A 56286-nucleotide genomic window follows, 5' to 3' on the forward strand; every position below is an offset into this window, starting at 1 on the left:
GCGTTTGCGCAGGTAAGAGCGGTTGGCGCGGGACGAGTAGGCCTTGTCCGCAGCGACAGCTCCAGGCCGAGTTAGGGGACGGCCGACCGGCAGGCGGACCAGCACCTTCTGCAGCACGGGGACGAACTGCGGGCTGTCGGCTGCCTGTCCCGCGGTCAGGACGAACGACAACAGACGGCACCGGCGGTCCGCGGCGAGATGAACCTTGCTCGTCAACCCCCCTCGGGACCTGCCGAGCAGGGCTTCCTTCAGACGCAACTTGCGTCGTCGCCTGATGCGCCGCCGCTCTTCCCGGCCGGGGTCGTCGCTTCCGTCCTGTCCGGTCTGTAACGGCGGGCCGCCCCCTTTTGCCGGGTCCGCTCCTGCTCGGCGGCGGCTTCCTCAAGGGCGTCCAAGACCTCCTTGCCGATGCACATCCCGGCGGCGTCGTGATGGGCGCGGGCGGTCGTGGAGTCCACGCTGACCAAAGACAAGTCCGTCTGCCCTTGACAAGCGGCCTCGGCGATCACGCCTTCCAGCAGTGCGGTGAAGACGCCGGCGTCCCTCCAGACACGGAAGCGGCCATAGACCGTCGCCCATGGGCCGAACTCGCCGGGCATCTCCCGCCACTGGCTGCTGGTGCGGAACCGCCAGATCACCCCCTCGAACTGCTCCCGCAGCCGCTCGGGGTACGGGCCGTACTCGCCTATCGGCAAGAACGGCTCAATCAACTTCCACTGCTTTTCGGTGAGTTGCCTGCGCGTCACGATCGTCTTCCTACCGGATCAGCCATCCAGGCGGACCCGGATCGGCAAGATTGATCACGACGTCACACAGGCCCTAGGTCCATGGTGTGCTTGTCCGCGTCCGGCGGCAGCAGTCGGCCCCACTGCCAGTACCGGTGCAGCTTGTGCACCAGGTCGTGGGTGTCCTCGCGGCGGCGGTCGATCTCCAGCAGCATGACCGGCACTCCCGAGGCCGGCGCCCGTATCACCAGGTCCGCCCGCTGCACCTACCCGTTGCCGAGCCGGTGGCCGATCTCGGTCTGGAAGCCGAGCCGGTGGCCGATCCCAGCGTGATGGAGTTCGGCGGCCGTGGAGGTGACCGCTGCGGCGTGGTCGTCGTAGCCGGTGCCGAGCAGCTTCCCGGTGACCGGGTCGTACTTCTCTTCGCGGAGCACCGAGACTCGTATGTCTTTCGGCTCCAGCAGTGTCTTCGCTTCGCTGTGTCGTCGCTTGGTGAGCACCCATACCTGTCGCTGGTCGTCCTGGACCGATTCGATCCTCACCAGGTGGTGTTCCTCCAGATCCAGGCGGTTGTCCCGCGTGAGCTTGTCGTGCTGGATGCCCGGGCGGGTCAGCTTCCACAGCTGATCGGGCGTCGCTTTCTGAAAGCTCCCCAGCGCTTGCAGCCGTTCCCTGCGTCGAGGTTCGGTCGAAGTCGTGTCGACCTGTGACAGCGGAGTTGGACGGTTTGCCACCGAAGTTGGACCAACGCTGTTTAGCGACGAAGAAGTTGGACCGATTGGGGTGGGTACATACTCAGTGAGGGTGCCTCGTTGGGGTGCTTCGCGGGGTTTTGGTATGTGATCGTGTGGCTGGCTTCTACCGTCGCGGGTGATGAGCCCGCCGAGGTGCGCGGGCGTTGAGGCGAGGGTGGGCGGTGGCGGTGCCGTCGTTGATGGCCGCGTTGCAGGCCAGAGCGGACAAGGTCCAGATGCGGGCCGGGCCGGACGATGGCGGCGGGCCCACCGGATTTCCGGGCGGTCGGGCCGTCATGGTAACTAGGATTGACCCATGACTGGTCGACGTCAGCTGATACTTCGTCTATCACTGCCCCTGCCCCTGCTGTTAACGTCCACGCTCTCCCTGTCGGCCTGCAGCTCGACGCCCTCCAAGGCCACGGTGGCGGCGCGCGGGTTTGCCAAGTCCTCCTGCGCCTCCCTGCAGCAGCTGACCGACCACCTCGCCCGCTCCCGGCCGTCGGATCTGACCGACCCCTACTACCGGACCGCCGAGCAGTACCTGAACACGGCGACCAACCGCGCCGCCGACGCGGCTCAACAGGACCACGGCTACCAGGAGTTCGCCGACACCCTGCACCGGGCGGCCGTGACCTGGCAGGTCACCTTCACGCTGGACAAGGCCGAGCCGCTGATCCAGCAGGCGCGGAAGGAGAAGTGCTGACGCTCTCGACGTGAACTAGAGCGTGTATCGAGAGTATTTCCGGAGCGGTCGTCGGGCCGCTCCGCTACCGTGCGGCCATGGCGAACTTTGTGCTAATTGCAGGTGCGCGACTCGGATCGTGGGCGTGGGACGATGTGGTGCCGCATCTGCGTGCGGCCAGCCATGGCGTCCACCCGCTGACGCTGTCCGGCCTCGCTGAGAAGCAAGGTGTACCGGCTGGTCAGCAGACCCACGTATCGCTTACGGCCAAGACACCGGTCACCGCTGCCAGTACGCCTCGTCCGTCGACGGCAAGGCCCGGTGGGTCAATGTCCCGGTGAGCGTCGGCGAGCGCGGGGTCATCTTCAACAACGGCCGCTCGCCGGAGTCTCCTTGAGGTTGTTTTCATGAAGGGCCAGGAGCGGGACGGAAGCAAGGGACGGAGCGACGCTTCGTCCGCGCCGTACACCGCCGACGCCCACGACAGCATCCCCGCCAAAAAACTTCTGTTCCGCCTCGCGCTCACTCACCCCGAGATCTCCATCGTCTGAGACAGCGAAACGCCCGCCCGACGCCAATGGCTTCATCGTCCTTCCACGCAGGTGGGTAGTGGAACGCTCCCGGTCGTGGATCATGAGGGCCCGCCGCCACTGCCGCGACCACGAACGCCTCCCCGGAATGAGCGAATCCCTCATCACCTGGGCCGCCATCACCTTGATGACCCGACGGCTCACCCGCCGCAGGACCCACCCATCCGAACGCCGTGACGTCACCCACGGCTACGTGATGCCAGAAGCCGCCTGATCAGTCCGCTGGACCGGACGGAACGAGCTCAGGGCAGGTCAGAAATGGCAGGGGGGTGGCTGAAGTCGGCCACTTGGGACAAGTCGACGGTGCCACCGCTGAAGCGGGCTGGCGGTGCCGTGCGGTAGTTCGACGCCGTGCCCGTCACTCCGGCCCGCAACGGTCCCGTCGGCTGCTGGCCCCAGCCCCGCTACCACCGGGATCCCGCACCCTCGGTGGCAGCCCTTGCCGCCGGCCTCGGCGCCACGACATTCACCTCTGTCACCTGGCGACACGGCTCGCGAGGGGAGTTACGCTCCCGCTTCGCCGCGGTGCGCGTGCGGCCTGCGGGCAAGGCGGTCGAGCGTCCGATCAAGGCCGCAGCCTCAGCCGAACAGGGCTGGTGGGACGGGATCCTGCCCGACTGCTGGCTGCTGATCGAATGGCCCGCCGATGCCGAGGCGCCGACCGACTACTGGCTGTCCAACCTGCCCGCCGACACCCCGATCGCCGACCTGGTCCGCCTGGCCAAGGTCCGCTGGCGTATCGAGCACGACTACCGCGAACTCAAGCACGGCCTGGGCCTGGACCACTTCGAGGGCCGTTCCTGGGCGGGCTGGCACCACCACGTCACCCTCGTGACCGCCGCCCATGCCTTCCTCACCGAACAGCGCCTGGCCCCAAAAGTGCCCGCACCGGGCTCACCCTCTACCAGGTCCTCGACACCCTCCAGAACATCCCGAGGTGTTGGACCGGCATCTGCACCACCTGCCAGCAGCCCCTACCCAGCAGGACACACACGACGCCAAGCTCGAGACAGACCTAACGGAGTCCTATGAGAAGCCGTTGTCATACCGATCATGCTGAGCGCGAGTTCGACTATGCCGACTCGGTCGTGCGATCTTTCAGCTGGCCCTGGCATGGATGGACGTCCTTGCCGTCAGTGCACCCCGGGTCCGAACCGGCGCTTGTACGCCGACGGAGTGATGCCCGTCTCGCGACGCATCAGCGTGCGCAGGTTGGTAGCGGTGCCCAGACCGCTCCGCCGTGCGACTACCTCGAAGCGTGATTCGCCTCGCTCGATCAGTCGGCAGGCCAGGGCGAGCCGTTCCCCCGTGAGCCACATCAACGGGGTCGTTCCCAGCTGCGCCCGGAAGCGGCGGTGCAGTGTAGCCGGGCTGACCGCCGCCCGCGCCGCAAGGTCTGAGATCGTGAGTGGTGAGTCGAGCCGTTCCTGCGCCCAGGCCAAGACGGGTGCCAGGGATTCGTCGGGGAGGTCGGGCAGGGGTCGCTCGACAAACTGACGCTGCCCGCCGTCGCGGTGCGCCGCGAAGACCAGCCGTCGGCTTACGGAGTTGGCAACCTCGGCGCCGTGGTCGCGGCGGACCACGTGCAGGCCGAGGTCGAGTGCGGCCGCGCTTCCTGCGGCGGTGAGGATGTCACCGTCGTCCACGAACAGCACGTCTGATTCGAGGTGGACGGCAGGGAAGCGGGCACGGAAGGCATCAGCCCACTGCCAGTGGGCTGTGGCCCGGCGCCCGTCGAGGACTCCGGCCTCGGCCAGGGTGAAGGCGCCGCTGCAGAAGCCGATCATGCGTGCGCCGCGCGCGTGTGCCCGTCGGATGGTGTCGAGCACGGCGGGTCGGCGGGGCACCTCGACGTCAGGGCGGTTGGGGACGATCAAGGTGTCTGCTGTATCGGCTGCCTCCAAGCCGGCGACTGCTGTGAGGGTGAAGAATCCGTCTCGCATCGGGGTGGAGGGCTCGGGGGAGCAGAGCCGAAAGTCGTAGAGATCGCGGCCGATCTCCGGCCTGCGCAGGCCGAAGATTTCCGTCGCGCAGCCGAGCTCGAACGGGTTCGAGTTCTCGTCCACGATCACGACCACCCGATGTACGCCTGCCGCGTGAGCTTGGTGCGAGGATTCTTTCGCCATGTGCAATTCCTAGCACTCACGCTGCCCATGCGAAGCTGCCGAGGATGAGGCCATGAGCAACCAGCCGATCTCTCTTCGCCAGGCCCTGGACTCCTTCGATGCACTATGGAGTCCGCGCATCGTCACGCGCGTCAACGACTACGACGTCCGGGTCGCCAAGGTCGAGGGCGAACACATCTGGCACGTCCACGACGACACGGACGAGTTCTTCTTGGTGCTCGACGGGGAGCTGCACATCTCCTTGCGCGAGCCCGAGGATGAGCGCACGGTCCTGCTGCGGCAGGGGGCGGTCTTCACCGTCCCCGCAGGTACGGAGCACAAGCCGTACGCGCCGTCCGGAGCGGCGATCCTCATGTTCGAGCCGACCGGGACGCCGACCGTGGGCGACCGCCACGACGAGATCCCCGCTCACGTGGACGCGACGACCGGACACATCCTCAACGCGTGAGCGGACAGGCAAAAGTCGGGACTACCAACGGGTGATCTTGCCGCAACCCAGGCACGAGGGCGGGGACTCCTGACCAGCTCGGGATTGTCGAATTCCCAACGGCTGATCAGGAGACCCTTGTGTCGCAGTCTTGCGGTTCCTGAGCCGGCGCAGTCCAACTCGGGTGCACGGTCGTGTGATTGCCTCGCTCACCGGTTCGGGAATGCGGGCGACCATCCGGATCGGGAGCCGCAGTACCCCTCGGACATGAGTGACGCGGAGTGGGCGGTCGTGCGGGACGCGATGCCGGTCCCGCCCTGGCTGGAGGGCCGAGGCGGGCAGCCGGAGGGCTCCTGCCATCGGCAGATGCTGGACGCTGTGCGCTACCTCGTCGCGGGCGGCATCACGTGGCGAGCGATGCCGAGCGACTTCCCCGGGTGGAACCGCGTCTACGCTTTCGCGCGACGATGGGGTGCGAAGGGCCTGCTGGCCGAGCTGCACGACCGGCTCCGGGGCCTGGTCCGCGAGCACGCCGGCCGCGACCCGGAACCGACCGCCGCCATCGTCGACTCGCAGTCGGTGCGGGCTGCGGCGACCGTGCCGGCCTCTTCACGGGGGTACGACGCAGGCAAGAAGGTGCCGGGGCGCAAGCGGCACATCGTGGTGGACTGCCTCGGCCTTCTCCTGCGGTCATGGTGACCACCGCGAGTGCCCAGGACCGCCACGCGGCCGTGCCCCTGCTGAAGCGCGTGCGGAACCGCTACAAGAAGGTCGTCCTGGTGTGGGCTGACGGCGGCTACGCGGGCCGCCTGGTCACTTCGGCGAGGCAGAAGCTCCAGCTCACCGTCAGATCGTCAAGCGCAGCGACGATGTCGTGGGGTTCGTGGTGCTGCCGAGGCGCTGGTGCGTGGAGCGGACGTTCGCGTGGTTGTTCCGCTCGCGCCGTTTGGTGCGCGACTACGAGACACTGCCTGCCGTCCACGAGCAAATGGTGCTGTGGTCGATGACGATGCTCATGAGCCGCAGGCTGGCCCGTCGGCGAGCGTGAACCGGCCCGGCGCCGGCTCCAAGGCCCAGCCGCGGTCCGCGAGCCGCTTCATCTTCGACCGCACTCCCTCCACGCTGGCCGGGCCCACCTCTAGCCCGAGCACGACGGCGATCTCCTGGCACGTCATCACCCCGCCCCGCCCGAGCGGCGTTCCGCCAACGCGGCCAGGATCCGCTGGTAGTCCACCGCGAGCATGTTCGCCGACAACGCTGGCCGCCACACCGGCACGACCGAACGCGCCCGCACGGCCCTCGGCGCGGGCGCCCCCGCAGGCGCTTCGGGGGCGGGGACCGCCTCAGGCACCGACAGTGCCTCGATCAGGGCCGGGCCGGTCACAGCGGTCTCGCGCGGCACGGACAAGACCTCACCCACCCGCTGTCGGGCGATCACCCACTCCTGCCAGTCCGTCTCTGCCACCGCGAGCTCAGCCAGCACCCGGTCCGCTTCCTCGCGCAGCCCCTCCACGCGTTCCCGCGCGGCCAGCTCCCGCTCCTCCAGCAAACCCACGACCGACGCCGCCCGACACCTCCACCGACGAGACAACCCGACGGCCCGAGCCTTCCTCGCCGATCCGGCATCATGCCTGAACTGCGGAAACGAGCCCATCAAGTTCGGTACGACAACGGCTTCTCAGGCGAGGACGACTGGCTTGCCGCTCAGCGCCACACCGGCTTGGCGTAGCTCACTGATCGCGGTGCTGGTGGTATCGGCGGCAACGCCGGCGGTGTAGTCGAGCAGGACCCGGACGGCGAAGCCCGCTCGTACGCCGTCGAGCGCGGTGGCCTTCACACAGTGGTCGGTAGCGATGCCGACGACGTCGAGCTTGCTGATGTGGCGGGCGCGCAGCCAGTCGGCCAGTGATGTGCCGTCCTGAGCCGAGCCCTCGAAGCCGCTCTTCGAGGCGGAGTACGCCCCCTTGTAGAAGACCTCGTGCACGTCACCGGAGGTGACGGCGGGTGCGAAGTCCGGATGGAACTCGCCTCCCTCGCTGCCGACGACGCAGTGCTCGGGGAAGGAGCTCTGGAAGTCCGGGTGCTCGGAGAAATGGTCCCCCGGGTCGATGTGGTGGTCACGGGTGGCGACGATGTGCGCGTACCTGCCATCGGCGCGCCGCACCAGGTCGGCGATGGCCACGGCCCTGCCCGCGCCGCCCTTCACCGGAATGCTGCCGCCCTCGCAGAAGTCCTTCTGCACATCAACAACGATCAGTGCACGGCGCACGGAGACCCTTTCCGTCGGAAGAACCCATTGCCGGTATGGTCGCTCCCTCCGTCGGTGGGCCGACGCAGTACTCGCCCGTACTCACCCGATAGGGACGCAGTTGGTGAATGGGTCCAGCTGCGGGTCGAGCACCTGGCCGAGACTCAAGCACCTGGCACACCTGTGGGTTGTCCGCCGTCTGGTGCACCGGATCGATCGGCCGGGTTCGGGACCGTGCGGCCAAGGAAGTCGAACTCGACGGTGCCCCCGCAGCCACGGAGCTCACTCTCTGTGGGGACCCGCGCCCTTACCGGTGTGCTGGCCGGCCCGTAATAGCCGGGCGCGTGCGGCGCAGTGCGTCGTGCACGGAAGTGGAGTGGGCCGGGGGTGTGCGTCGCGCGCTGGTCGTCACTCCCTGTCCCTCTGGCCGCCTGCGCCCTGATTCTGACGTGGCCATGGCCTTATCCCGGAAAGGGGTGCGAGTGGCTGACTCACCTCGTGGCTGCGAGACGATTCTCGCGCAGGCCGCGACCTTGGTGCGTCCGTTGATCCGGTCCCGGGTTCACACTCTGCCTCCTCGGATCCGGCATGTCGCTGGGCTGCATTTCGGCTGGTGGACCGACGACGGCACGGTCCTGGACGCGCCGCCTGTCAGCAAGGGTGTGCGCCCGGCTCTTGCCCTGCTGGCGTGCCGGGCGGTGGGCGCCGACCCATACGTTGCGCGGGCGGCGGCGGTGGCGGTGGAACTGGTGCACAACGCCAGCCTGCTCCACGACGACGTCATCGACCAGGATCCGCTGCGCCGCGGCCGGCCCGCTCTCTGGGCGGCCAAAGGCGTACCGGTGGCGATCCTCGCGGGCGACGCTCTGTTCTTCGCCGCCGTTCAGACCCTTGCGGAGGCGCCGGACGCGGGCCGGACGGTGCCGGTGCTGCTGGCCGCCGTGCAGGCGCTGATCGAGGGCGAGTACCTCGACACCCTCATGGAATCCGGTACAGACGTCAGTGAGGACCAGGCTGCGGCGGTCGCGGCCGGCAAGACCGGCGCGCTGTTGGCCTGCGCCTGCGAGCTCGGCGCGATCGCGGGCGGCGCCACCGAAGGGCGTGCCCAGCTCCTTCACGGTTTCGGACGGCGTCTGGGCATCGCCTACCAGTGCGTCGACGATGTTCTGGGCATCTGGGGCGAGGAACTGCTGACGGGCAAGCCCGCCCTGTCCGATCTGCGTACGCGCAAGGTCACCGTCCCTGTCGCAGCTGCTATGGCCGGCCACACCCCCCAGGTCCGGTCTTTGCGCGCTCTCTACAGCGCCAACGGGCCGATGGGCGAGGAGGACTACGCACGGGCCAGGGCCCTGATCGAGCAGACCGGCGCACGGGAGGCCACACTACGCCGCGCCCGCCGCCACACCGCCGACGCCCTGCACCTCCTGGACCAAGTGCGGCCGGAGCCGGTGGCGGCCGCCGAACTGGCGGCCCTCGCCGACCTGATCACCCTCCGCGACCACTGACCCTTCTGGGGCAACGCTGTCCCCAAAGCCCACACCGGTTCCGCACGCCGTTCCATCAACCGAAAAGGGAGAACTCACAGATGCACCCTGCCGACCTGCCCGAGGGGTTCTGGACCTTCTACTGCCCCCTCGAGGAGGAAACGGGCACCGATGTGGAACGCCTGAGTGCCAACAGCGTCGCCTGGGCGCAGAAGTTCGACCTCGGCGGCGGCGATCCGAACGTTTCCGCGCTGTACGGGATGGGAGGGGCCGCCACGATCACCCACATCTTCCCGCACGCCACCACGAACCCTGACCTGGCCCAGGCACTGGCCGACTACAGCAGCTGGGCCTTCATGACCGATGACTTCATCGTGCCCGACCCGGACGCCAGGGCCGACGTCCTCCACGCCGTGTACCGCTGGGCTCGCACCATGCTCTGCTCACGCTCCTGGGAGGGCCGCACAACCCACCTCGACGACGCGCTGCGCAACGCCCTCGAGCGGCTGCGCGCATGTATGAGCGATGTCCAGTACGAACGGTTCACCACCACCCAGGCCGGCTGGCTGAACGCCATGCTCTGGGAAAGGGCCCTACGCGAGGGCGGCACCGCTCTCACAGTCGACGACTACCTGGCCCTGCGCCTCGACGCCGTCGGCATCCACGCCACGCTCGGCTACCTCGACGCGGTCGAAGGCACCGAACTCACCGCTCAGGAATGGTCCTCGCCCCTGGTGAAAGCAGCAACCGAAGCAGGTCTCTTCACCGCCGCTCTGGACAACGACCGCTACTCCCTGTGCAAGGAGAAGGACCTGGGGCAGATCAGCTACAACGTCTTCGGAGCACTCCAGCACGAACATCCCGACTGGACCGTCGAACAGGCCATGCGTGAAGGCATCCGGATTCGCGACACCATGCTCGCCTGCTACCTCCGCCTGCGCGACCAGATCCTCCCCACCGCCAGCCCGGACCTGCGCAGGTACCTCACCGGCGTGGAGCGGGTGATCAGCGGCGACATCACCTTCGCCACCACCTGCATGCGCTACTTCGCCCCCGAAGCCACCCCGGACATCCGTCGCACCCGCACGCCCCCCGCACACCTGACCGACGAGCCGCTCCCCTACCCGACCATCGCCTGGTGGTGGGAGCACATCGCACCATGACAGCGCCGCCGCGCGCCACACACCCTCGCAAGGTCCTGACAGTGCTGTGTACCGGACTGTTCCTGATCGGTCTCGACGTCACCGTCATGAACGTGGCCCTGCCGAGCCTCCAGTGGGATCTGGGGCCCGGTCCGCAGGGTCTGCTGTGGATAGCCGACGGCTATACGCTCGCGCTGGCCTGCTGCGTCCTTGCGGCCGGAGTGTGGAGCGATACGCACGGCCGACGCCGCGCCTTCATCCTCGGCCTGGCCCTGTGCGGGACGGCCTCGGTGGGCGGGGGGCTGGCCACCGGCACCGGCCAGGTCGTCGCGGCGCGGCTGGCGATGGGCTGCGGTGCGGCGCTGCTGATGCCCTCCACCCTCTCGCTGATCACCGTGGTGTTCCCCGATCTTGCCGCCCGCCGCAAGGCCGTGGCGGTGTGGACGTGCGTGGCGGGCCTCGGGGCCCTAGGCGGGCCGGTCATCGGCGGCCTGCTGGTGGAGCGTTACGGCTGGCGGGCCGGATTCTGGATCAACGTACCCGTGGTCGTCGGGGCCCTGGCGGCGACCGGACGCTGGGTGCCGGAATCCCGCCACCCCCGCCCCGGACCCTTGGACAGGGCCGGAATGGGGGCGGTCACCTGCGGGGTGGGGGCCCTGGTCTGGTCGATCATCCAAGGCCCGGTCCGCGGCTGGACCGATCCCGGCCTTCCACGACGCCGGAGTTCCAGGGCAGCGTGAGGCCGGCGATGACGGCGTCGAGGTCGCGTTCGAGGTGCTGGGCGAACCGGCTGAGGCTGGGCAGGTCGGTGGCAGCGCGGACGGATGTGATCCACTCCGACAGTTGTTCGCCCTCCAACTCGGTGACCATGTGGGCGAAGGAGCGGACGTGCGGGATGGCGCTTCTCCCACCACGGGAGGAAGGCGAACGCCAGGGCTGCGAGGGTGAATCCGGTGCCGATGGCCCCTGTTCTTCTTCCGGCTCATCGTCGGCTGCGAACGGACGCCAAAAGCTCAGCAGCAAGTCCGCGGCGATGAAGGAAGCATCATCGTCAGGATCTTCCTCGATCGAGGTGAGCTCACCGACGCGCCGGACAACCTCGCGGGCCGGAAGCGCGAACACGTCCACGCCTTGGAACAACACTCGATCCGCTTGTGGCGAGGGTCTTCCCAGCTCGATAGCTACGAGCATGTCGCGCATGCAGTGGATGCTGATCATCAGCCCGCTGGGACGGAACACGTGCTGTCCCGGCCGGTCGGACTCCGAGATCGCAGAAAGATCGCGGAGCGAGTCCAAAGCGATGTTGGCAGCACGTCGAGTCATACCAATCCGCAACGAGCCAACGCCGTTTGGTGGGGCAAGGTCGAAGTCCATGCGGGCAGGATCCCAAACGGGTCTGTCAGCGAGTGACGAAGGGCCATCCAGTCCCGGCAGGTTAAGAGCGTGAGGGCTCCACAGAAGTTGGACCAGAGCCGAAACTCACCGGCACACCCAACCCTCCTGGTTCGTGGTGGGTGGTGCGTTGCGCTGCAACAGTAAATAGAACGCACGTTTCTCACGAGAGTGACAATTAGCCGACTTGTGTCGACCTGGCTCGCCACCCGCTGGTCACGGTGTGGAAGCTGCGGACCGGATCGCCGATCCACTTTGACTAGGCGCTCACCTCGTTGATGGTGTCCGCGACCAGGATCGGGAGGTGGCTGCCTCTGGCTCCTTCCGGCGAGCCGCTCAGCTCCATCGACCGGTCCACCCATCTCAGTGCGTCACAGAACACCGGTCCTGGCACAGCTTCTCAGCTTGTCTTTCAACCTCGGGCCTGCTGGTCGTTGAGCAACTGCGAGACGCGCTGGGGTGAGACTCCCAAGACGTGCGCGATGTCCCTGCCGGTCAGGCCGTGCTCGTTGAGTGCTGCGGCTGTGCGCCGTAGCTCTACTGCGGCCGCCATTTGGGCCTTGTGCGCGTCGACGGTGGCCTGCGTTGATGCCTTGACGCGTTGATTGAGTTCGTCGCCGAGGTCGATCTTGAGTACGATCCCCTGTTCGACTCCAGGCACTTCACCTGCCTCCATAAGGTTGCGTCCGCGCTCAATCGCACCGTCCAGGCGTCGTATATAGGTCGGCTCCACGCCCTCCATGTGTAGCACCCAACCGTCGCCGGCTCGACGGGCGAAGATCTGAGGTGGTTCCATAATCTGGCCGTCAGTCATGCCAACTCCTTGCAGCAGCTGGGGAGTTCGACAGTCTAGCCCCACTAGCTGAAGTTATCCAGGGGGGCTAGATAGCTGTTGGGTTGCGGAGTATTGTCCGCCTGCGCGTCTGGTTCCGGGGAGTCAGTTCCGGACTCACTATGAGATCCGAGCGGTTCCTCGAACTGGGTCGCTCGCCTGGGCATTCGCCAGACACTGAGGCGGCCTTCGTCTGATCCTGTGCTCCGACCAAGGTGCACGTGACCGAGACGATGGCCGTGAGGGTGAGTCTGCTGCCTGATGTTGTGCGGAGGGATGCGTTCGCGGAAGCGTCACGCTTCCGGGGCGAGTTCTACGAGTGTCTGACCGCTCGGCGCGACGAGTTGTTCGAGCTGACGGATGCGGTGCGGTGTGCGGATGGTGCGGTGAAGTCCCTGGTGGACCTGGCGCTGCTGCCCGAGCATAGACGCGGGCACGGAGCGATGTACGGAGGCCTGAACCACGGCCGGATCGATGTCGAGCAGGTGCGGACGGTGCTGGCCGAGCTGTCGCTGCCGCGGTTCGACGGCGGGCGTCTGGTCCTTGCCGTCGATGTGTCGCCATGGCTTCGTTCGGACGCGCCGTGCTCGGCCGAGCGGCTGTGCTGCCACGTCTACGGCCGGGCCAAGACGGCGTCGCAGTTCATCCCGGGCTGGCCCTACTCCTTCGTCGCCGTCCTGGAGCCGGGTGCCACCTCTTGGACCGCGATCCTGGACGCGGTCCGGCTCGGACCGGTGGACGACGCCACCGCGGTCACCGCCGCCCAGCTACGGGGAGTCGTTGAACGGCTCATCGCCGCGGGTCAGTGGCAGACCGGGGACCCGGACATCGTGATCGTCAGCGATGCCGGCTACGACGTCACCCGCCTGGCCTGGGTCCTGCGCGATCTGCCGGTCGAGCTGGTCGGCCGGGTCCGCTCCGACCGCGTCATGCGACTGCCGAAGCCGCCTCGTGTCAACGACCCGAAGGGCGGCCGGCCGCCCAAGCACGGCCCGGAATTCCGCTTCGCCAAGCCGGAGACCTGGCCGGAGCCCGCGATCACCACGGTCACCGCAACCACCAACCACGGCAAGGCCGAGACGCAGGCATGGGACCGGGTCCACCCCAGGCTCACCCACCGCTCCTCATGGCTCGACCATGACGGTGAACTTCCCCTGGCTGAGGGCACGTTGATCCGGTTGAAGGTCGAGCATCTGTCGAAGGACCGTGAAGCCCCGTCGGCAAAACCGTCAAACGCCCCGAGAGCCTCAAGGCCATCGGCAAGCCCGGAAGATCTTGGTAGATAAAGAACAAGCTCAGTAGTTCTCCCACTCGTCCAGTACGTACTCCAGCACGGCCGGGTCCATCAGCGTGCTCGGTCGTACGTCCTGGCGGCGGCGGTCCACGGGGAACACTGCGGCGGCCTTCAGGACCGCCTCGTCCAGGTAGCGCAGTTGCGGGGCGCTCGATGCCAGCCGCAGCGGTGGGGACGTGCCGCCGCCCGGGACGGCCAGGACGAAGCCCCAGTTGCCGAAACTCGGTACGTCGACCTGGAACTCAGCGGTTGAGTAACCCGCCGTCTCGATTGTCTTCGCAATCGACCAGTATGTCTTCGGCGCGAAGAACGGCGACCCGCTCTGCACCATCACCCTGCTCTGCGGCGTCAGGACCTGGCGGAGCAGGTGGTAGAACTCCACCGAGTACAGCTTGGCCAGGGCCGCTGTGTCCGGGTCGGGGAAGTCGATGACGACCGCGTCGTAGTGCTGGCGGGCGCCGCGCAGCCAGTTGAAGGCGTCGGCGTTGACCACTTTGACCCTCGGATCGTCCAGCGCCTTGTCGTTGAGGTCGCGCAGAGGCTGGAAGCCGCGTGCGAGGCGGGTCATCGCCGGATCGAGTTCCACGAGGGTGACGTGCTGTACGTCGTCGTAGCGCAGCACCTCGCGCAGGGCGAGCCCGTCGCCGCCGCCCATGATCAGCACGTTGGCGCGGGGGCCCGCGAGGGTGGGGTGGACGAGGGACTCGTGGTAGCGGTACTCGTCGACGGAGCTGAACTGGAGGTCGCCGTTGAGGAAGAGCCGGATGTCCGGTGCGCCGGTGAAGGCGGTGGAGCGGGTGACGACGATCTCCTGGTACGACGTCGTTTCCGCGTGGACGATCGGGTCCCGGTACATCTGCTGACGCGCGGTCACCTCCAGGTCGTCCGCGAACGCGTACGTCGTACCGAGCACGGCCAGTACTGCCGTGACCCCGGCCAGTAGGGCGTTGCGCACCCAGCGCCGGATCTCCCGGCGGAAGATGAACACCACCACGATGACACCGGCCACCGCGTTGACCGCGCCGACCACCAGCGTGCCCTTGAGCTGGCCGAACGTCGGCAGGAGCCACAGCGGGAAGCCCAGGCCGCCGAGGAGCGCTCCGATGTAGTCGACGGCGAACATGTCGGCGACCGCGCTGCCCGCCTCCTGGCGCCGGATCCGCTGGAGCAGGGTCATCAGCAGCGGGATCTCGGCGCCGATCAGCACGCCGACGGCCACCGCGACAACGATCATCGCCGGGGTGTACAGCTGGAGCCAGGCGAACGCCGCGTACAGCACCAGCACCGACAGCCCGCCGACCAGCGCCAGCACGCCCTCCACGAGCGCGAAAGCGCCCACCGCGCGGCGGCACAGGGGTTTGGCGGCGAGGGAGCCGAGCCCCATGGCGCACACCATCACGGAGATCACCACGGAGGTCTGGAGCACCGAGTTGCCGATGAGGTAGCTGCCCAGCGCGGTCAGAGCCAGCTCATACACGAGGCCGCAGGCCGCGCAGAGGAAGACGGCGAAGAGCAGCAGGAAGCGAGCTCCCCGGGTGTGCCGCACGGCCGGGGGGCGGGAGGGCGCCGCGGTGGTGTCGCGGCCCTGCCCGGTGGTGGCGCTCATCGTGGGGCGCCGTTACGAGATCGCCGCGCCGACCATGAACCCGGTGCCCAGGTACATGCCGGCCTGGACCCAGGCGGCGGGATGCGGGCGGCTGTCCTGGTCGTCGAGGACGACCGCGCCCATCTGGCCCGGCGTGAACACGCCGATCACGATGCCGACGACGGTCATCACCAGCACCCCGGCCAGGCCGTACAGCAGGGTGCTGACCAGGCCGTAGCCGAGGCCCTGCTCGGACTCGCTCGCCTCGATGGCCTTCATGATGACCAGGCCCACAGCGACGGACTGGCTGCCCAGCAGGACGGCCGCGCCGCGGTTCCGGTCGGTCCACACCACGTGGTACAGCTTGCCCGGCGTGACAAGGTCGAGCGCGATGAAGCCGACGGCCATCACGGCGAGGCCAACGACTCCGTAGAGCAGGGCCTGGCCGGTCGACTCGAAGATCTCGGTCACTGCGTTGCCTTTCTTGGGGAGGGGGTCGGGGCGTGATCAGGCGCTGTACGGGAGGAGCGTGGGATACGCCGGGTGATGATCCAGCCGGTCACCGGGCGTTACTTGCCCTCGCCGGGGCCGCCGCCACGAAAGCTCGCGCTGTCCGGGTCCGGCCAGTAGGTGAGGTGCTGCTTGTGGCGGCGGTAGCCGTTGCGGTAGTCCTCGATCTCGATCAGGCTGCCGCTCCGGTACGGCGAGACAGTGACCATGTCGTCGCCATAGCGCAGGAACTCCGCGCTGTCGCCGGACGCACGGTCCAGGGCCGCGCGCTTGGTGTGGATCGCCTGGGCGACCTTGCTCGGGGTGCTGTCCGGGTCGAGCCAGTCCGCCCCGGTCGCGGTGTACGTCTTCCTGATCCACTCGCGCGGGACCGCGTCGTTGTCCCCGTCGCTGGAGCAGGCGGTGAGCAGGGTCGCGGCCAGCGCGGCCGCCACCGCTGCGCGGACGAGTCGGGCGCTGTTCATCGGGCCTCCAGCCTGCTGAGCGTCGATACGATCTGGCCGTTCTGCGGATACGTGTGCCAGGTGCGCCAGACAAGCGCGGCCCCGTGCGGTCCCTCGACCGTCTCGACGACCACCGCCGTGACCGCCTCCGGCGAACCGGGGAAGACCCCGCACAGGCTGTGCTCGGCGTCGGTGGCCTGGCCGAGGATCCGCGTCACCTCGGCACTGAAGTCCTCGGGAGCCAGTCGGCGAGTGGTGGCGCCGAAGTCGTAGACCCGGCCCGGCAGATGACGGGTGCAGGTCTCGGGCAGACCCCTCACCGCGCCTTGCAGACAGGCCACCGTCTCCCGCACGGGACCAGCGAACACCTGGTGCGATGCCCCGAGCAGCCGCAGTCGCACGTCCAGCCCGCCGAGCGACACCACACGTTCCGCTAGCGCCGGACGCTCCGTCAGGTCCAGCGAGAAGCAGAGTTGATCCGCATCCGTGTCCAGATAGGGGGCGTTCAGAAAGACGGCGTTCACACGGCCCCCCGGTCGTTTCCTGCCATGATCGGCGCTCGATTATGGCACATGTGTTCGTGGGACTTGAGAGGTGGGGAGGGACGGGGGTGAAGGGCCTCCCCACCCCCGAGGAGTTTTTCCGCGCAGGGTTTCGCGCAAGCCCCCTGGGACCTGCTCGCGGGTCAGTTCCTCGAAGGACCAGCCCCTGGTCGGCGACGTCAATCCGGCTCGGGTGCGGCGGGCGCCCAGCGCGTCACCGTCCACACGCTGCAGCAGGCGGCGCACAGTGGCGGCGTGCGGCACGGCCGCAGACCGGTAGGTGGATCGGCAGCGAAGCCGAGGACACCCAGAAGATACTGCGGGGCATCCGTGATCCACTCGCTGATCGCGATGAGCGAGCGAGCCCCGGTCAGCACCACCGGGGCGGCTCCGCACAGCAACGCGAGGGCCGGATACCGCAGTCCTCGCGCATCGCGGGGATCGGCGACCGGGCTCAGGAAACGCCGCAGGTCAGCAACATTGCCTGGGGTGAGGGGATCAGTCGGGAAGCCCATTTACTCCAGTGCGGAAGGGATGGGCGATGATGTTCGGGTAGGTACAGTCTCGCTCGGTTCTCATGGGTCTCGGCAACCACATGATCACCAGCACCGTGCCTGCTCTGCTCCGCTCTCCGGGATTCCTTGCCGCACAACGGACATGACGAGACGTCACTCACGAGACCGGCGAACTGGACCAATCCCAATCGCGCAATGCCCCTGCCTGGAGACAAGGCTTCGGCACAGTCAGGTGATGTCCGGTTCACGCTGATTTGTCGCGTCTCGCGGTGCTCCGAGAGCGAAGTCTGTTACATGGCCTTGACCAGCGACAATGATCCTCATGGACATTGTCGTCGAGATTCATGTGCCCCTTGGGGAAGCCTCAAGCGCTCCGGAAGGTTCCTATCCCTTCCCGTGGATCGACCAGGTCGAGGACTTCCTCGCTGAGCAGGAGGCGGCGGAGGTGTATGACGATGGCGAGGAGTACGACGGGGTGTACGTCTTCTTCATCACCGGAGCCACTGAGGAGGTTCTCCTGGCCGTGGCGTCTGGCGCGGCTGGGCTTCCGGGCATCCCGAGCGGAGTGTTCGCGATGGTCACGAACGATGAGGCGGAGGAGATCGGCCTCGGACGACGTGTCGAGCTGCCGCTCGGTTAGCCCTCGGCAGAAACGACGGTCGACCAGGGAATCTTCGGTCTGCCGGTTGACGGCTCCTGGCGAACAGGGCAGGCACGGTTTCCAAGATCATGGAGTTCTCTACGCCCCGTGACCTGCCTGGAAGACCGTGCCTGCCGACGCATCATCGCTGATCCCACCTGCCCTTGACCAGCTCGCGAGCGGCCCCAGGTTGTGCCAGGGGAGGCGCCGGGTCTGCTGGAACGGCTGGCCGAGGTGCCAGATCCTCGCGATCCGCGCGGGGTTCGGCACGCCCTGCCAGTCGTACTCGCGCTGGCCGCGTGTGCGGTGTTGGCCGGGGGCCCCTCACTGCTCGCGGCCAGCGAGTGGATCGTGGACGCACCACCGCAGGTGCTGGAACGGCTCGGCGTGCAGCCTGATCCGGTGCTGCCGCGACGGCCGCCGGCGGAGGCGACGGTCCGCCGGCTGCTGGCCCGCATCGACGGCGACGCGCTGGACCGGGCCGTGGGCGGCCGGCTCGCCGACCGCTGCCCCGAGAGCTCCGGATTGCGCGGGCTGTCCGTGGACGGGAAGAGCCTGCGCGGCGCGGCCAAAGCCCGCGGCCGCAAGGTCCACCTGCGCGCCGCCCTGGAGCACACGTCCGGCTTGGTCCTGGCCCAGCTCAACGTGGGGGAGAAGACTGGCGAGACCACCTGCTTCCAGCCGCTGTTGGACACTGTCGCCGACCTGGCCGGAACCGTGGTCACCAGCGACGCGCTCCACACTCAGCGTGAGCACGCCGGATACCTCCTGGGCCGCCGGGCCCACTACATCGCGATCGTCAAGGGCAACCAGAAGAAGCTGCGCAAGCTCAAGTCCTTGCCCTGGAAGGCAATTCCTCTCCAGGGCCGCACCCTGGGCAGCGGCCACGGCCGCTCCGAGTTCCGCCGGATCAAGGTCGCCACCGTCAGTAACCTGCTCTTCCCCGGCGCCTGCCAGGCGGTCCAGATCAAGCGCCGCCAGACCGACCGCAAGACCGGCAAGGTCACCATCGCCACCGTCTGTGCGGTCACCAGCCTGACCGCCGAGCAGGCGGCCCCGGCCCAGCTCGCGAAGCATCTGTCCATTCGCGCCATACGCGTTGGGAGGGTTGCCCCATGAACATCGTTGAGAACATCGCGTCCGGCCTCTTCGTCGCACTGGCTGCCTGGGGCGCCCGGTGGGCACGGCTCGAATGGCGCCGGAGTCGGATCGCTCGCGCTGGACGACGTAACCCCGCCGCCCGCTGATACGGCGGACTCGCACGAGAGAAGGGCAAGAGCCATATGGGAGTGATCGAACGGCCGGACCTGCCACCCGGTGCCCGCCGAGACCTCAACCAGGAGCTGCACAACCTGCATCGCCGGGCCGGGCTGCCCAGTATCCGGGAGCTGGCCAAAGCGGCCGCCAAGAGCCCCACTGGCGTCCACAACGCGTTCCGCCTGGCCAAGGTGCCCGAACATCGTCTGACGATGGCCATCTCGGCCAGTTGACGTTGCAGGTCCGCGACTGGGGTGCGGGCATCAGCGAAGCGACCGGTATCGAGAAAACCCTTCGTCGGTTCGAACGGCTCTGGTATCAGGTCAAGTACGAAGAGGAGGCACTCGTCGACCAGGGTGAGCCGCCTCGCATGTCCGACGCCACCCGAAGGCTCCTGTTCGCGCTCAGCCCGGAGTGCTCGATGTCCCACCCGACCCGGCAGCTCCCGCAGCCCCACGACATCGTCACCCTGGAAGACTCCGCCGCGACGAAGCCCCCGGCGTTCCTCCGTAGGACCGGCTTACAGCCGGACTTCCCCAACCCTTGGCATCTGATCTATCTGTGCTGAGGTTGCCAGCGCCGCCGCGAAGCCGGTGAACTCACCGAACCAGAACTCCGTGCGGCCCGCTTCGCTCTGGACCGGCGCCCGGGCTCGGCCCGGCACTATGCCGCATACCTCGACCAGATGCTTCTGGGCGCCGAGGGCGTCATCGACTTGAACGTCGCCGGACGGGCTCTCGCCATCATCAAGGCGGATCCGGAGATGGCAGCAGCTCCGTACGCCCTCAACCACGGGGAGATTCTGGTTGACCGCACCCACGGTTCCCTGCAGTGGGGACATCACCCGTGCGAAGACGATCACTACTAGCGCCGGCGGCGATCCGGGAGGCTCGCCCCGGAAGGCCGGTGGTCTGCGCCGGCTCCGCACGGGTGCCCAGGAGAATGCGCTGAGCATGGGGAAGAGGGGTCTCGACCGGCCGACGTCTCATCATCGGCCTGTCGGCTAGGGCCTGTCCGGCGGATTTTGATTGAGAACTGCCAATAGGCGTAGACCAGGGGGTTTGCATCGTTCTTGCGCCACGCGACGGCGACTCGTGTGCGCGCGGTGCCGGGCTCGATCCCGCGGAAGGCGACGCCCTTGAGGCGGATGCGGCGGATGCTCTCCGGGGCCAGTGATACGCCCAGGCCGGTTTCCACCAGGGCGCAGACGGTCTGCCATTCCACGGCGTGCTGGGTCACTTGGGGGGTGAAGCCCGCAGCGGTGCACAGGTTGGTGATCTGGTCGTACAGCGGCGGGCCGACGGCGCGGGGCAGGAGCACGAAGGGGCATTCTGCCAACTGCTCGACTCTGACGGTCCGTTGTGCCGTGAGTGGGTGTGAGGAGGGCAGGACGGCCACGAACGGTTCGGTCAACACGGTCTTGAATCCGAGGTCCGCGTCATGGGCGGGCGGTTCGCGCAACAGGCCGATGTCGATCGTCCTTTCGCGCAGAGCGGCCAGTTGCGGTGTGGTGGTCATCTCCTGGATGTCCAGGTCCACGGCGGGAAACCGTTCCCGGAAGGTGCGCAGCAGGCCGGGGAGGACAGTGAGGGCGAGGGAGGCGGCGAAGCCGATCCGCAGGCGGCCAGCCCTGCCGCTGCCGACTTCTCTGGCTGCGGTCAGGCCCTCTGCCAAGTCGGTGAGGGCATGCCGGGCAGCGGGCAGGAGTTCCCGGCCCGCCGGGGTGAGGCCGATATTCCCGGGTTCACGGTTGAAGAGCGCGTACCCGACCTTGTCTTCCAGGCGGCGGATCTGCTGGCTCAGCGGCGGCTGGGCGATGCCCAAGCGGGTGGCGGCGCGGCCGAAGTGGAGTTCCTCGGCGAGCACGACGAAGGCGTGCAGCTGCGGGAGGGGAAGTTCAGGGCGCTCCATACGCATAGAGATATCACTCCATGCTCGAAAGTGTATTAGACGTATCAGTGCTGGTCACTTAGCGTTCGGCGCATGACAGAGCGACGTTTCATCCTCAGCGGCTCGATGTTCGAGGAGCAGATCGGCTACGCCCGCGCCGTGGTCGACGGTGACTGGGTTCATGTGTCCGGGACGACCGGGTTCGACTACACCACCATGACGATCTCGGACAACGTGGTGGAGCAGGCCGAGCAGTGCCTGCGCAACATCGAGGCCGCCTTGACCGAAGCGGAGTGCACCTTCGCTGATGTGGTGCGGGTGCGCTATCTGCTGCCCGACCGGGCCGACTTCGAGCCCTGCTGGCCGGTGCTGCGTCGCGCCTTCGGAGAGGTCCGGCCGGCCGCCACCATGCTCATGTGCGGCCTCGCCGATTCCCGCATGAAGATCGAGATCGAGGTGTACGCCCGGCGGATCACCGCGTAACCACGTAGTCCGGTCTGGGTGAACGAAGGCACCGTGCCCGAGGTCGGGCTGGGCGATCTGACACATGCCGAGTGGGCACGGCTCCAACCACTGCTGCCCGGCGGCGGATTGCCGGGCGGACGGTGGAGCGACCATCGCACGGTGATCAACGGAATCCTCTTCCGCCTGCGAACAGGCACGCCCTGGCGGCCCGCGTCCCGCCCCGCATCCCCCGGCTGGAACCCCCAGGACACGGCAGAGATCGCCCGGCTACGGAAGCGGGAGCTCGAACTCGCCGGGACGATGGTCACGCACCCGTACTGGAGCGAGTTCACCGCGGCCGACGTCCTCGCGGCCCGTACCGCGCTCAAGGACCACCACGAGCGGCAGATGGCCGACGCCTCCAGCTAGTGCTCTGACCGCATAGGTTGGCCGGGTTGATGGTCGTGGCGGTTGGATGTGCGGTGACGTCCTATCCGACCGCTGGGTGGTGTGGTGACTGAGCCTGTCCGTGTGCGCAGGTTGACCGACCAAGAAGGGCAGAAGCTGCAGCAGATCGTGCGTCGGGGCAGTACCAGTTCGGTGCGGTTCCGGCGGGCGATGACGGTACTGGCCTCGGCTGGCGGGAACCGGGTGCCGGTGATCGCGAAGCTGGTGCAGGCCGACGGGGACACAGTCCGGGACGTGATCCACCGGTTCAACGAGATCGGTCTGGCCTGTTAGGGCCCTCGGTGGGCGGGAGGCCGTCCCCGCTTGCTCAGTCCTGCCGACGAGGACTTCGTCGTCCAGACGGCCACCACCCGCCCGACCAGGCTGGGCCAGCCCTTCACCCGCTGGTCCATCCGCAAACTCGCCGCCTACCTGCGCCGCGTGCACGGCCGCATGATCCGGATCGGCCGCGAGGCGTTACGGTGCCTGCTCACCCGCCGCGGCATAACCTTCCAGCGCACCAAGACCTGGAAGGAGTCGCCAGACCCGGAGCTTGACGCCAAGCTCGACCGCATTGAGCACGTGCTGAAGCGATTCCCGGATCGCGTGTTCGCCTTCGACGAGTTCGGGCCGCTCGGCATCCGGCACACCGCCGGCTCGTGCTGGGCCCCTGCCGGTCACCCCGACCGGCATCCCGCGACCTACCATCGCACCTACGGGGTGCGGTACTTCCACGGCTGCTACTCGCTCGGCGACGACAGGTTGGGGGGCGTCAAGCGCAGGAAGAAGGGCGCCACGAACACGCTGGCCGCGCTGAAATCGATCCGCGCGGCTCGCCCAGACGGCGCCCCGGTCTACGTGATCTTGGACAACCTCTCCGCCCCATAAGGGCGAGACCATCCGGCGCTGGGCGAGGAACAACCGCGTCGAGCTGTGCTTCACCCCGACCTACGCCTCCTGGGCCAACCCGATCGAGGCCCACTTCGGACCGCTGCGGCAGTTCACTCTGGCCAATTCAAACCATCGCGGCCACCCTGCGCAGACCCGGGCCCTGCACGCGTATCTGCGCTGGCGCAACGCCAACGCCCGTCATCCCGACGTGCTCACCGCCCAGCGCAAGGAGCGCGCCGGCATCCGCAGCGAGAAGGGCATCCGCTGGGGCAGACGCCCCTCACTGCGACAGCCTGACGGGCTACCGCGGCTCAGCCGAGACGTCATTCGTGCACGCCGTGCAAGCTCGGCCCGTAACAGGCGCTTGCCGCTCCAGTGGCCAGCGCCCAGTAGCGATCGCCGAACGACCAGTGCCACCACTCCGTCGGGTAGTTCACCAGGCCCACGGCCGTCAGTACGCGCCCCAGGATCTCCCGGTGGGCGCGCGCCTGCGCGCTGATCCCGGCAGCGTCGGTGTAGCAGGCGCCGGCGCTCTCCTCCGGAGTCGCGTTCATAGGCGTACCCAGATCCAGCTCACGGCCGCCCGCATCCACGAGCGTCAGATCCACCGCCGCTCCCGCGCTGTGCGGCGCAATTTCCGGTGGCGACACGAAACGGCTCGCCGCCGACCGAATCCGCTCGTCGGTCCATCCAGGCTGCTCAGCTCGCAATCTAGCCGCGTATTTCTCAAAGTAGCGCCGCTGCAACGCCAGAGGGCGATAGCCCTCGACCACCAGGAGCCCCAGGCCGGCCGGCAAGTGCGTCTGCGCCTGGAGCAGACGCCCCAGCACGCCTTCCCGCAGGTAGAAGAAGGCGTCCGAGTCGTCCTGTTTCCGCAAGTCCACAAGGAGTGGCCCCCTCCGGACATCGACCAGCGGCTCACCGCACTCATGCACGGGGACAGCTGCTACCCGCGGATCCGACATCAAGATGATCTCGCTCATCCCGCGATGATCCCCGACCGCGGTCAACGACCACAACGTTGCTCAACCACCCGGCGAACGTTCCTGGTCAGAGCACTAGCCGCCGACCACTTCCCCGGCCGCCGCACCATCGGCGACTCCGGCGCGGCGGCCCCGCCCGGCGCGCAACACCGGCGAGCGCGCCCCGATCCCCGGCAGTGTCCGCGCCGCTCATCTCGCCCTCCCACTCCTCAACTCCAGCCAGGGCTTGGGCGAAGGGGGTCGCAACGGGGATATCAGCGGCCCGACCACGCCTGTACGCCTGTGGTGACCTGGTCGGACTCCAGGACGCTGTAACGGTCTGCGCAACCTCTGCCGCACCCCTCAGCGCAACGTTTCGCGCAACCTCCACCGCAACACTCAGTGCAACCCAGGGCCCTACTCGGTCGGGTGCAGACGCCAGGATCGGAGAACTTCTGCGGGCCCCGGCGCGTAGTGCCAGACATGAGAGAGATCACTGACGCGCATGTCGCCGTACCAGGCCTGGCTGTAGTGGAGGTCGCGGCCGCCGATGACGAGACGGCGTTCGCCATCCAGGAGCTGCTCACCGCACGGTGCGCGGCGACGCCGGCGGACCGTACGACCCGGGAACCTGGCGAGCCCGGCGTGCGGCTGCGGTTCTTCCTGAACCTGCACGAGGACGCCGACACATAAGTGCGTGTTTCTAATCAGTAGGCAGATGCAGTTCGCCGAGCGTGGCACCGGGCCGCGCTTCGCTGGATGGCTGATAGGTGAAGGTCGAGTGATGGCGTGGGCCCGACCCTGCCCGTCAGAGACGCGGGGCTTTCTCGCCGTGCACGGCTGTGTATTCGGCTGCGAGCCAAGGTCCGAGGTCGTCGATGAGCATCCCGAGCACCGCCGGGTCGGGCGAGGGTGCACGCCCAATGGATGCGGCGATACGCATCTGTTCGACACGCTCGGGGTAGTAGCGGCCGAAGAGCTCGGCGGACTGGTCGAGGTCGCTGGTCCAGCCGCCCCATCGGGGCATGATCAGGGTGAATCCTGTGCGGACGATTCGACGGCCGACGAGACGGCTGAGGGTCCGGCGATCGGCGTCCGTGGTGGCTTCGGCTGCTTTGGCACGCCAGCGTCGAAGCACCCTGGCGAGGTCACCGTTGGTCTCCCGCGCGAGTAGGGCTGTGGGGCGGTAACAGGGCAGTTGTTCTGCGAGGTCAGGGCCCAGTAACGGGGTGCAGAGACAGGCGATGAAGAATCCGGCATCGTGACGTTCGACGTCGCTGAGCAGACCCCGCGTGCTGGTCAGCAGGATCCCGACGCCATCGATCTGCGGGAATGCACGGTCGAGTACGGCCTCGATTGCTTTGGCGTCAGTGCGGTCGGCTTCGGTGGGCTCGTCGTGGAGGGCGAGTTGGAGGTCGAGGTCGGAGACGCCGGCGGTGGCGGTGCCACGGGGGATGCTGCCGTAGAGGTAGGCGCTGTGCAGGCGCGTTCTGCCGAAGGTCTTGGTGATGTGAGCGCGGGCGGCATCGACGACGGGGACGAACGCTGGCGGCACTCGGTCCAGTGCGCCTTCGCGTGCGATCGTTCCGTCGCGGGCCAGCCCTCGTTCATTCATGGGGCCACTGTGCCTTGTGCTGTTGTGTGCTGCCGAGCGGATTTCCGAGGTGGTGTGGCGTCCGCGAATGGCACCGCCCAGACTGGGTCAGCAAGAAGCGGTGGCCAGCACGGGACGGAAGAGGTGCCGGACGCGGCCGAAGTGGCGTCGTCAACTGTCGGCCGACACGAGTTTCCTCGGCCAGCTGGGGGTGGCGCCTTTCCGCGCCAGACGCCTGGTCATGGGGGTGATGGCAGCCCAGGTGATCAGGGTCTCGGAGTGCTGGATGAGCCGCTCGTAGTCCCTGGCATGACGGCGTGCGTGCATCGCGAGCGACCTCCCAACGTCCCAGCGGCGGCGCAGCACGATGAAGGTGGAGGCGTCCTTCGGGCGACTGACCGGCTTGATGGTGAGGTTGAGGTGCTGTTTCGCCAAGTCGACGAACTTGCCCGCGTAGGCGGAGTCAGCCCACACGATCGTGATCTCGGGGTGCATCAGACGGAGACGGAAGAGGCCTTCCTTCGCCGCGGCGGCATCGTGCAGATCGGCGAGGGTGACCATGACCATGAGGGGCAGGCCGCGGGTATCGACGACCAGGTGGCGCTTGCGGCCGTTGATTTTCTTGCCCGCGTCGTAACCGCGGGTGGCTTTGGAGACAGTCTCGGGCTCCAGGCTCCGGTTTGCGGATCGGGGCGTCCCGCTCCCTTTGACCAGGCGGGGCGCGCCCGGAGGGCTGAGCGGGAAGGAGCGGCTGACGTCCTCGGTGTAGGCGGCGTCGATGAACGCCTCGATGTGCTGGTAGCCGCAGGCGGACCGTGCCGACGCGAGCTGTGAGGGCGGCCAGTGCGGTGGCGTAACGGTCGCCCAGGTGCGCGGCCGCGCGTTCGGCGGCGGTGCCCGGGGCGCGCGCCGGGGTGTGCTCGGCGCCGGCCCGGGTCAGGGGCAGCCGGAGCGCGTCTTCGAGGGCGAGGTGGGCGGACCAACCGGCGCCTGGGGGTCGAGCCGGGCGATGAGGGTACGGCTGACCTGCTGGAGTTCCTCGTCGTGGTCGATGCTCTGGAACCTGCCGCCGCGCCGGGGCTGGGCCAGTTGCTCGCGGAGCAGGGGCAGGGCCGGTGCTGCGAGGGGGCCCATGCGGTCCAGGCAGTTCACCACGTGGTTGGCCGTTGCGGGGTTCTTGGCCATGGCCTGCAGCAGTGTGTCCAGGACGGGCGGTGCCTCGGCCTCGCCGGCGATCTCCCAGAGCGCGGCCGCGCAATGCACCCGGACCCATTCGTAGCCGTGTGTCAGGAGGCCTCGCAGGCGCGGCAGTGCGAGGGAGGCGGGCGGGCCTATCTCGCCGAGCAGATCAGCCGCGTCACTGATCCGGAAGGTGATCGGGTCGTCGAGGAGGCCGAGCAGGAGCGGCATGACCTCGGCCAGGTCACCGCCGGTGGCCCACAGCGCGGCGACAGCGGCGGGCCGTACGTGCGCGTCGGTGGCGGTGGTCAGCGACCGGATCGTGTCCCGTGCGCCGATTGCCGCCGGGCCGAACGCCCCCAGCGCCTTCAGGGCTGATCGCGTGACGCCGTGCTGCTCGTGGCGCACCGCAGCGCCGAGCGTGTCCCCAAGCGCAGGAACCGAGGCCGGATCGGCGAGGGCGGCCAGGGCGGCCAGGATCGCGTTGACGCTCATCTCGTTCCACTGCTGGGAGAGGTCGAGCCGGTGCAGGTGGTCGCGGAGCCGGGGCGCCAACTGGTCCGCCGCCTGCGGCAGATGCCCTGCGCACTGGATCGCACGCCAGGCGTCGACGTCGCTGTCCAGCGCGGCCAGCAGACTCGGCAGCGCGCGTGCGTCGCCGAGGTGCGCCAAAGCCCGGACGGCCTCCTGGTGGCTTCTGCGCAGCAGTACGTCGGGGGTCGCCCATACGTGAGGGCCGTGCGCGGCGCGTTGGGCGTCGATGTGCGCGGCGAGTGCCTCCCGGGCCGGGGCTGCGATCGGATGACAGGAGGCCAGGACGGCCGCAGCCTCGGCGGCGACTTCCTGGTCGGCCGTGGTGAGCTGGTCGGTGATCAGCAAGAGGAGCCGGGTATGGTCCCCGCGCCAGGTGCGCATCAGCTCGCCGCTCATACGGATCGCGTCCAGGCGTGAGCCGGGGTCGGGGCTGCTCAGCTGCTCGGCCAGCACCGCGGTGCACTCGGGAACCCGGGCTCCCAGGGCTTCGTGGAACGTACGCAGCAGGGCGGTGGTCGGTGCGTACACGCGCGTGTGCCGGTCGAGATCGTCGAAGGCGGCGACGATCTGGGGCGCAACTGTGTCCGTGGGTGCCGCCGGGCGGCTCGGGGCCGGTGCGATCGGCCGCACGGTTATGGCGTGGGCAGTCTCGCGCAGCAGGCCGATGGCGACCGGCACGGCGTCCTCGCCGATCTCGTCCGGGGCGCAGCGGGCTCGCTGGACCACGGCCGCGAGCCGGGTCACCGGGTCCTGGGCCGGGTCGGCGGCGAGCCCGGAGAGCCAGCCCATCACCTGTTGCGTGGCCGCCGGCAGGCGCAGTGCCAGGGTGGCCGCCGCCTGAACGATCCGCAGCCGCGCCGCGATATCTTGCTCGGCGGCCAGCCGCTCGCGCAGCACGGCGGCGGCCAGGTCGGCGTCGTCGAGGAAGAGTCCGAGCCCGCCGATCGCGGCCAGGCGCACGTCCGGGTGGGGGTCGCGGGCGAGTTCGGCGAACTGCGCACCCCGCTCGCGCAGGAAGGCGATGGCCTGCGCGCAGCCCATCGGTGGGTAGTACTCGATCTCGGTGCCGTCGTCCTCAAAGCCCAGGTCGAGGGACTCCCGGCCGATGCTGACCAGCAGCGCGACGACGGCGGCCCGCTCGGGCGTGGTGCCGTCGGCGGCCAGCTCGAACAGGAAGGGCAGGCTGGCCGCCGTCGACGGGTACACGCTGCCCTGATGATGGACCGCGCCGTAGAAGCGGTCGAGAGCCTTGCCGCGTTCCTCGGTGTCCGGGGAGCGCAGCGCCCACAGCAGTGCTGGTACCTCCTCGGCGGTGCCGTACGCGTGCTCCAACGATGCCCAGTCGATGTCATCAAGTCCTTCGAACATGATCCGAACCATGCCAGGCGGCACTGACAACAAGGGCCTTTCCAGGCGCAGGGCCGCAGGACTCCATCAGCGCGGCCAGGGCCGAAGGGGCGAGGCGTGCTGCGCGGGATCACGGCAAGCGGCCGGGCCCCTCGCGCCCTTACAGGGCGGTTGAGGGAGCCGTCGGGCCCGGGGCGTTGCGCGGTGCGCCCGGGGAGGATGCGGGCGCCTGACGCAGGACGCGGGCCAAGCCGTGTCGTATGCGTTCGGCTTCGCCCCGTACCTGGGCGGGGACGTCGCCGCGCTCGTCGCCGAGGCGGCTGAAGATGGGGGTCTCCTGGAACACAGCGGGATCTGCTCTCCGTCGGGCTTTCCCAGCGGCGGTGCGGGCCGGTGGGTGGTTACAACTGCGGGTCGAGGCCGGTAACGGGCCACGCCCGGCACCCTACGGTCGGGCACTGACGCGGTGTCCTCGGCCGTCCAGTCACCGTCGAAGATCGCGGCGGCCAGGCGGTCATGTGCTCATGTTCCTCGGGGAGCCGGCGGCTCTTCGGCCTCCTCGTCGCCCGGCCCCTGGTGCCCCTGCACCAGCTGCTCGATCTCCCGGGGCACCTCGTACAGCGCCTTCAGGACCAGACCCCACGCCCGGTCCCGCAGCTCCTCCGGTACCTCGTCCTCGATCCTCTGCGCAAGCCTGCCGATCTCCTCCCGGGCGTCATCCTCCGTGCCCGTGGTCGGCGCGGTCATCACCTCCCACAGGAACCGGCCCACGCCGGCCGCCACCCGGCCTATGTTTCCGAGCACCGAGCCCACGTCCATCTGCGCTCCCTCTCCTGGTGGTTGGTGTCCTGCCGCAGCGGGAACCGCCCCAGTGTGCAGCACGGCTATCTTCCCGGCGGTGCAGGCAGCGGGTCCAGCAACAGGTCCTTGAGGGCGATGGCATCCTCGCGGGCGGGCCAGACCGTGATTCCGGCGGCCTCGAGGTACGTCCTGCCGGAGGCGGCGGCTCTTGCGTGTGGCCCGGCTGCACACCATGGCCGAGCGCGCCGCTCGGCGGTGACCGACCAGCGGAAAGCGGCCCCCAGTTTGTCAGTGCCGGGTGGAATCATCGACCCAGTGCTGTTTTGCGCGTCAGGGGGCGGTTGTGGCTGTTGAGTGGGAGCGCGTCGGACAGCCGGGGTTCGACCGGATCGTCGAGGCCGTGGTGCACCGTGTGTACGAGGCCTCAGCGCGCGTGGAGGCGGTCAACGGGCGGGGCGGGGACGACGGAATCGACATCAAGGCCATCGATGGTTCCCGGATTCGGGTCTTCCAGCTGAAGTACTACCTGGACGGGTTTCCGACCGGATCGTTCAAGGGTCGGCGCAAGTCGATCAGGGAGTCGTTCTCCCGGGCCATGCGGCAGGGGCCGCAGGAGTGGGTGCTGGTAGTGCCCTGCGTACTGACGGCGGCGGAGCGGGAGTTCGTGCTCTCTCTGGGGGCCGGACATGCGGTGCAGGTGGAGGTGTGGGACCGGGCGAAGCTGGATGATCTGTTGTCGGTGCACGCGGACGTGGAGGCGTCGTTCACCCGGGACCAGCTGTTGGAGGCGGCGAAGGTGTACGGGCAGGAGCGTGCCCTGCTGATGGGCGGCATCGGCGATGTGAGCGCCCGGGTGACAGCGCTGGGCGGGCAGGTCGACGGGCTGGACGACCATTGGACTGTGGACTTCGCCCGGGAGGGCGACATGGTGGTGCACATGCTGCGCGGCAAGCACGCGCGGGCCCACGAGGTCTCGCCCATCGTGATCACTCTGACCGGGATGGGACCCCTGGCGCCGGAGCAGGCTGAGGCGGTGCGGCGCAGCCTGGGCTACGGGCTGGACGAGAAGGTGGTGCTTCCGCGCGGGGCGGTGGGAAAAATGACGGTCACCGGGCCCTGGTTCCTGGCCCGGGAGCATCAGGATGTCGAGGTGCGGTGGTATCCGGCGCAGGCAACCTTGCCGGCCGGGATGGACGCGGAACTGGTGTTCCTGGACGGCGAGCAGGTCACGGCGTCCTACCCCGGCACTCTGAAGCACCTGGGACGCGGCAGCTCCGGCCGGTCGGTGCGTAGGGAACTGGCAGGCGGCCGACTGCAGTTGCTTCAGCCCGACAACCCCAAGGCCTCGGCGTCCCTGAAGTTCACGTTCCGCTGGATGGGTTGGAGCCGGCTGCTGCCCTGCGGGTGCTGCGCATCCACCGGCTTATCGCGGCCGGCGGTGCCTTCGAAGTACGTACGAGCCAAGGCGCTGTCGGGGGCGGCGAGGTGCCGCCCTCACCCGAGGCGGTGCACCGGGAGGCCGCACAGCTACAGCTCTACCTCGAAGACCTGGAGGTGGTGCAGCGTCACTGCGAGCAGTACTTCGCCCTGCCCGACGAGTGCACCCCGGAAGAACGGATCTTCCTGCGCATCGCGCGTCTCCTCGTTGACGGGCACTGCGTGGTCTCTCCCTTCCTGCCGCGGGCCCGTATCACTCTCAACGGCCGCGACTCCCCCGTCGTACGTGCGCTGCTCAGCGGCGAGCCGCATCCCGTGCGGCTGCCGTGCGGCGGATTCACCGTTCCGTTCGCCGGACGGCGCCTGGAGCTGGGCCCGGTGCTCGTCTTCCATCCCCGGGCCGCCGCCGAGCCGGACAGCGGCGGCAAGGCCCTGGCAGCTCTCGGAGCCGGGCGCGGCGACGGAGCCGAGGTCTCCATACGGCCCGCCGACGGACAGCGGTTCCGGCTGCTGCTCCAGCCCTCCGTCACCGGACCCGAGGCCTCTCCCGTACCACTGGAGCTGCCTGGCTTCCCCGAGCCCCGGTAACCCATGCGGCAGGTCCGCCGTATCGGCATTACGGTCATGGGGCTGCCTGGTGCTGCCGCCCTGCAGGCGTGGCGGAGCGTGCGGGGTACACGAGCAGCAGGGGCGTGACACCGCGTGCATGGTCTCCCTGCCCCATTTCGCATCCTTGCTGTGTCTTCCGAGCCGCCTCGGAGGTTGGTGTCCGGCACGTCTGTGCTCCTCGCTGCTCGAAGGCGCGTCTTGCCGATCGGCTGCGGGGACCTGCCCTCCCGCGCCGATGGACGGGAGGTGAGGGAGGAAGGCGTCACACCGGGCAGCCGTCCGGGGGCGGCGTGGTGAGTGCGGCCAGCAGGCGGTCCATGAGGTCCTGGTAGCGGTGGAGGTCTTCGGCCCAGTCGGGGACGAGGAGGTACTGCACGCTGCTCATGGTGATCGCGGCTTCCCCCAGCCGGCTGGCGGGGGCGATGCCTCCGGCACGGACCCATTGCTCCCACATCGGATCGGTCATCAGCTCTGCCGGCATCTCGGCGTCGGCGCGTTCCATGAGCAGCTTCATCAGTGTGGAGGAGGCCTTGGTGCAGGCGTGGACCGCCTCGCACAGCAGTGTGCGTCGCTTGTTCGATGGCGCGGACCAGGCCGGGCAGTCAGTGCGCCAGTGGGGAGAGGGCGCGCAGGTCGGTTCCGGCTTTGTCGGCGGCGAGGTGGGTGGCGATGATCCGGTCGAGTTCCTCGGGCGGGCCGGTCCACCCGCTGCGCCAGGCAGCGGTGAGTTCTTCGGGGCTGACGTCGGCCATGCCGCCGGTCAGCAGGCGGGCGCCGACGCGGATCAGTGTGGCGTCGAAGGGGTTGGACACCGTGCCGGGTTCGGGCAGGGCGATGCCTGCGGTGGCGGCATGCTCGCGCAGGAGACCGTCCAGGTCCCGTCCGATGGCGCGCCGCCCCTGCAGCAGCTGCTCGGCGAGGTCCTGGCGGGCTTCGAAGGCGGTGTCGCTGTCACCCTGCGGGATCTGGGCCAGGGTGATGCCCGCCTGGCGCAGCCGGGAGGCGCTCTGTTCGGTGTCGTCGATCGCCCAGAACGTCCAGCCGATCCAGCTCATGGAGCGGCCTGTCCTGGAGAGGGCGGCGAGCCATGCGGCCAGGTGGACGATGTCGTAGCGCAGCGCGCCGGTTGCGGGGTCGGTCCACTGGTCGGCCGGGGCCAGCCAGCGCTTGGCGCGCCAGCGTTCGAACTGGTGGTGGGTGACGGTCAGTCTGCAGCGCTGTACTTCTTCGAGTACGCGGGCATCAAGGCCGCACTGTGGCCCGCGTTCATGCAGTTGGTCCGCTCCGCCTCCGGCAAGGCCGTCACCTGCGGCGATCAGAACTCGCCCGACACGAAGACGAAGGCGAAGGCGAAGACGAAGACGAAGGAGAGGCTGCATGAGGTCCTCGAACACCGCGGCCGCCATCGCCGCCCGCCGCACGCAGACCAAGGACAAGCTGGACCGCGTCACAACAGCCATCGGCCAGCTCCGCCGCGACCGCAGGCGGCTGACCGTCCGCGCCATCGCCCAACGCGCCGACCTGTCCGCCACATTCCTCTAGCGGGAGGCGTACGCGCGCCTGCTCAAGCAGCTCGCCACGCTCTACCCCGCCCCCGAGAGCACCGGCGCACCGCAGAAGGACACGGCCACCACGGCGGAAAAGGCCGTCACCCCCGCCGCGCCCGCCGCGCCTGTGGCCGAGGAATCCCGGGCGGCGGTCGACGCACCGGCCGCCGTGTCGCTGCCGCGTGCCGAACGGGCGCCGCAAAGCTCGCGGCGTCCCGCTGTGAAGAAGGCCGCCCCGGCGAACACCGCCGCGCAAGGAGGCGCGTACGCGCACGGTCCGCTGCTCGTCCTCGACGCCGACGCGGAGCGACAGGTGACCGGCTACGGCGTGGGCGGGCTGATCGTGGACGTTCCCGCTGAGTCGCTGCCCGCCCTGATCGAATGGACGCTGGCCAAGGCGCGGCTCGGGTCCGAAAAGCTGCACGGCTCAGGGAAGGACGGCGACCCGCTGCTGGTGCTCACTGAAGCGGCGTGCGAACGGTACGGCCTGCCCGCCTTCCTGTCCGAGGCCGAGCGGCTTGCCGGGCGGCTGCCGGAAGGGCACAAGGTCATCCGACCAGGAAGGACAGCGGCTGCGGCCGGTCACGCGAAACGCGGCCGCGCGGAGACCATCACGCGGAGGTGCGGGGGTGGTTCTGGTCGCGCCAGGCCCGAGGCGAGATTCCGTATGCCTGTTTGAACACCTTGCTGAAGTGGGTCGCGTCCACGAAGCCCCAGCTCCGTCCTATCGCTGCGATGGTCCGCAGCCGGCCGTTCGGGCCGGCCAGCTCTCGCCTGCATTCGGCCAGGCGGCGTGTACGGATCCAGTCTCCGAGGCTGATTCCCGACCGGGACAGCACAGCGTAGAGATGACGTACGGAGATGTCGTGTGCGGCGGCGATCCGTGCCGCCGACAGATCGGGATCAGCCAGGTGCTCCCGGAGGTATTGAGTGATCCGCAGGCTGAGGGTCGCTTCCAACGGTGCTCTGGCCAGGCTGGAGTTGCCGTGCTGGGACGTCAGGACGGCACGGAGGAGTTCGATGCTGGGTTCCACGACGGCGTCGGCGTGCACGCCCTGGTGCAATGCGTCGGTGACGGCCAGTTGGGAGAAGTAGGTGAAGGCGAGGCGCGCAACGGGGTTGTCGGATCCCAGCGGGACCGCGGTGATGTCGCGGAGCAACCGGCCGGGGAGGGCGAGTGCTGCGCGGGGGAAACGGATGAAGCGGTAGTCGACTCCCTCGTCGAAGAGATGTGTGTAGGGAGCGATCGATTCGTAGACGGCGAATTCCCCCGGCCTCAGCAGGCACTCACGACCGTTTTGCACCACCACGCTGCTGCCCGTCATCTGAACACCGAGGGTGACGGCCGGTTCGTCGTCCTCCCGGGCGAGCCGCTCCGTGCGACGGAGGGTGACCGCGGTCGCCCGCGCCGAACAGATCCTGATGGGCCCCGCGGCGCCGAGCCCGATGCGAACGGAGATGTCCTCAGCCGCAGGACGGTGGTCGATATCGACCGCCACCATGGATTTCCACACCGCGTTGCGGACCACTTCCTCCCGGTCCCGCGGTGGTATGAACGCGGTGTCCAGGACCGGGCTCATGAGGCAGACCTTCGTCTGCGTCGGTCATCAAGCCGGCCTGGCAGTATCCCGGCCCGTTCCCCCACAAGTCCCCCTCGACACGGACGGTTCCCGACATCAGTGTGGCCATATCCGATCTCGCTGCGCAACGGCTTCGGCGGGCACACACAGAATCCTCGCCTGATGCGGCGTCACCTTGAGGCTGCGCACTACTGACAAAGTTCCCTGCACGGATGACAAAGTCCGAAGCCGACGATGACCCTAAGGTCCATCGGTGAGGCCATCACTGAGATGACATCACCGACCGGAAGGATTGCATCGTGCAACAAGTATCAACGACGCTGCGCATGCGGAGCGGGGTGTTGGGGGCTTTGGCTCTCCTCTTCGCCGCAGGCCTGACGGCCAGCCCGATGATGACTGCACCGGCCCACGCCGCCTACGGTCCGTGCAACACGACGGTGAAGCGCACCGATGGGTTGGGCAGTGGCGGCAACCCTGGCAATCACTACAAAATCCCCGCGCGCACCGGTAACGGTCTGAGCTGTTACATGAAATATCAGACGGGCAGTCCAAACGCCGTGAGGGAGCTGCAATGGGCCATCGTTTTCTGCTACAGCGGCACCTATGCCGCCAATCGGATCAACGCCACCGGAGGGATAGACGGGATCTACGGCACCGGCACGGTGGATGCCGTTCGGTGGCTCCAAGCTAACCGCCTGGGCGTGAGTGCCGACGGCGAATACGGGCCGGCGACCCGTGAACAGATGCAGTGGGTGTTGTATACCGAGGGCGGTAACTCTATCGGCTGCCTCAATCCCCCTTTCTAGTCAACACAACATCTGTCGACGCCGACCTCTGTGCCTAAGGTCGGCGTCGAAGTCTGCCTTGCAGGCCAATACCGTAGGCACTGGCACACGTAACGGAGCTGCCAGTTGATGTCGGTCTGGAACTGGACGGTGAGCTACGCGGGGCCGCCGTTGTGGCGAAGCACCTCGTCACTGTGGCCGCAGTGTTCGGGGGCGAGCCTGGTCGTGGCCGACAACCGGGCGAAGCGGGTCGACCAACTGCGGTCGGTCGCTGCTGTTGGCAGGGGTAACGAGCAGGTGGGTGCCGTCCGCAGCCAGGTAGCGACGGCCGTGGTACTTCCCAATGATCAAGGCCAAATCCTGCTATGGGGCAGATCCGCAGTGTGTGTCATGCCCCTCAGTGGAAGTTGCCCTCGCTGGTGGCATCGGCCTCCACCAGGGCAGGACGGCCGGGCTCGGGGTCGTCGATGAACACCTCGGTCTCGACGTCGCCGTGACCGGTTGACAGATGACGTTCGCCGGTGCCGGTGAGCGATCACGAGCGACCGGGGTAGGCGGCCGACGGGAGGGCGTCGATCGCGACTGGTCGGCGATGGCGCCGGAGGTTGAGACGGATCATGGCGGCGCGGCCGTCGCGCAGGGCGGTCAGCGCGTCGGGTTTCGTACGCGCCCCACGGGCCCGGGTCGTACACCGCCAACGCCGCTCGGTACTCCTTTAGGGCAACGAGGGTGGCGTCAGGGCCATTGGCATCGAACTCCAAAGCGGCCACCTACTCCCGAACACGGTCACCGACTCCTGTACCGCTGCTCGCAGTTCCACTGCGACCGGTCGGCGTCGGCGCAACATCGGGTAGAGCCCGTCCACCCCCAGGCCGAACAGGAAACTCACAAGATAGCCGATCACGCCCGGAACCCTCGGACAAGCGTCCACCATTCAACTGCCCTTCCCATCGCTCCAATCGTCAACTCGGCGAACCTATGCGGTCACAGCACTAGCTGGGCACAGCCCTCCGGGGCGGCTGGTGCGGGGAGGCAACTTCCCTCTTGGCGGGGGCCGAGGAGGACGAAAGGATCAACCGGCGTGAACGACGCGCCGCCTGAAGGGGGATCGCATGACTCAGGGGCCACCGCCGTCCGGCCTCTCCGCACAGGAGTGGAGGCTCACGACGCTCCTGCGGCCGCAGACCAAGGACTTCTGGCTGACACTGGAGGACGCCACTGTCCTCCTTCGCAGGATTTCGGATCAGCCCCCGAACGCGCATTTCGTCGCCGATCAATTTCTGACACCAAGTGATCAGGTGAACACGCACAGAAATAAACAAATCCAACTCGATCGCCGTTCCGGTACTCACGGCGCATCACCCTCAGATGCCGTGTCCTCCAGCCTCGCACAGCTGCGACCGACCTCGGCGAGGCACTTCTCGTACTGCTGCACCCCAGGCCCGAAAGCGTCATACTCAGCGCTGGAATCCGCCGACCGCAGCCGCCCCCCGCCGTCTCCGCGGGGAAGGAGCGGGCCGGTGCGCCACTGGCACTGGGTGAGGTGTCATCGGGTGTGCGGGTCCGGCAGGGTGATGGACTCGCCCGGGGCGGGCCAGTGCAGCGGGACGCCGGCGGCGTCGAAGACCTGCTGGACGTGGCTGCGGTCTTCGGTGTAGTGCGCCCAGCCCTCGGCGTGCACGGCCACCACGAGGGGGTCGCCGAGCAGGCGACGGGCCTCGACGGCCTGGACCGCGGTCAGCGACAGTCGTATGTCACCGAGTGCCTCGAAGCCGGCCGCGCCCAGGTGCAGCAGCGCCACGTCGACGCGGTACCGGTCGGCCAGGGCGCTCATCGCGTCCAGGTCGACGGTGTCACCGGAGACGTACACGCTCGGTGCCGAGCCGTCGTCGGTGTGCAGGAGGAAGCCGGTGACCGGGCCGGTGAGGTCCTCGGTGCCGACCGGACCGTGGCGGGCGGGGACCGCGGTGATGCTCAGCGGCGTGCGGCCCGGCTTCGCCATGGTCCGGGTCTGCCAGGGCTCCAGGCCAACGGCTACGCCCCCGAGATCCTCGGCGCCGGCAACGGTGGTGAACACCTCCGGGGCACCGGAGGCCACCGTACGCCCGGTGGCGTCAAGGTTGTCCTGGTGCCCGGTGTGGCTGACCACGACGGCGTCGAGAGCGGGCAGTTGTTCGGGCTTCAGCGCCGGGTCGGCGGTCTTGCGCACCAGGACAGGGCCGTCCTGGTATTCGGTGCCGGCGGCGTCGAAGGTCGGGTCGGTCAGCAGCGTCCAGCCGGCCAGGTGGATCAGCGCGGTGGGGCCGCCGAGCACCGTCACGGTGTGCGCGGCGGGGGTCACGGCAACGTCGGTTACCACAGGTACTCCTTGACGATCAGGGGTTGGCTCACTCACTTTGGCCGAGTTACTTTCTTCTGGGAAGTACATACCTTCAGGTGAGGTGAGCACGTGCAGGAAAGCACGCGAGGCAACGTCCGCGATCCCGCCTGCCCCGGCAGGCAGCTGTTCGACCTGGTCACCGCCCGGTGGGCCGCCCTGGTCCTGGTGGATCTCATGGACGGCCCGCAACGCTGGTCGGAGCTGCGTCGACGGGCCGGCGGCGTCAGCGACAAGATGCTCGCGCAGACCCTGCGCGACCTCGAAGCCGGCGGACTGATCACCCGCACCGTGCACACCAGTCGCCCGCCGACGGTGCAGTACGCCCTGACCGACCTCGCCCGCGGCGTCACCGCCGCACTGCAACACCTGCAGGACTGGGCCGAACAGCACACCGGCGACTACGCCCACCACCGACACACCCACACCACCGACCCGAAGCCCTGAAAAGGAAGGCTCGGTGTGCACACGTCACCGTGCTTCCGCCGTATGAGCTAGGCCGTGTATCGGAAGTGCTGTGAGCGGGTTGATTTTCAGGGTGCGGTGCCCGGGGCCGGCTGAGACTCAGTCACCGGACCGTTCCAGGAAGCCGGCGAGGCTACGGTTCGCCTCGGGCGGGATGGCGTGCGGAAGCGCGTGATGAGACACATCCGGCAGCACGGTCGTCGCGACGCGTGGCAGCAGCGCCTCGGCGCGGGCGGCCACCTCGGAGGGGTCATGGGTCCTGCTGCTTCCGGCGAGGAGCAACAGGACCGGCAGGTCCAGGCCGCGCAGGGCGTCCGGTGCCGGACGCGGCCCGGTTACGGGTCGGAGAGAGGGGAAACCGGCGGCCGCCTCTTGCAGGGCGAGCCAGTCGGGATCGAGGGCGGAGCCTTTGGTCTCCCACTCCAGGAAGGCGCGGACCCGGCGGGGTGTGTTCCGCAGCAGCATGGGCAGTGCGTGCAGCAGGTAGGCCGGGCTGAACCCGGCGAAGCACTGGGTCGGGTCCAGAAGGACCAGGCGGCGTATCCGGTCGGGCGCGCGCATGGCGTGATGCAGCGCGATCCAGGCGCCGTACGAGTGTCCGCCCAGGTCGGTCTCGGCCACTCCGAGGCCGTCGAGAAGCGCGTCCAGCCAGGCCGACAGGTCGGCGACCGTACGGGGGCGGCGGTCGCCGTCGGGAGTGCTGCGTCCTGGGGCGCCGATCAAGTCGACGGCGAACACCCGGTGGGTGCGGGACAGTTCGGCGGCCTGCGCGTACCAGGACGCGGAGGTTGCGCCCCCTCCGCCGGGCAGGAGGACGAGCGAGGGCCTGTCGGCCGGGCCGCATACGTTGACGTGTGTCGTGCCGAAGGGCGTGGGAACGGTCACCGTCTCGCGAGCGGCAGGCCACTTGGTCATGACCTTGTCGTAGGCCATGAGGAAGTTGTCGGCGTCGTACGTATCGCGAGCGTTCATGAACGGCGACTCCTCTATTATCTCGCTCAGCAAGATACTTGTTGGGCGAGATGATACGTGGAGGTGGTCCGTGCCCGATCAGGAGGGTGAGGAACTCGTCGAACGAGCCGAGCCGGGGCCCGAGATGGAGATCGTCCACCTGCTGCGCGCGGTGGCCGTCGACCTGGGCAGGCACAGCACCCGGTTCGCACAGCGCAACGGCATGCACCCCACCGACGTGCGTGCGCTGATCGCCCTGATGGACGCCGCCCGCGCCGGCGAGGAGACCACAGCAGGGCACCTGGGCACCGCTCTCGGGCTCAACTCGGCAGGAACCACAGCACTGGTCGACCGCTTGGAACGGGCCGGGCATGTGCGGCGGGTGCGCGATGCGCGGGACCGCCGCAAGGTCACCATCGAAGTGGACGAGCGGGCGGTCGCCCTCGGCTGGTCCCACTTCGGACCGCTCATCGATCGGGCGGTGGACCTGCTGCGGGGATACGACGAGCGGGAACTGGCCGCGATCAGGGGCTTTCTGACTGGGATGCGGAAGGCAGCGGTCTAGGACTCGAATATGCTGGTCACAGCCACTCGTTGATGGCCGCGACGAGAACGGTCGCCTCGTAACGAACCGCGAGTTTGTCGTATCCCGTGGCCACGGCACGATGCCTTTTGAGGCGATTGATGCCGCACTCGACCGCGTGGCGCCCGCGGTAGTCGACCGGGTCGAACTTCGGCGGCCGACCGCCGCGGGAGCCGCCCTGCTTGCGGTGACGCGCCTGGTCGGCCTCGTCCGGGATGGTGCAGCGGATGCCTCCTCTACGCAGGTAGGCGCGATTCTCGCGGAAGGCGTAAGCCTCGTCAGCGCGCACGCCGTCCGGGCGAATGCGTGGCCGGCCCACCCCGACGCGGGACACGCGAACCTTCTCCAGCACGGCCTCGAACTGTGGCGAGTCGCCGCGCTGCCCGGCCGTCACCACGATCGACAGAGGCTTCTGGCCCTGCTCGACAGCCAAGTGCAGTTTGGTGGTGAACCCGCCGCGCGAGCGTCCCAGTCCGTGATCACGAGGCTCGGTGACGACACCGCCCGGCGGTTCCTTCTGCAGGTCACCGTGCTTTCGGGCCCCGGCCGCATGCTGATGAGCGCGACACACCGTGGAGTCGACGCTGTCGACGCTCAGGTCCCACGAGATCGCCCCCTGCGCGTCGGCCAGAGCCTGGAGCCGGGTGAGAACCCGGTGCCAGGTGCCATCCCGCTGCCACCGGCGGAACAAGTCGTAGGTCCGGCCTCACGGCCCGTACTCGACGGGCACATCCCGCCACGGAACACCCGTCCGGACACGGAACCGTATGCCGTCGATCAGCTGCCGCCGCGGCCAGACGGGCGGCCGCCCCACCTTCGTCCCGTCGGCAACAACGGCTCCAGTACAGCCCGCTGTTCCTCCGTGAGATCTCCCCGCCCCATGAAACACGATCATTCATAGGTCGAGATCCACCTTCGATACACGGCCTAGTGCCGCGGCAGGCAACGTTTGCCCGTCAAGGTGCGGCGTCCGGTGCGTGCTCTCGGTGTGCCGACCGGAAGCCCTCGTACTGGATGTACTTGGGTTTTCGGCCGGTGCGGCGAGAGGGCGTGCCGGGCGTCGCGACGGGGCGAACGTTGCCTGTCGCGGCACTAGTTCGCGGGTGACCACCCTGCGGGCGGGGCACCCGGATCCGTTCCAAGACCTCGATCATCTGCGGTGCGTCGCCCCACTGGCCCGGGCGAGGAGGAAGCTCATGGGTCGGCATCCGCCGTCGCCGGCGAGGTGGATCTTGCAGGTCAGGCCGCCCCGGGACCGTCCGAGTCCCTCGTCGGGGCGGTGGTGCCGGGGCCCTGTTCGCCGCCTTCGACGTCGCCACCGGCGAAGTCGAAGGCGTCCATCCACTCCTGCGGCTTCTTGAGTGTCACGTAGGCGTGCAGGACGAGAGGCATCCTGTCGCCGACGGCCCCGGCCACTGGCCAGGTGGCGGGTGTCGCCGTCGAACAGGTAGGTCTTGAACGTGCCGACCTGCCCCTCGGAGGCGGTCGCCATGCGGTGACGTTCCTGGACGGGACGACCGTGCCGACCAGCCTGCTGGTCGGCGCGGACGGAGTATGGTCACGGGTCACGTCCCGACGACGGTACCGACGGGCGTCCGGAGGTCCCTCGCGGCGCCCTCCGGCGGTTCTGCTCGACGCGCGCGTCCTTCACGTCCACGGCCTTCGTGCGACGATCTACGAAGCGGGGACGTCGCCGACGGCTCGCGCAAAGGGCGGCCTGCTCCCTGCCGGGCACGCTCCGGGTTCAGAGGCGGATCACCAGGCCACCTCACCGTGACGGTCACGGAAGGTTCCGGTCGGTCCGTCCGCCCCGATGGTGGCGAGTTCGACGATCGCGTCGGTCCCCTCGGCCACTGTCTGCGGGCCGCGGTGCCCGTTGAAGTCGGTCGCGGTAAAGCCCGGGTCGACTGCGTTCACCTTCAGGTCCGGCCAGGACTTCGCGTACTGCGTGGTCAGCATGGTCACGGCGGCCTTTGACGCTGTGTAGAGCGGCACGATGGCCTGGCTCTCGAGGCGCTCGGCGTCGTGGGTCAGCGCGAACGACCCCATGCCGCTGGACACGTTGACGATGACCGGGCTGGCGGACTTGCGCAGCAGGGGCAGGAACGCGTGCGTCACCCGGACGATCCCCACGACGTTGACCTCGAACACCGCGCTGGCGTCAGCGGCCGTGAGCTGGTCGGCGGGGCTGTGTGGTCCGAGAACACCTGCGTTGTTGATCAGGACGTCGATGCCGCCCTCGCGAGCTCCGATGTCGGCGGCGGCCGCGGCCACCGACGCGTCGTCGGTCACGTCGATCTGGACGAAACGGGCGCCGAGTGCGTCGGCGGCCGCCTGGCCGCGCTCACTGTCGCGAGCGCCGACGAGGACGGTGTGGCCGGCCTCGATCAGCCGGCGGGCGGTCTCGTACCCGAGGGACTTGTTGGCTCCAGTGATGAATGTTGTGGTCATGCGTTCACTCTCGGCCCGTGCCAAGAGCGGAACCAGTGCCCTCTGCGACGGTAGGACTGCCAGTACCAGGCACAACGGCTGTCCGGCGGACACAATGGTGGAGTGGACGAGACCCTTGGCACGGCATTGCGCCGCTGGCGCGACCGGCTCTCCCCCATCGACGTCGGGCGGACTGCGCGGCCCGGGCGACGTGCGTTGGGGTTGCGACGCGAGGAACTGGCCGAACTCGCGGGGCTGTCGGTCGACTATGTGGTGCGACTGGAGCAGGGGCGCGCCACGAGCCCCTCGGCGCAGGTCGTCGCGAGCCTGGCCAGGGCACTGCAACTGGGACCCCTGGAGCGCGATCACGCCTACCGGCTGGCCGGCCTCCTCCCTCCACAGGAGGGGACGATCTCTACGCATGTGCCGGCGGGGGTGCAGCGGATGCTGGCTCGCCTCGGTGAGTTCCCCGTGGGGGTGTTCAGTGCCGACTGGACCTTGCTGTCCTGGACTCCCGCATGGGCAGTGCTGATGGGAGACCCCAGCGGACGGACACAGGCCGAGCGGAACCTGATGCGGGCGGCCTTCGCCCCAGGGCCCAGCGGGCTCGCGGCCTGGCCCGTGATCCGGGACGGCGGCGCCCTGCATCCAGCCCTCGTCGCCGATCTGCGCACGGCTCTCGTCGACTACCCCCGTGACCGTGCACTGATCGATCTTGTCGCGGAACTGCGCTCCACCAGCGCGGAGTTCGCCCGGCTGTGGGACGAGGGTGCGGTCGGGCCGCACGTCTCGGCCCGCAAGACCGTCGTGCACCCCCAGGTCGGCGAGGTGACATGCGACTGCGACGTGCTCACCGTCCCGGGCTGCGACGTCCGACTCGTCGTCTACACGGTGGCCGCCGGTTCCGCCGATGCGGAAAAGCTGGAGTTCCTGCGGGTCACGAACGGCATCCGAGCTGATGACCCCTCACCTCAGGGGCCCGGCCTGTTTTCCACGCCGTAACAGTCCGGTCGACCGGACCCGCCCAGCCGCCGGAGGCCAGGCCATCGTGGACCCGCCCCACGCCAGGTCCGCGCCGGTCAAGGTTGGCTTCGCCGGTGAGGCGGCGCACCGCATGAGTCAGGCGACGGTGTGACAAATGGTCCAGCGTCCGGGACAGGTGCGTCCGGCGTTGCCGACGGGATGGATGCGAATACGCTGACGCATCATTGTTGCTGGGGAGCGGATGAGCCTCGCGATGCATGCGGCCGCACTGTACTTGCGGGTCACCGCCAAGGTGGGCGCGGGCACTTCCGTACGGCCGGGCGCGGGCGCGTTTCCCGAAGGGCGCGCCCGCGTACCGGTGTCAGCGGCGGATCAGACCGCCGTCGACGAGGTGGACCTGGCCGGTGATGAAGCCGGCCTCGTCGGAGGCGAGGAACGCGATCAGGTTGGCGACGTCCTCGGGCGTCTGCTCGCGCTTCAGGTTCTGCAGCTGCGCGTAGGTGTCCGAAGAACTCCTCGGTCAGCTCACGGCGCGTGGTGGGGGTGCGTACGACGCTGGGGCCGATCGCGTTGACCGTGATGTCCCAGCGCGCGAGGTCGGTGGCCAGCGCGTGGGTGAAGCCGTTGACGGCGCCCTTCGCGGAGACGTACGCCAGGAACATCGGCGGGGCCTCCCAGTGGCCCGACGACGACATGTTGATCACACGTCCGGCCTCGGAGTCCTTCAGGTCCTGCACGAAGGCCTTCGTGACCAGGAAGTAGCCGTCCACGTTGATGGAGAACAAGTTCTTCCACTGCTCGTACGTGGTGTTGTCGAGGTCCTTCAGCATGGCGATGGCCGCGTTGTTCACCACGATGTCCACCGGGCCCAGCGCCTCACGGACCTCCGCGGCGAAGGCGTTCACCTGGGCCTCGTCGGACACGTCGACCTTCGCGGCGAAGAACCGGCGCCCGTTCGCCTCGACCAGCTCCCGCGTCTCCACCGCGTCGTTGACATCGGCTACGGCGACATCCGCGCCATCCGCGGACAGCTTCTGCGCGATGACCCGTCCGATACCGGCGCCACCGCCCGTCACCACGGCGATCTTGCCTTCCAGACGTCCAGCCATGACACAACTCCTCTTTGTTCTCAGGTACTTGATGGATGCTTGTCTCAGACACTTGAGGGATCAGTCGCCGAGCGTGACGACGATCTTGCCGCGGGCCCGGCCTGCGGCGAGGACGCCCAGACCCTCGGCGGCCCGCTCCAAGGGCAGCACGCTGTGCACGTCTACGGAGAGGAGACCAGCCGCCGCCAGTTCGGCGAGCGGCTCCGCGGTCTCACGGACCGGCTGGGCGAAGACCATGCCGCCGGCCAGCCCGGCACCGGCCAGCGCGTCGGCGTCGGGGGCGGGGGTCGTGGTCGCGACCCGGCCGCCCTTGCGGACCGCTTCCAGGGGCACGTCGGCGAGGGCGAAGCCAACCAGATTGACCAGGGCGTCGACGCCGTCGGGGTGGACGGCCAGGACCTGGTCCGCGACCGGGCCGACAGCAAAGTTCACGACGGTCGTGGCGCCCAGCTCGCTGAGCCGTTCCGCGTCGTCGGAGGTGCCGGTCGCGACGACGGTCACACTGCGGGCGGCGAGCAGCTGGACCGCGTACCGGCCCACTCCGCCGCTCGCACCGTTGACCAGGACCACCTGACCGGGCTGCGGTTCGACCAGGTCGACGGCGGCGGAGGCGGCTGCAGCGGCCAGGGGCATCACGGCGGCGGTGGCGAAGTCGAGTCCGGCCGGCTTCACCACGACGGTCTCGGCGGGCAGCAGCGCGTACTCGGCGAGGGTGCCGACCTGGATCGGCGGAGCCAGCGGAACGTTGCCGAACGCCTCCTGGCCCGGCTCGACGTGGTCCACGCCCGCACCGACCGCCTCCACCACGCCGGCGGCGTCACGGCCGAGGACCAGCGGGTAGTGGTGAGGGAACCGCTCGGCCATGAACCCGGCGGCGATGACATTGTCGAGCGGGTTGAGTCCGGCCGCCCTGACCTTGATCAGTACGTGTCCGGGGACCACCTCGGGGGTGGGCAGGTCGCCGAGGACGGGCTGTCCGCCGGCTTCGAGAAATGCAGTGCGCGCATGGGAGTTGTCCTTCTGGTGATCAGTGGCCGGCGACCGAATGTCGAGCACATCAGCCATACGAGGAGCGAAATCAAGGTGACTTCCGAACCCCCGCCACAAAGATCAACAGCTACAACAAGTATTCGGCCCGCACAACTTGGGCCAGACCCGTTCCTCGGCCCCGCCGGTGTCTCCGCGGCCCCGAAAGCGGCGCCGACCGGCCGACCACGACCCTCGGCTGACCGCTAGCGCAGTTCCTGTCCCGCCGCCCAGCCCGGAGCGTCGAGGTTGATGGGCGAGTCGCCGACGAATTGGGCGAGCTGCGTTTCCAGCTCGGCGAGTTCGGCGGCGCCCAGACGCACTTCCCAGCGGGCCCGCACCTCGTCGAAGATCGCCGTGCTCTCGGTGATCAGCCCGATCCCGTGATCGGTGATCCGGATGTTCTTGCGGCGGATGTCGGCGGGGTCGGTCTCGGTGGTGACGTACCCGCGTTCGACGAGCGCGGCGATCGTCTTCGCCGCGGCCTGCTTGGTGATGGCGAGTCTGCGGGCCAAGTCCGAGGCGCTGTCGGCGCCGGCTCGGATGGCCCGGATCGCGTACTCGTGCGACGGCCGGGCGTCGGGGTATCCCCGGGTCGCCAGCTCCCGGACCACTTCGTCCACCAGATTGCGATAGCTGCCCAGGAGCAGCAGGGCGAGATCGGCGCCGGATCGTGAGGACATGACCACAGTCTAGATCTTCCCTTGACCTGGACAACCAGGTTGACCAACACTGGAGTCAACCTGGTTGTCTATCTTGGGAGTCATCGCATGACCAGCTCTTTCGTGACCGCCTCGCCCGCCGTGACGGGCGTCACGCACCACACCGCCGAGGTCAACGGCACCACGTTGCACTACGCCTCGGCGGGCGACACCGGCTCCCCGATCCTGCTGGTGCACGGGTGGCCGGAGTCCTGGTGGGCCTTCCGCGACGTCATCCCGCTGCTCGCCGCCACCCACCGGGTGTTCGCCGTCGACCTGCGCGGCTTCGGCGACTCCGGCATCCCCGACGGCGACCACGACTTGGCCACCATGGCGGAGGACCTGCACCGGCTGGTCGCCCACCTCGGCGTCGGGCCCGTGCACGTGACCTGCCAGGACATCAGCGGCGGGCCGGTCTTCGCGTTCGCGGCCACGCACCCCGGCGACGTCCTCAGCTTCACCGGCGTCGAGACCACCCTTCCGGGGTACGGCTGGGAGATGCTGGCCGACGTGAGGAACGGCGGCTCCTGGCACGTGGGATTCCTGGCCGCCCCAGGAATTCCGGAGCTGTTCCTGGCCGGCCGCGAGCGAGTGATGCTCGACTGGGCCGTCTCGGTGATGACGATGGCGCCGGGCGGGGTCACCGAGGCCGACCTCGACGAGTTCGCCCGCACCTACGCGCGGCCGGGCGGCTGGCGCGGCACCGAGGGGCTCTACCGTTCCTCCCTGACCGGCGGCGACCGGATGCGGGCACTGGCCGAGTCGCGGCCGCTGACCGTTCCCGTGCTCGCCGTCGACGGCATCAACGCCCCCTTCACCGAGCGGACGATGCGCCAGGTCGCCGACGACGTCACCGCGGTCTCGATCCCGGACGTCGGGCATTTCGTCGCGCAGGAGGCGCCCGCCGCCTTCGCCACCGCGGTCGGCGACTTCGTCGACCGCGTCGACCGGAGCCGATGAACGGCCGAATCCCTGCACCTCCACCTCCGTGCCCTCTCCGGCCTGCCGCTGACGCGGCCTCGAGCCGGGGCAGCGCCGTTGCCTCCCGGATTCGTGCTGCCGAGGTGGGCACCCTCCCCGGCGTCAGCACCTTCACCGTCGGCCTGGAAGGCGACTTCGACGCGGTGACCGCAGGACTGACCACCGACTGGAACTCCGGCCCCGCCGAAGGCAGTAAACCGGATCAAAACGCCGAAGCGGCAAATGTTCGGCCGTGCTGGATTCCAACTCCTTCGAGAACACGTTCTCATCGCGTGACGCTCGGTAGTCGACTCACACAACTTGAGCCAGACCGTTCTCACCCACAAAGCCAACATTCGCGCCGCCATCCTGTGACTTCGCAGCCTTCAACCCACCACGTGATCTGAACTCAGAACATTCCCTAGTCGACCAACGAGCCGTCGGGCGGTACCGGGTGAAGCCGTCGGCTGGGTATCCGGATCGTTAGCCCTGCTTGGTTGCTTGTCCGAGCATGCGTGAGCACAGGCTTCCGGCTCGTCGGGAGAGTGGCAGTGCGCGATCGCGCACTGCGAGAGACCACCCGACCAAGCCGATGGCTGCCAAGGCGGTCCAGCGCCATCGGGACGGTCCGAACTCCGGTGTGAATACGTCGGCGAAGAGCGCGACGGCGGCGGGCAGCCACGCGGTTGCGCACACCAATCCCGCCCATGAGCACGCTGCAGGGATTCCACCGCTGCCCTGCTGGAACCGCCGTAGTGTGAAAGCTGCGGCCGTGAGTGTCCACAGGGCGAGCACGGTCGGCCCCATGGTCGGCCATGGCCTCCCGTCAGCCGCCAGCTGCGGAGCGATCGCGAGCTGTGCGGCACACGACGCTCCTGCGATTGGCCAGTCCCAAGAAAGCCCGGGCCGTGTGGATCCGGGTACACGAGACAGGCAACGCATCAGTCATCCGCTGGGCCGGGTCATCCAGTATGAAGGCGGTCCCCAGTACGGGCACGACCGACCCGATGCATACGAGACCGGCTGTTTCGAGGAATTCTTCGGCCGACTCGTTCCAGGTGACGAGGCGTTGCTCCTGGCGGCGCTGAACAGCTGGGTCACTCAGGTGGTTGGTGAGGAGTCGGCGGGCTTGTTCGATCTCTTCCCGCATGCGAAGAGTAGGCATGGGCGCCTCCGGCTCAGTGAGGGATGACAGGGGGCTGCCGGAGGCACCCGGTCAGCGCCGGTTCACAGGCACTTGACGTTGAGTGTGGAGCTGGTGGCAATGTCGGAGTCTGCACTTCCCGCAGTGATGGTGCCGAGCGTCTGCGAACGGTAGGAGTGCGTCTGAGAAGTGGATTCGCAGCTCACCGAAGCGGTGGTTGACCGGGCGGGAGGCGGGCACCTGTGCTGGCGCGGGCTCGCCCCGCAGTGGTCCAGCCAGGACCCGACAGGTAGATCTGAGGGTCCACCTCGCTGTTGCAGGCCAGCGGTGTGCCACCGGCACAGGAGGATAAGCCTCCTGTGCCGGTGATCTTTCCACCACTGTAGTTCGGTCAAAGGGATGTCACAGCCTCCACCCCTGTTTCGCGAGTGGCTTACAGCCTCCCAGCACGCCCGGGTTTCCCCGGTGGACGAGCTGCCCACCAGGACCACCATCCGGCTGCGGCCGGCCGCCGCATCCTGAACCGCTTGCGCCATCACCAGGTCGTGCGCGCGCTCCACATACCCCGGCAGCGCCCTCGTTTCCGGTGCATAGTTGCCGGGAGCCAGGGCGCTGGGCCCGGCCGGATGGACCTCCAGGGCGTGCGGATCGCACTCCCCGATAGGCCGCCCTGGCATCGGCCGATTTCCACCCCCGCTTCCGGCCGCGTCCCGCCGCAAGGCCAGCAACTCCTCGACAGGCAGTTTCAAGGCGCGGGCCAGCGCCGTTACCGTTTTCGCCGAGGGCACCGGCTCACCGGCCTGCAACGCCTCCCACACGGTCGTGCGCCCCAGCCCCGACCGTGCGACGAGGTCCTATGCAGCCGTCGACCGGGCCGGGACCCGAACGGCGGCTTCTCGCTCGATCACGCCTGCGGCATTCCGTACGGGCCCGGGTCCGGCCAAAAATTTCCCGCGGCTTGTAGGTCCACGTAGGGATAGCTGCCTGAGCTCCTTGTCCAGGAATACGGCAGCCGCGAACAAGTGCTCCGCGCCGGTAAGCGGCTACGAGCGCTGGCTTGCTGGCCCGGTCACCGGGACCAACTGGATCGTGCTCGCGCCCAGACGGCCGATTCGGCGGGAACTGGCTGGCGGCACGCCGGCGTGGAGGCTGTTGGGACGTGTCACGGCGTCTGTGGGGAAGTTACGGCGCCGTCTCCAGATGAGGCAGAGGCTGTGCGGGACGGTGGATGCGGCCGGTGCCGTACGACAGGGGCAGGCCCGTGCCGCGGTTGGCATGAGCGATGATCTCCGCGGTGATAGAGACGGCGACCTCCTCGGGAGTACGGGCACCGAGGTCCAGGCCGATCGGTGAGTGCAGACGGGCCAGCTGCTCCTCGGGCACGCCGATTTCCCGGAGCAGGCCGATGCGATGGCTGTGTGTGCGTCGGGAGCCCATTGCGCCGACGTAGCCGACGGGGAGGGCGAGAGCCAACCGCAGCAGGGGGATGTCGAACTTGGCGTCGTGGGTCAGGACGCAGACGGCGGTGCGGGCGTCGGTCTCGGTGGCCGCGAGGTAGCGGTGGGGCCAGTCGGTGACGATCTCGTCGGCGTGCGGGAATCGGGCCGGAGTGGCGAAGACGGGGCGGGCGTCGCAGACGGTGACGTGGTAGCCGAGGAAGCGGCCGACCTCGCTGAGGGCAGCGGCGAAGTCGATGGCGCCGAAAATCAGCATCCGAGGGCGGGGTGCGTGGGCGTGGACGAGGACGGTCAGGTTCCTGGGGCAGGTGTCGGCGTCGCCGCCGACCTCGACGCGTGCGGTTCGGCCCACACGCAGGAGCGCGCGGGCGGGCGCCACGACCACCTTGTCCTCGGTCTCGCCACCGAGGGTGCCGTCGTGCGGACCGGCGTCGGGAATGTGGAGAGTGCGGCCGATGAGTTCACCGGGACCGTCGATGACTTGGGCCACGGCGCAGGAGCGGCCCGCGAGCACGGCTTCGAGGGCGGCGGCAAGGTGGGGCTCGGCGGTGGGCTCCACGCGCTGTACCAGGACCTCGATCTCGCCGCCGCAGGTCAGGCCGACGGCGAACGCCTCGTCGTCGGAGTAGCCGAAGCTGGTGTGGGAGGGTGGCCCGCCGTGGGCGAGGACGTGTTGGCACACGTCGTAGACCGCCGCCTCGACACAGCCGCCGGAGATACTGCCGACCGCGGTGCCGTCTGCGTCGACAGCGAGGGCTGTACCGACGGGCAGAGGTGCACTGCCACTGACTTGGCTGACGGTGGCGAGGGCGAAGGGGCGGGCCCTGCGGCACCACTGGTGCAATGTGTCCGCGATGTTCAGCATGGCGGGCTTTCCGTGAGACAGGTACGTTCAGGGGACCGCCGCCGCGCCTTGGGGGAGACGGCTGCGGCGGCGGCCCTGGTGACCGGCGGCGTGAGGTCGCAAGCCGCCGGACGTTCGAGATCCTGGGTGGCCGGGTGAGTGCACCGCCACCCAGGGGAATCAGAGCAAGGCTTCGGCGGTGATGGGCAGTTCGCGGATGCGGCGGCCGGTGGCGTGGAAGACCGCGTTGGCGATGGCGGGTGCCACTCCGACGATGACGATCTCGCCGAGTCCCTTGACGCCTATCGGGTCGGCTTCGTAGTCCTCACCCTCGATGAAGATCGCCTTCATGTCGGGCATGTCGGCGTGGGTCGGCACGAGGTAGTCGGCGAGGTTGGCGTTGACTATCCGGCCGTCGCGGTGGTCGGTGACCGTGTGCTCCAGGAGGGCCTGACCGATCCCGCCAGTCATGGCCCCGATGGCCTGGCTGTCGGCGAGTCTCGGGTTGATGATCCGGGCCGCGTCGTACACGCCGACCATGCGCCGGACACGTACCAGGCCGAGGCTGGCGTCGACAGCCACTTCGGCGAAGGTCGCGGCGTAGGCGTAGAAGGAGAACTTCTCCGATTCGGGCGCCCCGGCGTACGAGCCCAGCGCTTCGAGGTGGGTACGGTCGTTGCGGGCCAGCAGCTGTCGGTAAGTCTCTCCGCGGGTGGACTCACCCTTCGCATACAGCCGACCGCCTCGTACCACCACATCGGCGGCGTCGGTGCCGTACAGCGGTGAGTCCTCATCCTTGACCGCGAGCGCGATGGCCTGCTTGCGCAGCTTGTCGCAACCATCCTGGACGGCGGATCCGACACTGGCCATGGTCCGCGAGCCGTGGTGGCCGGGGGCCAGGGGCAAAATGGAGTCGCCGAGCCGGAAGGTGACCTGACGCATGGCCAGACCGAGGGCGTCGGCGGCGACCTGGGTCATCGACGTGGCCGTGCCGGGGCCCATGTCGCTGGTCGCGGACTGCACCAGGGCGGTGCCGTCGGCGTCGAGCCGGACCGATGCCTGGGCCTCGCTGCGTGCGGTGTCGTAGAGACCGGCGGCCATCCCCATGCCGATGAGCCAGTCACCGTCACGCATCGAGCGAGGCTCCGGGTTGCGGCGCTGCCAGCCGAACTCGCGGGCGCCCGCGCGGTAGCAGTCGCGCAGGCGGCGGGTGGAGAACGGCAGATCGGTGGACTCGTCGGCGGCTGGTTCGTTGCGTAGACGCAGCTCGATCGGGTCCAGGCCCAGTTCGTGGGCGAGTTCGTCCATGGCCGTCTCGACGCAGAACGCGCCGCTGGAGTAGCCGGGGCCACGCATCCACGTGGGCGTGTTCACGTCCAGCGGTACATGCTCGTACACCTGACGGACGTTGGGCGTGCTGTAGAGCATCCGGCCGGCGGCGAGAACGTCTTCGCTGTGCCTTTCGTAGCGGGAGGACTCGGTGCGGACGTCGTGCACCGACGCGGTCAGGCGGCCCCTCCGGTCGCTGCCCAGCCGCAGTTCGTACTCGTATGCGGGCCGGTATCCCACGCCGAAGTACGTCTGCCTGCGGGTGAGGACGAGCTTTACGGGGCGTTTCACCTCGCGGGCGGCAAGGGCCGCGATGGAGGTGTGCACCCAGGTCCGGCCGGCGCTGCCGAAGGCGCCGCCGACGGCCGGAGAGATGACGCGGATGTTGTCCGGCGGCATGCCGAACTCGGCGGCCATGGTCTCCACGGTGCTCTGCACATGCTGGGTCTTCTCCCAGAGCGTGAGCTTGTCGTTCTCCCAGCGGGCGACGGTACCGGCCGGCTCCATCGGGTTGTGGTGGTTGCGGGCCATCCGGTACGCCAGGTCCAGCTTGACGTCGGCGGCCTCCAGGGCCCCGTCCGCATCGCCGCGCGCATAGGTCTCGGGATCGTCCGCAGGGTCGGCGCCGCCGATGTCGGTGGAGGGAGGCTGGGTGTCGTAGGAGACCTTCACCAGGCTCGCCGCGTGCTGTGCCACCTCCAGTGTGGTCGCCACCACGACCGCGACGGGCTGTCCGAAGAACCGGATGCGGTCGTCCTGGAAGGGGCGCAGCGCCTCACCCGGTGGGTATCCCGGTGCACGGGGCGGCAGTGTGGGCGCGTTGAGGTGGCTGATCACCTTCACGACGCCGGTCTGGGCTTCGGCAGCACGGGTGTCGATGCCGGTGACACGGCCGCGGCCGACACTGCTGTCGACGATGACCGCGTGCACGACCCCGTCGGGGCTGTTGTCTCCGGCGTACTTCGTTCTCCCGGTGACCCTCAGTCGTGCGTCGACCCGGGGCACCGCCGCACCGACCGCTGCCTGGGGCTGGCTCATTTCGTGCCTCCTACGGTGCTCAGCTGGCGTTCGACGGTCCGCTTCAGCAACTCGACCTTGAAGCGGTTGTGCTGAAGGGGGCGAGCCCCGTCCGCCGCCTGCTCGGCTGCCTCAGCCCACAGTGCCTTCGAGGGCCGCTCGCCGATGAGTTGCCGTTCGACGGCGGGCAGCTTCCACGGCACGGTGCCCACCCCGCCGACGGCCACTTTCGCCGCGCGGATGACGCCGCCGCGGATGTGCAGGACGACGGCCGCGGAGGTGAGCGCGAACTCGTACGACTGCCGGTCGCGCACTTTCAGGTAACCGGATTTCAGTGGGCGCGGATGGGCCGGTAACTCCACGGTGGTGATCAACTCGGCCTTGTGCAACGCCTGTTCGCTATTGGGGGTGCTGCCCGGCTGGAGCAGGAAGTCGGCGAAGGGCACGGTGCGTTCGCCGTCCGGGCCCAGCAGGTGAACAGTGGCCTCCAGGGCCGCGAGGGCGACCGCGAGGTCGGAGGGGTGGGTGGCCACGCAGTGGTCGGAGGTGCCGAGGATCGCATGGCTGCGGTTGAAGCCGTGCAGAGCGGCGCAACCCGATCCGGGCTCACGTTTGTTGCATGCGGCGGTCACGTCACGGAAGTACGTGCAGCGGGTGCGCTGCATGATGTTGCCGCCAATGGTGGCCATGTTCCGCAGCTGGGCCGATGCGCTCAGCTCCAGTGCCTGGGAGATGACGGGGTACAGGGTACGCACCTTCGGGTGCGCGGCGGTCTCGGCCATGTGAGCCAGGGCGCCGATGCGCAGGCCGCCGCTCTTGGTGGCGGTGACCTTGCGCAGCGGCAGGGCGCTGATGTCGACCAGCGAACCGGGCCGTTCGACAGTCTCCCGCATCAGGTCGACGAGTGTGGTGCCGCCGGCGATGTAACGCCCGCCCTGCCGACCTGCGTCGAGGGCCTCACGGGTGTCCCTGGCCTTGGTGTACGTGAAGGGGTGCATGGACTTCAGCCCTCATTTCCGGCCGGCGGCCTGCTCGACCGCTCGCTCGATCTTTACGTAGCAGCCGCAGCGGCACAGGTTGCCGCTCATCCACTCCCGGATCTCCTCCGTGGAGCCGGTGTGGCCCTCCTGGATGCACCCGACCCCGGACACGATCTGCCCCGAGGTGCAGAAACCGCACTGGAAGGCGTCCTGGTCGATGAACGCCTGTTGCAACGGGTGCAGTTGATCGCCCTTTGCCAGACCTTCGATGGTGGTGACCTCGGCACCCTCCAGCCGCACCGCCAGCGTCAGGCAGGAATTGACCCGGCGTCCGTCGACCAGGACCGTACAGGCGCCGCAGGCACCGGCGTTGCAGCCCTTCTTCGACCCGGTCAGGTCGAGTTGCTCGCGCAGGAGGTCCAGCAGTGAGGTGCGGTTGTCGACCGTGACGGTGTGCCGGACGCCGTTGACCGTCAGGGAGACACGGCTGCCGGGCGCCGCCTCGGCAGCCACTGCGGCCTCGGAGCCGAGCGAAGGCGGCCCGGCGAGCAGGCCACCGGCCAGGACCGCTCCTCCGACAGCCGTGCTCGTGCCGATAAAGGTACGCCGGGAAGGAGACACAAGGGGGTCGGCGGCGGAAGTCATGGCTGGATCGGGACGTTCAGTGGACATATCCACGCTCCCTGGGTGTGGGTGTGGGTGGTCGCGTCGATCGCGAGGGTGCACCGGTCGCTCGGGCGGACTCCAGGTGATGGGCGGCAAAGAAGGTCGGCATCGGTCAGCAGAGTGGATTCGACGGCCGACTGGCATCGAGCACGACGGCCTGGTAACTCCCGGCTCGGGACACAGGCCGACTTCCCCAGCCGTAGACCGGCGAGACCGGCCCGTGCCACGTCCTGCCCGGTCATGACGAAGTGGACTATTTTCAGCCATAGACCCCGTAGACCTCTGACGCCGCCACGCCCGAATCAGGTGGACGGGAGCGACGGCGCTGAGGATGAGCAGGCGGATGCCGTAGGACGGATCGGCCTGGGAGAGCGGCACGACGTCGTTGCGCATGCCGAGGTGTGCGCATGACGTCCAAGGCCCCGTCGGAACTGGGTAGTTCGGGGGCCAGGTCATCACGCCGATCCCCGAAGTCGCAGTCGGCGGTCAGGAGCCGGGCGCAGGCGGTACCGACGCCCAAGGGGGCACCGGTGATCAGGGTATGGGTTCGGGACACTCACTCAGCCTTCACCGCTGACTCCTGGTTATCCAGGGGCTGTTGTGCCCAGCATGTTCATATCTGCCCCAGCGGAAATGCGGTGGTGTCCGCACCGGGCACGGCCGGGCTCTCCCTCCAGCAGCGACCGGGATGGCGCCCCGCGACGACAGAAGCGCAGGCGGCCGGTTCCGGTCAGGGGGGCGTTGCGGTGGACCGTGCCGGTCTTTCTGGACCCGCAGTTCCTGGCCGAGCATGTACCGGCGGTCGGGATGGTCCGGATGAGTGGACAGGGAGGGAAAACAACTCACGGATCGTCCTTTGCAGGGACTGCCCAGCCCGACTCCGCAGGTGGTCAGGCTGGCAGCCGGGTCGCGCGAGCGACGAGATGGAAACCGACTCTGTTCCCGCGCATGCCGAGTTCATCGAGGGCAGCCTTCCGCTTGGAGTTGGGGTCGGCGGTCCTGCGACATGTGCTGCCGGAAGGAGCCCAGCTTCACGCCCGCTCCTGGTGGCCGCATCCATTCACGACGGTCTCCGGAAGCGCGGGCCGATCAGGTCCAGAGTCGGCCCTGGGCCTCTGGCCCGGCTGGACTGTCCATCGCCGCCAGCGGCAATGGACAGCCGGATGCCGTATGCGCGCATGAGACGGGCGACACGCCGGCGGTTCACGCACACTTCAGTCATCGCAGGCCGGTTGTAACCCGCGGCGGGTCACAGGTGCAGCGAGAGGTGAGGCGCTGATGCGAGTGCTCCGAGCAAGGCTGGCCCCACCTCTCATAGGCGGCAAGCGTCGCGTCGAAAGGTTCTCAACTGTCGCCTCGCTGATTGCTTTCGCGCCCTTCTTCGTGCCGCGTCATTGTGAGGTTCCCGATCGGGGCCACCGGCATTGAGCACACCAGCTTCCGGCGGGTCTGCCCATGCGCCCATTCCTCGACCTCGCCGACCTCGAACCGTCGGACCGCTTCGCGGAGGGCCAGTGTGGGCCGGCGCGCGGGGGCTTGGCCTCCCGGTGCCCCGGGGCTCTCCTCCGGGTCCGCCCGGAGGCCGAGGACGGTGAGGTGTTCCGGCAGAGGATCCGCGTGGCTGTGGACCGTGGACCACGCCCGCCCTGCGCGTCTCGCGCCGCCGGGCTCCTGCCCGACGCGCCTGGCGGGCGATCCGGCGGAGGCGGTGCCCGGCGACCCGGCGGACGCGTCCCCGGCGACCCGTGGACGCCCTGTCGGCGATCTGCGGCCGCGGCAGGCAACGTTCGCCCCGTCGCGACGCCCGGCACGCCCTCTCGCCGCACCGGCCGAACACCCAAGTACATCCAGTACGAGGGCTTCCCGCCGGCACACCGAGAGCACGCACCGGACGCCACTCCTTGACGGGCAAACGTTGCCTGCCGCGGCACTAGCGGGTGGCTCCGGTACGCTCCCGCACAGTCGCCGCCTCGCTCGCAGCCGTCCCGACCCCCGGCTCGGAGCTCTTCCTCGCAAACCCACGCCGGCCCGGCAGGACCAGCAGA

Annotated in this window: 53 protein-coding genes and 10 pseudogenes (2 of these 63 cut by a window edge); 27 read left to right on the plus strand and 36 right to left on the minus strand. The window is 68.7% G+C overall.

All coding sequences use genetic code 11. The features are described from left to right. The 3 genes and pseudogenes from RM704_RS06045 to RM704_RS06055 all read right to left on the minus strand — a co-directional run. Window positions 1-746: pseudogene (locus RM704_RS06045) on the minus strand (IS5 family transposase); it reaches 258 nt to the left of the window's first position. Window positions 747-808: 62 nt separating this feature from the next. Continuing rightward, entirely contained in the window at window positions 809-940 is a 132-nt protein-coding gene (locus RM704_RS06050; RefSeq protein WP_311589933.1) for a hypothetical protein, read from the minus strand. Window positions 941-991: 51 nt separating this feature from the next. Then, the gene (locus RM704_RS06055; RefSeq protein ID WP_311589935.1) at window positions 992-1267 is read right to left on the minus strand and encodes a hypothetical protein; all 276 of its coding nucleotides are present in this window, start codon (window positions 1265-1267) and stop codon (window positions 992-994) included. A gap of 508 nt (window positions 1268-1775) precedes the next feature. Here RM704_RS06055 and RM704_RS06060 point away from each other — a divergent pair. From RM704_RS06060 to RM704_RS06075, 4 genes and pseudogenes are all read left to right on the plus strand, one after another. Continuing rightward, on the plus strand, window positions 1776-2165 hold the full coding sequence (locus tag RM704_RS06060) for a hypothetical protein (RefSeq protein ID WP_157856824.1): 390 nt from the start codon (window positions 1776-1778) through the stop codon (window positions 2163-2165). A 77-nt stretch (window positions 2166-2242) separates the two neighbouring features. Next, window positions 2243-2401: pseudogene (locus RM704_RS06065) on the plus strand (alpha/beta hydrolase); the annotation flags it as partial. Window positions 2402-2614: 213 nt separating this feature from the next. Next, window positions 2615-2882, plus strand: a pseudogene (locus tag RM704_RS06070) (IS5-like element IS4811 family transposase); the annotation flags it as partial. A 197-nt stretch (window positions 2883-3079) separates the two neighbouring features. Beyond that, a pseudogene (locus tag RM704_RS06075) lies at window positions 3080-3664 on the plus strand (IS701 family transposase); the annotation flags it as partial. 203 nt (window positions 3665-3867) lie between these two features. On the opposite strand, the gene RM704_RS06080 reads toward RM704_RS06075, so the two are convergent. Next, a complete protein-coding gene (locus RM704_RS06080; protein ID WP_033532203.1) occupies window positions 3868-4860 on the minus strand; it encodes a GlxA family transcriptional regulator in 993 nt (330 codons plus the stop codon). Window positions 4861-4912: 52 nt separating this feature from the next. On the opposite strand from RM704_RS06080, the gene RM704_RS06085 reads away from it, so the two are divergent. The 3 genes from RM704_RS06085 to RM704_RS45465 all read left to right on the plus strand — a co-directional run bounded on the left by RM704_RS06085 (window position 4913) and on the right by RM704_RS45465 (window position 6335). Next, window positions 4913-5308 carry a cupin domain-containing protein gene (locus RM704_RS06085; protein WP_033532202.1) on the plus strand — a complete coding sequence of 132 codons (396 nt, stop codon included), beginning with the start codon at window positions 4913-4915 and terminating at the stop codon, window positions 5306-5308. 246 nt (window positions 5309-5554) lie between these two features. After that, window positions 5555-5986, plus strand: a complete 432-nt coding sequence (locus tag RM704_RS45460; protein ID WP_438828893.1) for a transposase — start codon at window positions 5555-5557, stop codon at window positions 5984-5986. Between the two features lie 187 nt (window positions 5987-6173). Then, window positions 6174-6335, plus strand: a complete 162-nt coding sequence (locus tag RM704_RS45465) for a hypothetical protein (protein ID WP_438828899.1) — start codon at window positions 6174-6176, stop codon at window positions 6333-6335. 126 nt (window positions 6336-6461) lie between these two features. Here the strand turns inward: RM704_RS45465 and RM704_RS06095 are convergent, their stop codons facing one another. Together RM704_RS06095 and RM704_RS06100 are read right to left on the minus strand one after the other, a co-directional pair. After that, window positions 6462-6842 carry a hypothetical protein gene (locus RM704_RS06095; RefSeq protein ID WP_311589941.1) on the minus strand — a complete coding sequence of 127 codons (381 nt, stop codon included), beginning with the start codon at window positions 6840-6842 and terminating at the stop codon, window positions 6462-6464. A gap of 123 nt (window positions 6843-6965) precedes the next feature. Continuing rightward, on the minus strand, window positions 6966-7556 hold the full coding sequence (locus RM704_RS06100; protein ID WP_033532201.1) for an isochorismatase family protein: 591 nt from the start codon (window positions 7554-7556) through the stop codon (window positions 6966-6968). A 461-nt stretch (window positions 7557-8017) separates the two neighbouring features. Between RM704_RS06100 and RM704_RS06105 the strand changes: the two genes are divergently transcribed. The 3 genes from RM704_RS06105 (at window position 8018) to RM704_RS06115 (ending at window position 10901) form a co-directional block, all read left to right on the plus strand. After that, window positions 8018-9040, plus strand: coding sequence for a polyprenyl synthetase family protein (locus RM704_RS06105; protein WP_033532200.1), 1023 nt, complete (start codon window positions 8018-8020; stop codon window positions 9038-9040). A gap of 80 nt (window positions 9041-9120) precedes the next feature. Continuing rightward, a complete protein-coding gene (locus RM704_RS06110) occupies window positions 9121-10182 on the plus strand; it encodes a terpene synthase family protein (RefSeq protein WP_033532199.1) in 1062 nt (353 codons plus the stop codon). Window positions 10183-10223: 41 nt separating this feature from the next. Further along, a complete protein-coding gene (locus tag RM704_RS06115) occupies window positions 10224-10901 on the plus strand; it encodes an MFS transporter (protein ID WP_052146551.1) in 678 nt (225 codons plus the stop codon). Here the strand turns inward: RM704_RS06115 and RM704_RS06120 are convergent. After that, window positions 10831-11535, minus strand: a complete 705-nt coding sequence (locus RM704_RS06120; RefSeq protein ID WP_311590251.1) for a hypothetical protein — start codon at window positions 11533-11535, stop codon at window positions 10831-10833. The genes RM704_RS06115 and RM704_RS06120 overlap by 71 nt on opposite strands. Before the next feature lie 430 nt (window positions 11536-11965). Beyond that, window positions 11966-12367, minus strand: coding sequence for a hypothetical protein (locus RM704_RS06125; protein WP_052146550.1), 402 nt, complete (start codon window positions 12365-12367; stop codon window positions 11966-11968). Between the two features lie 251 nt (window positions 12368-12618). Here RM704_RS06125 and RM704_RS06130 point away from each other — a divergent pair. Then, window positions 12619-13626, plus strand: a pseudogene (locus RM704_RS06130) (transposase); the annotation flags it as partial. A 54-nt stretch (window positions 13627-13680) separates the two neighbouring features. Here RM704_RS06130 and RM704_RS06135 read toward each other — a convergent pair. The 5 genes from RM704_RS06135 to RM704_RS06155 all read right to left on the minus strand — a co-directional run bounded on the left by RM704_RS06135 (window position 13681) and on the right by RM704_RS06155 (window position 17274). Next, entirely contained in the window at window positions 13681-15285 is a 1605-nt protein-coding gene (locus RM704_RS06135; RefSeq protein WP_052146549.1) for a polyamine aminopropyltransferase, read from the minus strand. Between the two features lie 12 nt (window positions 15286-15297). Further along, complete coding sequence (locus tag RM704_RS06140; protein WP_033532197.1) at window positions 15298-15735, minus strand: DUF350 domain-containing protein; 438 nt, start codon at window positions 15733-15735, stop codon at window positions 15298-15300. Window positions 15736-15833: 98 nt separating this feature from the next. After that, complete coding sequence (locus RM704_RS06145; protein WP_033532196.1) at window positions 15834-16238, minus strand: DUF4247 domain-containing protein; 405 nt, start codon at window positions 16236-16238, stop codon at window positions 15834-15836. Continuing rightward, window positions 16235-16741, minus strand: a complete 507-nt coding sequence (locus RM704_RS06150; RefSeq protein WP_033532195.1) for a DUF2617 family protein — start codon at window positions 16739-16741, stop codon at window positions 16235-16237. The genes RM704_RS06145 and RM704_RS06150 overlap by 4 nt, the downstream gene beginning before the upstream one ends. A 197-nt stretch (window positions 16742-16938) precedes the next feature. Further along, window positions 16939-17274: a transposase family protein gene (locus RM704_RS06155; protein WP_078937528.1), complete on the minus strand. Its 336-nt coding sequence runs from the start codon at window positions 17272-17274 to the stop codon at window positions 16939-16941. 322 nt (window positions 17275-17596) lie between these two features. Between RM704_RS06155 and RM704_RS06160 the strand changes: the two genes are divergently transcribed. The 4 genes from RM704_RS06160 (at window position 17597) to RM704_RS06175 (ending at window position 19739) form a co-directional block, all read left to right on the plus strand. Continuing rightward, a complete protein-coding gene (locus RM704_RS06160; RefSeq protein WP_033532301.1) occupies window positions 17597-17914 on the plus strand; it encodes a hypothetical protein in 318 nt (105 codons plus the stop codon). 234 nt (window positions 17915-18148) lie between these two features. Continuing rightward, window positions 18149-19033, plus strand: coding sequence for an ISAs1 family transposase (locus RM704_RS06165; RefSeq protein WP_311589951.1), 885 nt, complete (start codon window positions 18149-18151; stop codon window positions 19031-19033). A gap of 164 nt (window positions 19034-19197) precedes the next feature. Further along, window positions 19198-19404, plus strand: coding sequence for a hypothetical protein (locus RM704_RS06170; protein WP_033532194.1), 207 nt, complete (start codon window positions 19198-19200; stop codon window positions 19402-19404). Continuing rightward, the gene (locus tag RM704_RS06175) at window positions 19401-19739 is read left to right on the plus strand and encodes a hypothetical protein (RefSeq protein ID WP_157856822.1); all 339 of its coding nucleotides are present in this window, start codon (window positions 19401-19403) and stop codon (window positions 19737-19739) included. Before RM704_RS06170 ends, RM704_RS06175 begins: the two co-directional genes overlap by 4 nt. A 435-nt stretch (window positions 19740-20174) precedes the next feature. Here RM704_RS06175 and RM704_RS06180 read toward each other — a convergent pair. Continuing rightward, a pseudogene (locus RM704_RS06180) lies at window positions 20175-21082 on the minus strand (LysR family transcriptional regulator). 72 nt (window positions 21083-21154) lie between these two features. Here RM704_RS06180 and RM704_RS06185 point away from each other — a divergent pair. The 3 genes and pseudogenes from RM704_RS06185 to RM704_RS06195 all read left to right on the plus strand — a co-directional run. Continuing rightward, window positions 21155-21544, plus strand: a complete 390-nt coding sequence (locus RM704_RS06185) for a RidA family protein (RefSeq protein WP_033532191.1) — start codon at window positions 21155-21157, stop codon at window positions 21542-21544. Window positions 21545-21577: 33 nt separating this feature from the next. After that, window positions 21578-21934, plus strand: a complete 357-nt coding sequence (locus tag RM704_RS45690; RefSeq protein WP_498076429.1) for a DUF8825 domain-containing protein — start codon at window positions 21578-21580, stop codon at window positions 21932-21934. Window positions 21935-22018: 84 nt separating this feature from the next. Further along, window positions 22019-23123: pseudogene (locus RM704_RS06195) on the plus strand (IS630 family transposase); the annotation flags it as partial. Between the two features lie 43 nt (window positions 23124-23166). On the opposite strand, the gene RM704_RS06200 reads toward RM704_RS06195, so the two are convergent. Continuing rightward, window positions 23167-23826, minus strand: coding sequence for a M15 family metallopeptidase (locus RM704_RS06200; protein ID WP_033532190.1), 660 nt, complete (start codon window positions 23824-23826; stop codon window positions 23167-23169). Between the two features lie 462 nt (window positions 23827-24288). Here RM704_RS06200 and RM704_RS06205 point away from each other — a divergent pair, with 462 nt between their 5' ends. Beyond that, the gene (locus RM704_RS06205) at window positions 24289-24498 is read left to right on the plus strand and encodes a DUF6207 family protein (protein ID WP_033532189.1); all 210 of its coding nucleotides are present in this window, start codon (window positions 24289-24291) and stop codon (window positions 24496-24498) included. 115 nt (window positions 24499-24613) lie between these two features. On the opposite strand, the gene RM704_RS06210 is transcribed toward RM704_RS06205, so the two are convergent. The 5 genes and pseudogenes from RM704_RS06210 to RM704_RS06235 all read right to left on the minus strand — a co-directional run. Continuing rightward, the gene (locus tag RM704_RS06210; protein WP_033532188.1) at window positions 24614-25420 is read right to left on the minus strand and encodes a nucleotidyltransferase domain-containing protein; all 807 of its coding nucleotides are present in this window, start codon (window positions 25418-25420) and stop codon (window positions 24614-24616) included. A gap of 153 nt (window positions 25421-25573) precedes the next feature. Further along, a pseudogene (locus RM704_RS06215) lies at window positions 25574-26059 on the minus strand (transposase); the annotation flags it as partial. 276 nt (window positions 26060-26335) lie between these two features. Then, complete coding sequence (locus tag RM704_RS06220) at window positions 26336-28480, minus strand: HEAT repeat domain-containing protein (RefSeq protein ID WP_311589957.1); 2145 nt, start codon at window positions 28478-28480, stop codon at window positions 26336-26338. Between the two features lie 501 nt (window positions 28481-28981). Then, window positions 28982-29278 carry a hypothetical protein gene (locus RM704_RS06230; protein ID WP_311590238.1) on the minus strand — a complete coding sequence of 99 codons (297 nt, stop codon included), beginning with the start codon at window positions 29276-29278 and terminating at the stop codon, window positions 28982-28984. Window positions 29279-29335: 57 nt separating this feature from the next. Next, window positions 29336-29472: pseudogene (locus tag RM704_RS06235) on the minus strand (fic family toxin-antitoxin system, toxin component); the annotation flags it as partial. Window positions 29473-30640: 1168 nt separating this feature from the next. Here RM704_RS06235 and RM704_RS06240 point away from each other — a divergent pair. Beyond that, window positions 30641-31285 (plus strand): hypothetical protein, encoded by a 645-nt coding sequence (locus RM704_RS06240; RefSeq protein ID WP_157856821.1) that lies wholly within the window; start codon window positions 30641-30643, stop codon window positions 31283-31285. A gap of 283 nt (window positions 31286-31568) precedes the next feature. On the opposite strand, the gene RM704_RS06245 is transcribed toward RM704_RS06240, so the two are convergent. Beyond that, complete coding sequence (locus tag RM704_RS06245) at window positions 31569-31820, minus strand: hypothetical protein (protein ID WP_311589961.1); 252 nt, start codon at window positions 31818-31820, stop codon at window positions 31569-31571. An 88-nt stretch (window positions 31821-31908) separates the two neighbouring features. Continuing rightward, entirely contained in the window at window positions 31909-32685 is a 777-nt protein-coding gene (locus RM704_RS06250; RefSeq protein WP_311589962.1) for a hypothetical protein, read from the minus strand. Between RM704_RS06250 and RM704_RS06255 the strand changes: the two genes are divergently transcribed. Continuing rightward, window positions 32684-32848, plus strand: a complete 165-nt coding sequence (locus tag RM704_RS06255; RefSeq protein ID WP_157856820.1) for a hypothetical protein — start codon at window positions 32684-32686, stop codon at window positions 32846-32848. The genes RM704_RS06250 and RM704_RS06255 overlap by 2 nt on opposite strands. A gap of 132 nt (window positions 32849-32980) precedes the next feature. Then, window positions 32981-33532, plus strand: a complete 552-nt coding sequence (locus RM704_RS06260; protein WP_311589964.1) for a DUF8841 domain-containing protein — start codon at window positions 32981-32983, stop codon at window positions 33530-33532. Here the strand turns inward: RM704_RS06260 and RM704_RS06265 are convergent. Further along, entirely contained in the window at window positions 33465-34433 is a 969-nt protein-coding gene (locus RM704_RS06265) for an AraC-like ligand-binding domain-containing protein (RefSeq protein WP_033532183.1), read from the minus strand. The two genes, RM704_RS06260 and RM704_RS06265, sit on opposite strands and share 68 nt — an antisense overlap. A 299-nt stretch (window positions 34434-34732) precedes the next feature. Here RM704_RS06265 and RM704_RS06270 point away from each other — a divergent pair, with 299 nt between their 5' ends. Then, window positions 34733-35239 (plus strand): peptidoglycan-binding domain-containing protein, encoded by a 507-nt coding sequence (locus tag RM704_RS06270; RefSeq protein ID WP_033532182.1) that lies wholly within the window; start codon window positions 34733-34735, stop codon window positions 35237-35239. A 1525-nt stretch (window positions 35240-36764) separates the two neighbouring features. Here the strand turns inward: RM704_RS06270 and RM704_RS06275 are convergent. After that, the gene (locus RM704_RS06275; RefSeq protein WP_052146546.1) at window positions 36765-37577 is read right to left on the minus strand and encodes an MBL fold metallo-hydrolase; all 813 of its coding nucleotides are present in this window, start codon (window positions 37575-37577) and stop codon (window positions 36765-36767) included. Window positions 37578-37667: 90 nt separating this feature from the next. Between RM704_RS06275 and RM704_RS06280 the strand changes: the two genes are divergently transcribed. Continuing rightward, window positions 37668-38042 (plus strand): winged helix-turn-helix transcriptional regulator, encoded by a 375-nt coding sequence (locus RM704_RS06280; RefSeq protein WP_033532180.1) that lies wholly within the window; start codon window positions 37668-37670, stop codon window positions 38040-38042. Between the two features lie 117 nt (window positions 38043-38159). Here RM704_RS06280 and RM704_RS06285 read toward each other — a convergent pair whose 3' ends face one another. Further along, on the minus strand, window positions 38160-39032 hold the full coding sequence (locus RM704_RS06285) for an alpha/beta fold hydrolase (RefSeq protein WP_033532179.1): 873 nt from the start codon (window positions 39030-39032) through the stop codon (window positions 38160-38162). A gap of 124 nt (window positions 39033-39156) precedes the next feature. Between RM704_RS06285 and RM704_RS06290 the strand changes: the two genes are divergently transcribed. Next, window positions 39157-39576, plus strand: coding sequence for a MarR family transcriptional regulator (locus RM704_RS06290; protein ID WP_052146576.1), 420 nt, complete (start codon window positions 39157-39159; stop codon window positions 39574-39576). 16 nt (window positions 39577-39592) lie between these two features. Here the strand turns inward: RM704_RS06290 and RM704_RS06295 are convergent. From RM704_RS06295 to RM704_RS06310, 3 genes and pseudogenes are all read right to left on the minus strand, one after another. Continuing rightward, window positions 39593-40476, minus strand: a pseudogene (locus RM704_RS06295) (IS5 family transposase). A gap of 357 nt (window positions 40477-40833) precedes the next feature. Further along, a complete protein-coding gene (locus RM704_RS06305) occupies window positions 40834-40986 on the minus strand; it encodes a hypothetical protein (protein ID WP_192829872.1) in 153 nt (50 codons plus the stop codon). A gap of 363 nt (window positions 40987-41349) precedes the next feature. Beyond that, window positions 41350-42045, minus strand: coding sequence for an SDR family NAD(P)-dependent oxidoreductase (locus RM704_RS06310; RefSeq protein WP_033532177.1), 696 nt, complete (start codon window positions 42043-42045; stop codon window positions 41350-41352). A 102-nt stretch (window positions 42046-42147) separates the two neighbouring features. Here RM704_RS06310 and RM704_RS06315 point away from each other — a divergent pair, with 102 nt between their 5' ends. After that, a complete protein-coding gene (locus tag RM704_RS06315; protein WP_033532176.1) occupies window positions 42148-43026 on the plus strand; it encodes a helix-turn-helix transcriptional regulator in 879 nt (292 codons plus the stop codon). A gap of 263 nt (window positions 43027-43289) precedes the next feature. On the opposite strand, the gene RM704_RS45470 is transcribed toward RM704_RS06315, so the two are convergent. From RM704_RS45470 to RM704_RS06335, 3 genes are all read right to left on the minus strand, one after another. Then, the gene (locus RM704_RS45470) at window positions 43290-44117 is read right to left on the minus strand and encodes an SDR family NAD(P)-dependent oxidoreductase (RefSeq protein WP_438828894.1); all 828 of its coding nucleotides are present in this window, start codon (window positions 44115-44117) and stop codon (window positions 43290-43292) included. Window positions 44118-44177: 60 nt separating this feature from the next. Further along, a complete protein-coding gene (locus tag RM704_RS06330; protein WP_078937524.1) occupies window positions 44178-45182 on the minus strand; it encodes an NADP-dependent oxidoreductase in 1005 nt (334 codons plus the stop codon). 167 nt (window positions 45183-45349) lie between these two features. Further along, on the minus strand, window positions 45350-45826 hold the full coding sequence (locus RM704_RS06335; protein WP_033532175.1) for a MarR family winged helix-turn-helix transcriptional regulator: 477 nt from the start codon (window positions 45824-45826) through the stop codon (window positions 45350-45352). 87 nt (window positions 45827-45913) lie between these two features. Here RM704_RS06335 and RM704_RS06340 point away from each other — a divergent pair, with 87 nt between their 5' ends. Further along, window positions 45914-46804 carry an alpha/beta fold hydrolase gene (locus RM704_RS06340; protein ID WP_033532174.1) on the plus strand — a complete coding sequence of 297 codons (891 nt, stop codon included), beginning with the start codon at window positions 45914-45916 and terminating at the stop codon, window positions 46802-46804. 2326 nt (window positions 46805-49130) lie between these two features. Here RM704_RS06340 and RM704_RS06350 read toward each other — a convergent pair. From RM704_RS06350 to RM704_RS06370, 5 genes are all read right to left on the minus strand, one after another. Next, window positions 49131-50270, minus strand: a complete 1140-nt coding sequence (locus RM704_RS06350) for an XdhC family protein (RefSeq protein ID WP_033532173.1) — start codon at window positions 50268-50270, stop codon at window positions 49131-49133. A gap of 159 nt (window positions 50271-50429) precedes the next feature. Next, on the minus strand, window positions 50430-52616 hold the full coding sequence (locus RM704_RS06355; RefSeq protein ID WP_033532172.1) for a xanthine dehydrogenase family protein molybdopterin-binding subunit: 2187 nt from the start codon (window positions 52614-52616) through the stop codon (window positions 50430-50432). Next, window positions 52613-53593 carry an FAD binding domain-containing protein gene (locus RM704_RS06360; RefSeq protein ID WP_033532171.1) on the minus strand — a complete coding sequence of 327 codons (981 nt, stop codon included), beginning with the start codon at window positions 53591-53593 and terminating at the stop codon, window positions 52613-52615. Before RM704_RS06360 ends, RM704_RS06355 begins: the two co-directional genes overlap by 4 nt. Before the next feature lie 12 nt (window positions 53594-53605). Beyond that, window positions 53606-54247, minus strand: coding sequence for a (2Fe-2S)-binding protein (locus RM704_RS06365; protein ID WP_033532170.1), 642 nt, complete (start codon window positions 54245-54247; stop codon window positions 53606-53608). A 1924-nt stretch (window positions 54248-56171) separates the two neighbouring features. After that, a protein-coding gene (locus RM704_RS06370; RefSeq protein WP_033532169.1) for an MFS transporter crosses the window boundary here: on the minus strand, window positions 56172-56286 show its final stretch. The gene runs 1517 nt beyond the window's last position; only the last 115 of its 1632 coding nucleotides appear in the window; the start codon falls outside the window, past its right edge; its stop codon occupies window positions 56172-56174.

This window comes from Streptomyces gottesmaniae, from assembly GCF_031845845.1.
Taxonomy (GTDB): Bacteria; Actinomycetota; Actinomycetes; order Streptomycetales; family Streptomycetaceae; genus Streptomyces; species Streptomyces akebiae.

Bases quoted from the DNA above. Each gene is read 5' to 3' on its own strand.
- RM704_RS06050 (WP_311589933.1), bottom strand. From the start codon at position 940: ATGCTGCTGGAGATCGACCGCCGCCGCGAGGACACCCACGACCTGGTG.
- RM704_RS06245 (WP_311589961.1), bottom strand. From the start codon at position 31,820: ATGAAGCTGCTCATGGAACGCGCCGACGCCGAGATGCCGGCAGAGCTG.
- RM704_RS06340 (WP_033532174.1), top strand. From the start codon at position 45,914: ATGACCAGCTCTTTCGTGACCGCCTCGCCCGCCGTGACGGGCGTCACG.
- RM704_RS06160 (WP_033532301.1), top strand. From the start codon at position 17,597: ATGGACATTGTCGTCGAGATTCATGTGCCCCTTGGGGAAGCCTCAAGC.
- RM704_RS06350 (WP_033532173.1), bottom strand. From the start codon at position 50,270: ATGCTGAACATCGCGGACACATTGCACCAGTGGTGCCGCAGGGCCCGC.
- RM704_RS06310 (WP_033532177.1), bottom strand. From the start codon at position 42,045: ATGACCACAACATTCATCACTGGAGCCAACAAGTCCCTCGGGTACGAG.
- RM704_RS45470 (WP_438828894.1), bottom strand. From the start codon at position 44,117: ATGGCTGGACGTCTGGAAGGCAAGATCGCCGTGGTGACGGGCGGTGGC.
- RM704_RS06290 (WP_052146576.1), top strand. From the start codon at position 39,157: ATGGAGATCGTCCACCTGCTGCGCGCGGTGGCCGTCGACCTGGGCAGG.
- RM704_RS06170 (WP_033532194.1), top strand. From the start codon at position 19,198: ATGGGAGTGATCGAACGGCCGGACCTGCCACCCGGTGCCCGCCGAGAC.
- RM704_RS06060 (WP_157856824.1), top strand. From the start codon at position 1,776: ATGACTGGTCGACGTCAGCTGATACTTCGTCTATCACTGCCCCTGCCC.
- RM704_RS06205 (WP_033532189.1), top strand. From the start codon at position 24,289: ATGAGAGAGATCACTGACGCGCATGTCGCCGTACCAGGCCTGGCTGTA.
- RM704_RS06265 (WP_033532183.1), bottom strand. From the start codon at position 34,433: ATGAGCCCGGTCCTGGACACCGCGTTCATACCACCGCGGGACCGGGAG.
- RM704_RS06145 (WP_033532196.1), bottom strand. From the start codon at position 16,238: ATGAACAGCGCCCGACTCGTCCGCGCAGCGGTGGCGGCCGCGCTGGCC.
- RM704_RS06120 (WP_311590251.1), bottom strand. From the start codon at position 11,535: ATGGACTTCGACCTTGCCCCACCAAACGGCGTTGGCTCGTTGCGGATT.
- RM704_RS06230 (WP_311590238.1), bottom strand. From the start codon at position 29,278: ATGGACGTGGGCTCGGTGCTCGGAAACATAGGCCGGGTGGCGGCCGGC.
- RM704_RS06335 (WP_033532175.1), bottom strand. From the start codon at position 45,826: ATGTCCTCACGATCCGGCGCCGATCTCGCCCTGCTGCTCCTGGGCAGC.
- RM704_RS06210 (WP_033532188.1), bottom strand. From the start codon at position 25,420: ATGAATGAACGAGGGCTGGCCCGCGACGGAACGATCGCACGCGAAGGC.
- RM704_RS06305 (WP_192829872.1), bottom strand. From the start codon at position 40,986: ATGCCTCTCGTCCTGCACGCCTACGTGACACTCAAGAAGCCGCAGGAG.
- RM704_RS06185 (WP_033532191.1), top strand. From the start codon at position 21,155: ATGACAGAGCGACGTTTCATCCTCAGCGGCTCGATGTTCGAGGAGCAG.
- RM704_RS06255 (WP_157856820.1), top strand. From the start codon at position 32,684: ATGAGGTCCTCGAACACCGCGGCCGCCATCGCCGCCCGCCGCACGCAG.
- RM704_RS06125 (WP_052146550.1), bottom strand. From the start codon at position 12,367: ATGACTGACGGCCAGATTATGGAACCACCTCAGATCTTCGCCCGTCGA.
- RM704_RS06085 (WP_033532202.1), top strand. From the start codon at position 4,913: ATGAGCAACCAGCCGATCTCTCTTCGCCAGGCCCTGGACTCCTTCGAT.
- RM704_RS06365 (WP_033532170.1), bottom strand. From the start codon at position 54,247: ATGTCCACTGAACGTCCCGATCCAGCCATGACTTCCGCCGCCGACCCC.
- RM704_RS06330 (WP_078937524.1), bottom strand. From the start codon at position 45,182: ATGGCTGATGTGCTCGACATTCGGTCGCCGGCCACTGATCACCAGAAG.
- RM704_RS06250 (WP_311589962.1), bottom strand. From the start codon at position 32,685: ATGCAGCCTCTCCTTCGTCTTCGTCTTCGCCTTCGCCTTCGTCTTCGT.
- RM704_RS06080 (WP_033532203.1), bottom strand. From the start codon at position 4,860: ATGGCGAAAGAATCCTCGCACCAAGCTCACGCGGCAGGCGTACATCGG.
- RM704_RS06360 (WP_033532171.1), bottom strand. From the start codon at position 53,593: ATGCACCCCTTCACGTACACCAAGGCCAGGGACACCCGTGAGGCCCTC.
- RM704_RS45460 (WP_438828893.1), top strand. From the start codon at position 5,555: ATGAGTGACGCGGAGTGGGCGGTCGTGCGGGACGCGATGCCGGTCCCG.
- RM704_RS06220 (WP_311589957.1), bottom strand. From the start codon at position 28,480: ATGTTCGAAGGACTTGATGACATCGACTGGGCATCGTTGGAGCACGCG.
- RM704_RS06110 (WP_033532199.1), top strand. From the start codon at position 9,121: ATGCACCCTGCCGACCTGCCCGAGGGGTTCTGGACCTTCTACTGCCCC.
- RM704_RS06355 (WP_033532172.1), bottom strand. From the start codon at position 52,616: ATGAGCCAGCCCCAGGCAGCGGTCGGTGCGGCGGTGCCCCGGGTCGAC.
- RM704_RS06200 (WP_033532190.1), bottom strand. From the start codon at position 23,826: ATGAGCGAGATCATCTTGATGTCGGATCCGCGGGTAGCAGCTGTCCCC.
- RM704_RS06285 (WP_033532179.1), bottom strand. From the start codon at position 39,032: ATGAACGCTCGCGATACGTACGACGCCGACAACTTCCTCATGGCCTAC.
- RM704_RS06135 (WP_052146549.1), bottom strand. From the start codon at position 15,285: ATGAGCGCCACCACCGGGCAGGGCCGCGACACCACCGCGGCGCCCTCC.
- RM704_RS06155 (WP_078937528.1), bottom strand. From the start codon at position 17,274: ATGGGCTTCCCGACTGATCCCCTCACCCCAGGCAATGTTGCTGACCTG.